The sequence below is a fragment of the Buttiauxella warmboldiae genome, from assembly GCF_003818135.1.
GTDB classification, from domain to species: Bacteria; Pseudomonadota; Gammaproteobacteria; order Enterobacterales; family Enterobacteriaceae; genus Buttiauxella; species Buttiauxella warmboldiae.
The window spans coordinates 1-57,671 of the sequence record NZ_RPOH01000042.1 but is presented as its reverse complement, the minus strand read 5'-3'; the positions used below and the strand labels follow the sequence as shown (position 1 = coordinate 57,671).

Genomic DNA, 57,671 nt, shown 5'->3' with positions numbered 1-57,671 from the left:
ATTTCGAATGATATTTGAATTTCACTTACTGTGCGTCCAGCTGAGTAGTTTGGGATGCGATATTCTAAGAAACCTGTAGTAAACCAAATGATCCCCGCATCAATATGCTTTGGATCAGCAAATACCTGAGGGTTATCAAACTCTCCGATGATCATCTCTTTTGTTGCCATACCACAGGTGGGCGTTACTTGAAAATTGCTGTACTGTCCAACTTTTAGATCGGACTCATAGATATAATTTTCTTTATTATCACCAAACTCAATAAGAATTTTATTTTCAATAACATAGCAGTTTTTTTGTATGCCGTTTTTTGCATAATTTGATACTGTTTTTATGAGTCCAGCATCTTCAAGTTTTTTAATATGCATGGTAACAGCACCATTACTAATACCTAAATACTCCGCGAGGGCATTCATATTCATGCCATTACGTTCATTAAGAATCTCAAGAATGCTAATTCGGACTGCTGAGCTCAAAGCTTTAAATATAGATGTTCCAGTAGATAACTTATTAATATATAACACCAGAAGACACCTCTATAAATATTTATCACAATGTCAAAGTATAAACCATTTTACGTTTATGTAAAATGGTTTTTTATACGCGTGATAAATATTATAAATCAACATGCTATTGATAATGATTGCTTGCAGTTGCTCCTCCTTTTATCACTTGCAATTTTAGCAATCTGTGCTGACTCTCATCCATGGTGAGCAGATAGTTTTGCCAATGATCCTCCGCGATATGCCCCTGAAAAGGATTAGCTATTACGCAAGATTATTTAGACTTTATGCCCTCGGTTCTGATAGAGGATATTAACATAATATTTTTCCGTTACCGTTAGGCTTACTCTCGATAGTTTATATCTCCACTGGTTTCAGTATGGTTATTTAATTATTCCTTAATTCAAAGATCTGTACTGTGGTTACTGAGTTTTTATCTACATTTTGCAATTAATAAAATAGCAGAAACAATAACGGCCAGAGTAATGATTATCATTACTATATGTTGCATATTATCTCCATTTTCATCAAGCTACCATTAGCTGTACTAATGTTTATCTGAAATTTTAAAGCTGATAATTATTGATTAGACCTCGTGGGCTTTTTTATAATCGGCTAAAACATTATGGGTATTTATCGACTGATGATATTTTTCCGTTATCATATACTTAGACATAATAATTCCTGTAATCAGATGGAATGCTCCTGGTATTATTGTCAGCATCAATGCTATCCCGAGAGTGGAAGAAGGAGACTGCATGGCATTTGGCACATAGTCAAAATAACTTAACAAATAGCCAACAAGAGCGCCCGCTATGCCCATGCCAAACTTCTGACAGAACGCAATCCCGCCAAATGCCAGGCCGGAAACACGCTTCCCTGTTTTATAAAATCCATAATCTACTGTCTCAGGGATAGATGCCCAAAATATGGGGGCATATAATGTTGAAAAAAATGAAAGAACAAAAAATAAGAAACATGATAAAACAAAGCTTTGATTATCCGTAGTCATAAAAAACACTATGGAAACAATAAAAGTTATAATTTGACTGTATTTAAATACTTTTATTTTACAGTATTTTTTTGTTAACCAGGTAGACGTAATTACTGAACATATAAATGCAGAAACGCCAACAGTTAAAAAATATGAAATAGTAACTGAATCACCACTAAGGTTGTATTTAGCATAATATGCAGCAACCGAACCTCTCAAAACTGAACCAACGGACACAAATATGCAAGATAAGCAAAGAATAATCCATTGATCATTTTTTAAAAGGCTTTTCATTTGTTCTTTTAATGGTAAGTTATCACTCTTGTAATGAATACGTTCTTTCGTTGAAAAAAAACAGAAAAGTAGAAATAGTGTTCCCATCAGGCCCATCAATCCCATTGCATACTGGTAGCCAGACTGCATATTTGACGAGCCTAAATATGAAGCCAGGGGAGGAACAACAATTGAAACCATAAATGCCGCAGCTTTAGCAAAAAAAAGTCGATAACCATTTGCTGATAAGCGCTCTTTAGGATCATCAGTTAGAACACTAATTAATGATATATAGGGGATTGTTATAACCGTAAACATTAATGTTACAAATATATACGATGCATATGCATAAATTAGTTTAGCATTATAATCGACATCAGGAGTGCTGAACGCCAGGAAAATAGATATACCAAACGGTATTGCGAAATACAAAAGGTATGGTCTATAACGGCCATGGCGCGTTACAATTTTTTCTGTTACTAATCCCATAATTGGATCTGTGATACCATCAAGCAGCCTGACGATAATAAAAAGTAATACTAAATCTTCAGAGCGAATGCCAAAAATATCTGTATAGAAAAATGTTATAATTAGCATCATGGAAGAAAAAACCAGATTGATGGCCATATCCCCAGCACCAAATCCAATTTTTTCAAAAGTACTTAACTTGTGTTTGTACATAGAGTTACCACCTTGAATAAGGTTGATAATTGAAAAGTGGCGTGTGCAGCAAACTTAATAAATACTCCCGTTAGAGCTAAAATATCAACAGTTCGGGATGTGAATTATCATATGCTGACCATGCTAATAATATTTTAAAGTGTAATCACTGGTGCCAAATTGTGACACCAGAAAAATAATTACATATTTAAAAATCATATTTTCATTTTTACTGAAAAATGAAACCTGGCGATAGGTTTCATTTTATTTTATAACGTATCATATTCCATGATAAGGGCTCCAGGGATAACTGATTAGCTTCTGATGCGATTTTTTTCTCGATTGGCAAAACAAGGTTGGGGTTTTTTAATGTATTCACAGCGTAAACATTATCATTTTCTAGCGCGATATGTTGGATCATCTCAAGGTGACCAAAAGAGCGGAAATCACATTGAATTACCAGCTGGTCTTTAAGCGATTTATTTATTGCAAACAATGTCAGTTCAGTTTCATCTTCATTTAACACTGCAACAGCATCTAAAACAGGCACATCAGTAAAATCTCTACTATCGTATTTTGGTGATTGAATCACGCCTTGAATTGCAGTGCCACGTCCATATTTTGAAGTGTAAAAAATAGGGTAGAAAATAGTGTTACGCCACAATTGTCCATTTTTATCTGTCATAACAGGTGCTAACACATTGACAAGTTGGGCATAGGCAGCAATTTTGACTCGATCACTGTTACGAAGTAATGCAATTAACATTGCCCCTGCGACGAGAGCATCCTCGAAGTTATATGGCTCTTCTAATAGGCTCGGAGCAATTGGCCATTCATTGCCACGGTCACGAATGGCAGCCATATCATCTTTACGCGTATGATACCAGACATTCCATTCATCCAAAGAGATATAAATATTGTTGTGTGATTTATTTTTTACTTTCATATAATCAATCAAACTACCAATTGACTTAATATAATCATCGAAAGCCAGTGTTTTCGCCAGGAAGTTTGCCGTATCTTTTTCAACATTTAAATAGTATTGATGTAGGGATAGATAATCAATAAAAGGATGGGCTTCCTGAATTAAAGTTTGTTCCCATTCCCCGAATGTTGGATATTCCTGTCCAGCGCTTCCGGCAGCCACTATTTGTATGCTTCCATCTTGCCGCTTCATCGCTTTGGCTGTTTCTCTTGCAATACGTGCATATTCAAATGGTGTTTGCTGCCCCACCTGCCATACACCATCGAGTTCATTGCCTATGGCCCATGTTTTGATGGCATGTGGTTTTTTATAGCCATGAGAAACACGTAAATCACTATAGTATGTTCCTGATTCACGGTTGCAATAATCTAATAAGTTAAGTGCGTCCAGAATCCCTCTGGTTCCAACATTCACCGTCATCATTGCTTCAGCACCGACTTTATTAAGCCAGTCCATGTATTCATTCGTTCCAATCTGATTTGTTTCTATACATTTCCAGGCCAGGTCTGGTTTCCGTGGACGTTGATCTCTTGGTCCAACTCCATCCTCCCATATATAGGTTGCGACAAAATTCCCCCCCGGTAGACGAATCATAGGAACATTGAGTTCCTTGACAGCATCGATAACATCTTTACGGAAGCCATCGCTGTCCGCTGTTGGGTCCTGTGGATCATAAATTCCACCGTAAACGCACCTTCCCAGATTTTCTATAAAGGAACCGTAAATTCTATTATCAATTTTTGAAATGACATAGTCTTTGTCGAAAACAAGTCTTGCTTTGTTGAACATATTATTTACTCCATTAAAACTATCTGGTAGAGGTTGAATTTTTCAATTGAATATTTTTTGTTGCGATCTCTAACTTAGGACTTTTTAATGTGGCTAATAATAACCCAGCCATTATTTGCACTCCGACAATAAAGAATAACCCCATCTGAGTGCTGCCCGTAAGATCAATCAGATACCCAAAGAGGTATGGACCAACGAAACCGCCCAGATTACCGACGCCATTAATAAGACCGGTGGCTGCACCTATTGCCGCAGAACTAATTATTATTGAGGGGATTGTCCAGAATACAGGGCTAAATCCGGCCCAAATACCTTGTGCGATTAGGATAAATATAATAGATACAAACGGTGCCCCTTCAGTTAGGGCTGAAATTGCAAGTGCTACCCCACAGATAAGCAGAATGGATACCGCATGCCATTTACGTTCGCCTGTACGGTCAGAGTGGCTGGATACAAAAAACATAACGACCAGTCCAATAAGTGGAGCTATTGTGGAAAGGATCCCTACCAGGGTATAGCTTGAGCCAGTTACTGAACTTGCAATTGTTGGCCACCAAATACTTAAGCCATAGTTAAACATGTTGTTAAGGAGAAATACACATGTCAGCAGCCAAACAAATTTATTCTTCAGAACAAGACTGGTGACGCTCTTATTAGTATTTTTAATTGTATTGTCCGTATCATTTGCAAATTCAGTTGCCAAATAATCTTTCTCTGCTTTGCTGAGGAATTTTGCTTCGGCAGGAGTCTCTGCAATCAGCCATATCCAAAAAATGACAGCGATCAATACCGGAATACCCTGGAAAACAAAAAGCATCTGCCAGGAAAATGTATCGACTAAGAATCCTGAAAGCGGACCCACAATAAAATTAGAAACCGTTGCCCCAATTGACCAGTAGCCGATTGCTCGTGCACGTTCACGCTGCGGGAACCACTTACCGATCAGAATTAATGTTGTTGGATAAAGCATACTTTGGCTTAATCCCAACAAGAATCTCATAGTCAAAAGCTGCCCACCACTTTGGACAAAACCCATGGAAACACACACTAAACCCCACGCAACCATACAGAAAGTGATTATTTTTTTTGCGCTAACTTTCTGGGCCAGATGACCGCCTGGGATTTGTAGTAATAGATATCCAATGAAGAAGATCCCGCCGACCAGGCCGGAAATTGTCGCTGATAAATTAAACGATTGATCCATCCCATGGAACGCATATCCAATATTATTACGGCAGATAAGAGCCAGTAGATACATCACGGCAAGCATAGGAATTATGCGAGTAAATCGTTTTTTATCCCCCCAGCTTTGAGGGGAAACCTCACTATGAGTTACGTCCATTCTGTGCTCCTGTCTTTTTTGTTTTAGATAAACATGAAATATTTACGTAAAATCTAAAGTAAAAGTAAATTAATCCTGATGAGACTGTCAATAAGGATTGAAGAGTCGCGAAAAGAAAAAACATCAATAAAATCAATGAGTATTAAAGTTGGTTTTTTAGGCGCTTATCGTTGTTTTTATGCGTTTATTCAATGGGATATCTTTTAATAAGGGGGTTATGGTTCTGTTTTAAATAAAATATTGATAATGTGATACAAGTATCTTTGCTGCTTTTAGGTTTAATCACGGATGATGAGCATGGTGGTAATGCCATGTAAAATGGCTGATGGGCTAAGTAGATTTACTTATGGCTGAAGCTGGATATTTTTGTAGCGGCACATTGAATTTGAGCATCTTAACGGAGGTGATACGCTCACTTCAGGACAACAGATGACCCAATGAAAAGAGGGAGTTCAAATGTGAATTAGTTTAGATGGTTGTTAATCAAAACCACACCGATGGAGAGTTTTTCTCTTTACCCAAAACACGGTACTAAAAACGCCAATACTTAGCACCATTGCGTTTGACTAATAAATACCAACCACCGCCATCAGTCAGTTTGTACTCTCATTGGGTTTTGTAGTATCAATCAGTCGCGCATTTAGTGGCATAGGGGCCTCTAATTTCCATTGAACGAGATGAGCCCCCTCAAAGGCCCCCAGATACCACTTGATTTGGGTATCACTGAGTTGACCACAGTAGAGCTCGGGACAAAAAAATCCAGTTATTTCAGGGAGTATAAAGGAGAAAAAGCGAATTCAGTAGAGGTGTGTTGGCTTGAAAATGGTACGCCCTACAGGGCTCGAACCTGTGACCTACGGCTTAGAAGGCCGTTGCTCTATCCAACTGAGCTAAGGGCGCATGATATTCCTTGCGGAAGTATTGCGGATCCGGATTATACGGTCAGTACCTTTCTAGTCAATGGCTTTTCAACTGCCTGCGCGACAATTGAGCATAAACACTTAACAATGCCTGACAGCAGGCCGCGCTTCTGACAAAATAGAAACACTCCCCTCCCTTTTCGATTACAGACGGAATCATCTGACTGATGGCAGCAAAGATTATTGATGGTAAAACGATTGCGCAGCAGGTACGGCTTGAAGTGGCAGAAAAAGTGAAAGCCCGAATTGCCGCTGGACTTCGTGCTCCTGGGCTTGCGGTGGTACTGGTTGGTGAGAATCCTGCCTCGCAGATTTATGTTGGAAGTAAACGTAAAGCTTGTGAAGAAGTCGGCTTTATTTCCCGCTCCTACGATTTACCTGAGACCACCTCCGAAGCAGAACTGCTGGAGCTTATCGACACGCTCAATGCGGATAAAGAAATCGACGGTATCCTGGTACAGTTGCCGCTGCCTGCGGGTATCGATAACGTGAAAGTGCTTGAACGTATCGACCCGGATAAAGATGTGGATGGTTTCCACCCCTACAACGTGGGCCGTCTGTGCCAGCGTTCTCCGCGGCTGCGCCCTTGTACGCCGCGCGGTATCGTAACGCTGCTTGAGCGTTACGGTATCGATACTTATGGGCTGAACGCCGTAGTGATTGGCGCATCCAACATTGTTGGCCGTCCGATGAGTATGGAACTGCTACTTGCAGGCTGCACCACCACCGTCACCCACCGCTTTACCAAAAATCTGCGCCATCACGTTGAAAATGCCGATTTGGTGATCGTTGCGGTCGGCAAACCGGGCTTTATCCCGGGCGAGTGGATTAAAGAAGGGGCGATTGTGGTGGACGTCGGAATTAACCGTCTGGAGAGCGGAAAAGTGGTTGGCGACGTAAATTATGATGAAGCCGCTGCTAAAGCCTCGTATATTACGCCGGTTCCGGGTGGCGTAGGCCCAATGACCGTCGCCACTCTTATCCAGAATACCTTGCAGGCTTGCGAGGAATATCATGATACTGATGGAGAGTAAAATGGCGACCTTCTCATTAGGTAAGCACCCACACGTTGAATTATGCGATCTGCTGAAGCTGGAAGGCTGGTGTGAAAGCGGCGCACAGGCGAAAGCGGTGATTGCGGAAGGGCTGGTGCAGGTAGACGGCGAAGTGGAAACCCGCAAACGCTGCAAAATTGTGGCAGGCCAGACGGTAACGTTTGAGACATTAAGTATTACGGTTCAGGCGTAATCACACTCCGATAACGGCCTGTTACGGATAATGCCAGTCAGTTATGTATCTGACTGGCTATTTTTTTCTCGCTACCTTGCGCCCACAAAGAGATGGCTAAGAGACAGCCATTGTGAAGGAGCTGCGCTAGCGCTGATACTCGCCTGCGGCTTCTGGCTGGTATTGCAGCTCCAGCACTTCCAGATGCGTCTGGCTACCGTTCGGTAACGTCCAGTTAATTTTCGCACCCACTTGCAACCCCAACAGCGCCGCGCCAACCGGTGCCATCACTGAGAGTTGATTGTCGCTGTCCGTCAGGTTGACCGGGTAAACCAGCGTGCGAACGCGCTCTTCTTTTGAGGTCAGATCGCGGAATTTCACCCGGCTGTTCATCGTTACCACGTCAGCCGGGATATCGGCAGGCTTACGCATTTCCGCTCTGTCCAGTTCTGCGTTCAGCGCTAATGCTACCGGCTGGTTGGCAAATTGTGGCTGCTCAAGCAAACGGTCAATACGCTCGGCATCGAGTTCATTAATGATAATGGCTGGTCTGGACATATTTCTCTCCGTGTAAAAAAACAGGCACTGAGATTGCTGACTAAAGGGAAAAGCGGGGCTTTTCCTTACTTTGTCGTTATCAGCCGAAATCAATGAATTGATTTTCCTTGTTTTTTATTAATGTCTGGGTTCATTTTGTGAAGAACATGGGGTTTGTCATCAGTCAGAGGCCTGCTTGTGCCTGATGGGGACCTTACAAAAGAAAACCCTCACCGCTAAGTGTGAGGGTTTAGTCTGTAGTGATGATACTGAGCTTAGGGCCTACTTTAAAGCGACTTCAGTCACACTTTAGTAACACCACGGTTTACAGAATAATGCTGCCGACCAGGGCGAACAGGAAGGCGATGGTGCCAATCAGGGTTTCCATCACGGTCCAGGTTTTGAGCGTGGTTTTTTCGTCCATCTCCAGGAAACGGCCAACCAGCCAGAAGCCTGAGTCGTTCACGTGAGACAGCACGGTTGCACCACCGGCAATTGCCACCACGATAAAGCACAGGTCGAACTGGCTCAGGCCCGGCGTTGCTGCCACCATCGGGGAGATCAGTGCCGCGGTGGTGGTCAGCGCCACGGTTGCCGACCCCTGTGCCACACGCAGTGCGGTAGAGATAACAAACGCGGCCACAATCACCGGCATACCAGTATCAGACAGGATGCCTGCCAGCGCATCGCCAATGCCGCTGGCGCGCAGAACGCCGCCAAACATGCCGCCGGCACCGGTCACCAGGATGATGCCGCAGATTGGGCCAAGTGCGCCGTCGCACACCTTTTCCAGATGCTGGCGGCTATGGCGGCCGCTGAATACCGCAAGAGTGAAGAACACGGTAATCAACAGCGCGATCGGGGTTTTACCCAACATACGCAGGAACTGAACGACGGTGCTATCAGCACTTACCCAGCCCAACACGGTTGCCGTATTCAGGCCGGTATCCAGGAAAATCAGCACCAGTGGCAGCAGCAGCACCGCCAATACCGTGCCAAATGCAGGCGGCTGGTGATTAGGGTCCGCTTCGACATTGCCCAGGAATGAAGAAGGCAGCGGAACGTCGAATTTTTTACCGGCGTACAGGCCAAACAAATAGGCGCCGAGATACCAGGTCGGGATCGCGATGACCAGACCAACAATCACCAGCAGGCCGATATTCGCATCCAGCAATTCGCTGGCGGCAACCGGGCCTGGATGAGGCGGCAGAAGCGCGTGCATAACGGCAAACGCGCCCGCAGCAGGCAGCGCATATTTTAGCGTTGAACCGCCAAACTGTTTTGCCACGCTGAAGATAATTGGCAGCATCACCACCAGGCCCGCATCGAAGAAGATCGGAAAGCCAAACAGTAGAGAAGCCACGCCGAGCGCCAGCGGTGCGCGGTTTGAACCAAATTTACCGACCAGCGTGTCGGCCAGTACTTTGGCGCCGCCAGAAATTTCCAGTAAACGACCGATCATCGCGCCAAGGCCAACCAGCAGCGCAACGCCCGCCAGGGTGCTGCCAAAACCACCCAAAATCGTCGGAACAATTTTGTCGAATGGAACACCCGTGACCAGGGCTACTACAACGCTGACAAGGGTTAATGCTAAGAAGGCATGCACCCTGAAGCGCATGATGAGTATAAGCAGCAGTACAACTGCACAGGCTGCGATCCCCAGCAGGGTTCCAGCACCGTAATGGGCTGTCATTTCGGTCATAACATTTATCCTCTGCGCCGAATTTATCGGTGAATGGCCATTAAGCGTAATCCACCGTATTACTGATACCGGTAACATGATATCGGTAACATTCGCTAATCGGAAACGGAACTCCTCATCTTTATTAACATTTTGAGATCGTGGTCAAACTATCGAGATAAATCCTGCCTGATGCCTATGGAGTGATTGCCGGGCGTAAATAAACCTGTCGTGCAAAAATTTTGCATTACTCTTTATAGGCACGTTGCAACCCGGCGCCTTGCGTGGCCACTACCTGAACCGGAGATATCATGAGCCACTACGACAAACTCACGTTAAAGGACGGCAGTTCTCTTTACTTTAAGAATTGGGGGGCAGGGCAAGCGGTGGTTTTCAGCCACGGCTGGCCATTAACGGCGGATGCGTTTGAAGATCAGATGTTTTTCCTTGGGCAGAAGGGATTTCGGGTGATAGCTCATGACCGACGCGGGCATGGCCGTTCATCGCAATCATGGGACGGTAATCATATGGATCAGTATGCCGACGATCTTGCGGAGTTAACCGCGCATCTTAATCTCAGGGATGCGATTCACGTAGGGCATTCAACCGGCGGCGGGGAAGTGGCGCGTTATATTGGCCGCCATGGTACCAGCCGAGTGGCAAAAGCGGTGCTTATCAGCGCCGTTTCGCCCATTATGGTGAAGACTGATTTTAACCCGAACGGGGTGCCTGTTAAGGTATTTGACGGCATCCGCGAGGGCGTGCGTGCCAATCGTGCAGACTTCTTCAAGGCGCTAACGCTGCCGTTTTACGGCTATAACCGTGAGGGTGCCAGTATCTCGGAGGGCATTCGGGAAAGCTTTGTGGAGCAGGGTATGCAAGGAGGGATCAAAGCGCTGTACGACTGTATTAAGGCGTTTTCTGAAACCGATCTACGTGAAGACCTGAAGAAAATGACCCTCCCGACGCTGGTGATCCACGGCGATGACGATCAGATTGTGCCGTTTGAAACCTGTGGCAAAGTGACGGCAGCAACATTGCCGGACGCCACGTTTAAGGTTTATGCCGGCGGATCTCACGGCATCTGCACCACCGAGAAAGATCGGGTTAATGCTGATTTATTAGCCTTTTTACAAAGTTAGCCATCATGGCGGGTAAGCGCTTATTACCCGTCATTCAAAGCATCATTTTGCCGCAACCGGCAGCATAATCTCTCGCAAAATTTCATAGCGCTGTTGAGGAGAAAGCCAGATAAAACCCAACAGCTTATGCCCCTTGCCTTCGCGTTCAAACTGCCTTTTTAACTGGATTAAAAAAAGTTTTGTCGTGTTCATCATGACCTCCGCATTGGATAGCCAAAGCATAGATCGACAAAACCGGAACTAATAGTGAAGTGATTGTTTTTTGTCTTCCGTATTTAATCGAAGCGGGGCTATCTGCTAAGCAGGCGCGAATCAGCGCCCTGTCACACTTAATAACCGACCGCATCCAGACGAAACTGCTGTGCGCAGTTGCCTGAGTTGTGCTGTGCGGCAAACGAGCTGGCGTTTAGCGGAGCATTAATTTTTGCCGCAACCAGTGAGATTTGCATCTCCGTCAGGTAAGCCGGATTGCCATTACAGGTCAGTTTTACCGCCTTTACCGCCTTCTCACCCCAACTTTTTTCCAGCGCATTATGGAAGGCTTGTCGTGTGACCACCTTGCCGTAGTTCACCGCCAGGAACTCGCCGATTGCGCTTTGTTTGAATTCGCTGTTCAGGCGCACCATGGCGCCAAAGTAGGCATCAGGGGTGAAGGCAAAACAGGCGCCGTGTTTAGCAAACTCGTAGCGATCAAGGCAGGACTGGCCGCCTGCGCCGGGCATCACATCCGCCAGCTTGCGGGCGATATCGGCGGATAATGCCGGGGCTGGGGCCTGGCATTTTTGTGAGCCGCGCACCTCCGCCATATTGGGAGCCGGGCGGGTTGCGCAGCCATAGCGCATCCAGCGTTTCTCATCCACGCCTCGTGCCGCCAGCGATTTTGGTAAGCCAGGCCACAGGCCGTGGACCGTCAAAAAGGCGCGTTTATCACTCTGTTCTTGCTGCGTTTTGCATTCAGCAGGCTGCTTGCGATTGCGCTCATACAGGCTTTGGCAAAAGCCCGTTTGCCAGGAAAGCGCCAGTATGTAACGGTCAAAATCGCCGTATTGCTTTGCGGTCAGCGGTTCTGCCTGCAGCAGCTGGCTGGTGGTGAGTAAAGAGGTCAGAATTAGCGCGTTTTGCCACGTCAGTTTCATGCGTTTTCCCGCTCGGGTTGCCAGAAGTGACTTTATTTAAACATAAAAAAAGCGCCCCGATGAGGCGCTTATGACAAAGCTAAAAGTTAAGGCAGGATAGCGGCGGAAGGCACCAGGATTTCGGTGGCGATAATCACCACAATCAGCCCGACGGCGACCGGCACAGAAGTGCGTTTTACCACTTCAAACGGCGAGATTTTTGCCATACCGGCAACGGCGACAACCACACCGGATACCGGAGAAATGGTACGGCCCAGGTTGGAGGCTTGCAGCATTGGAATCGCCAGATATGCAGGGTTAATGCCGGAGGAGTGCGCCAGTTTCGGGATCATCTCAACGAAGGCATAAAACGGAGCGTTACCTGAGCCGGTGGTCATTGCCGCCAGCATGGTCAGCACCACCAGCACCAGCATCAGAATGATGCTTGCGGAGCCGAACGAGGTGGCAATGGAAATCAGGCTCTGAATAAAGCCGATAGTGCTCAGACCTTGTGCGAACACGCCCGCGGCAACCAACAGCATTACAACGTTTGCGAAGGCGTCAGCCATCCCGCGGTAGCACACTTCCAGGCCGGAAAAGACAGTTTGCGCTTTAAAGCTACGGAAGAACTCAATCAGTGCGGCAATCAGCACACAGATCACCAGAATGGCGATGATATGCAGCTGCGGGCCCCATTTACCGTCGAAAATTAGCACGCCGATAATTGGCGTAAACGGCAGAATGGCATAGAAAGAAGGGGCCGTGGTCTGGATTTCGCTGACATCAAGCATTTCATGGCTGATGTTTTCTTTCTTATCCAGGTAGCGCTGCCAGAAGAAGTGGGCAATCGCCATGGCGATAATGGCCGCAACTGAAATCGGCACGGTGGTTTTAAAGGCAAAATCAACCAGCGACATTTCAGCGGCTTTTGCCGCCAGCACCACATCGCCGGAGGTGGGAGACAGGATAATTGCCGCCGGGGAGGCGCAAATTGCCGCCGCAGCGCCACGGCTAATGCCGACGTTTACCATCACCGGGAACAGCGTTGCCATCAACAGCACGCCCAGACCGGTCGCGGAGGAAACCGCAAGCGACATCAGACAGGCCACAAAGTAGGCGGCAATCATCAGAATGTAGGGAGAGTTGATTAATTTTAACGGCTTAGAGGCAAGCTTCACCACCATGTCGTTAGCGCCAATATGCGTCATATAAGCTGCGAAACCGCACAGCATCATGATCATCATACCGAGATCGCCACCGCGGCTCATCAGCAGGATTTTGACATACTCAACGATGTCAGTGGCGGTGTAGCCGGTGCTCGGCGCGCTGCCGGGTAAAACTTTGTGGCCCATTAAGGCGCTAATAATCAGTAAGGTTAAACCACCAACGAATAAAACGCCGGTAGCGGAGTAGCCTTTGATGATGTAGCGAGCTACAGCAACAATAACTATAACCCCAATCAGTAATTCAAGAGTCGTTAGCATTAGAGTCCCCTGTTGCCTTAGGTACACGCCTGCCCTGTAAAAGGGTGAGACATACCTGAACGCAACGCCATGCCAGATAAATAAAAATTAGACGCTTTGCCAGCGTCAGTGAAAACGGTGCCAATCTGCCTTAACCATTCAGGCAGATTTCTGATAAGCATCAAATTTAGTTGGCTTCGTCACGCTGCTTTCACACATTTGCAGGCAGCCTGGCAATTATGACATTTACTTATTGCTAAGCGGTATATATTTATATCGTTTATTGCTCTATTCATCATCACTTGAGGAACAATTGATTAAAATTATATGACGTAATTGTTAATTAATACTCTGAATGTAAAGCAGCTAAAAATATCTTTAAAATAAAAGGGCCTGCTGTTTATACTGCCGCTTCGTATATTTCGGGGTTCGTATGCTGCAATCCACTTTCTGGTCGACAAGCCGTTTTCGCTTTTTCAGAAAGCATCTTTTGATGCTGCTGTTGGCGTTTGGCTGGCTGTTTGTCAACAGCCAGGTCGCGGTGGCGGCGCACGATTGCCCGGTAGACATTAGCGCCCAGTCTCTTTCTGTGCAGCATAACGAGCATATGCTGATGGGAAATCATCGGGATGGGGTAAAAGCGAAAGGGACGCTGTGCGATAAGCACTGCATTCCAGACGTGATGCAAAAAGATAACGGTCATAGTTCGCTGGCCGTATTGCCGGCCACGGATACGCTGGCTTTAGTGGTGCCCGAATGCAGTGAAACGGCCACATCCCGTGCCTTAATCGCGCCGCCCGCAACCGGCCCTCCGGCCACCATTCGTTTTTGTCGCTTCAGAGAATAACTCCAGCACTGTCTTGGTTTACAGGCGTTTTGCCATCCTTTGACTAAAGTTCTGGAGTTTTTATATGTCTGTTTTTTCTGCACGTTTGCTTTCAGCCGCCGCGCTGTCCGTATTGGCTTTTTTTACCGTGGCTCACGCCGCATCTGATGCTATGTCCCATGAGATGAAACACGGTGCCTCGCACGAAATGTCGATGCCGATGGCGGCTGAGATTTATCACGGCCACGGCGTGATAAAGAAGGTCAGCAATGACTCACTCTCCATCGCTCATCAACCTGTCGCGGCCCTTAACTGGCCGGCAATGACCATGACTTTCCGTTTACCGGAAACGGGAGCGTTGCCGGTGGTTAACGTGGGCGACACGGTTGACTTCACTTTTAGCCAGCAGGCTGAAGGTTACAGGCTCGACTCAGTTACCCCAGCTAAGTAACTGAGGCCATCATGACACAACATTCCCTGAGCTTATGGCTCGGCGGGGTGCTGTTTGCTACGTCTGTCTCTGCCGCCGGTGCGGCAGAGTTCAGTCTGCAACAGACCCTGGCCGCTGCTGTTCACTATTCTGCGGAGCTTTCCGCCAACCGGAATCAGAGCGATGCGCTGAGTTCAATGGCCGACTCCGCACGCCAGCTGCCCGATCCTAAATTGAAATTTGGTATTGAAAACGTCCCGGTGCAGGGCAGTAATCGCCAGCGTTTTACCCGCGAAGGCATGACCATGCAGCGCATTGGCATCATGCAGGAGTACGTCAGCGAGGAGAAACGCGAGCGCAAAGCCGCGACCATTCTCGCGCAGTCGGCCAGCAGCGCGGCGAAAGCGGGGGTAATTAAGGCGACCCTGCAAAGGGCAGCGGCGCAGGCGTGGCTGGATCTGGCTTTATCGCACAAAGTGCTCAGGACGGCGCAGAAGCTGGTCGCTGAAACTGAGCGTCAGGTTGACGTACAGAAGGCGACGGTTGCCAGCGGCAGTTCACCGGCCTCAAGCGTGGTGGAGATCCGCATGGCGCTGCTGGGGATGCGGGATAAAGTGACGCTTGCCCAGCGTGATGTAACGCTGGCCCGGACTCGTTTGCTGCAGCTGACCGGCGAAAACATTGATGACATTAGCGGCACGTTGCCGCGTTATCAGCGTTTGCCTGCGGACCCGGCTGTGCTGGAACAAAATATCGGGCAGCACCCGGAGGTGATTGAAGCGGCGCGTGAGGCGGACGTGGCGAAAGCTCGTTCGGCACAATCTGCGGTGGCCGCGCAACCCAATGTTGGCGTTGAAGTGTATTACGCCCATCGCGCAGATGATTACGACGATATGGCTGGCGTGATGTTTACCGTCGATCTGCCGATGTTTAAATCCCGGCGTCAGGACAAAGACCTGGCGGCAGAGATGTCCCGCGCGATGGAAGCCAATGACTAGCTGGCGCTGGCGAACCGCGAGAGGGTCGCGTTAGTGCGCACTCTGGTGGCGCAGTATCAGGCGGCACAGGTTCTCTGGCAGCGCCAGCAGGAAGAGATCCTGCCGCTGCAACGCCAACGCCTCTCGCTGATTGAAGCGCAGTACCGCTCCGGGCGCTCGACGCTTGCCGATTTGCTCAATGCTCGCCGCACCTTACTCGATAGTGAACTGAACGCGCATAGCGCTGAAAAAGCCGTGGCTGAAGCCTGGGCCGCCATTCGCTACCTGACGCCGCAGGAAACCACCTTATGATGAAAACGATGACCAGACTCTCTTTGTTAGCGCTCACTATCGCCGTATCTCTGGGCGCTGGATATTACCTCGGGAAACAGAGCCACAGCACAACGCCCCCTGCCGCTCAGCCAGAGCGAAAAGTGCTCTACTGGTACGATCCGATGACGCCGGGCCAGCGCTTTGATAAACCGGGCAAATCACCCTTTATGGATATGGATTTAGTCCCGCGTTATGCCGATGAGGCAACGGAAGAAGGCGGCGTGACGGTAAGCGCTCGCCAACAGCAAAACCTGGGGGTTAAAACGGCACGGGTTGAGAAGAAATCGCTGGATTATCAGTTTGATGCCTTTGCCACTGTTTCAACAGACGAGCGTAGCGTGCAGATTATCCCGGCCAGCGCTAACGGTATGGTGGAGAAATTATTCGTCAACGCGCCCCAGCAATTTGTTAAAGCGGGTGAAGCGCTGGCGCAACTCTGGATACCCGAGTGGACGGCAGCGCAGCAAGAGTACCTGGCGGTGCGTCGCCTGGGCGATAGCGCATTAAGCGCGGCGGCCCGTGAACGGTTGCAGCTGCAGTTTATGCCCGCAGAAATTATTCGCCAGGTTGAGAAAACCGGCAAACCGCAAACGCGCGTCACGGTGCGTGCAAAGCAGGCCGGATATATCAATAAGCTGGAGACCCGTGAAGGTGCGCAGGTTACGGCAACGGCACCGCTGTTTGAAGTGGCAAGCCTTGAGTCGGTGTGGCTGGTGATTGATTACCCGCAAACTCAGGCGCGGATGCTGCAGGTGGGAAGCGAAATTCTGGCTTCTGGCGATAGCCGGCCCGGCGAGATTTTCCACGGACGCGTCAGCGAGCTGCTGCCAAATATGGAAACTACCACGCGTACTTTAAAAGCGCGCATCGTGCTGGAAAATCCGCAGATGAAGCTGAAGCCCGGCATGTACCTCAATGTGAAGCTGGCGAACCAGCGCAACCTTGCGCCAGTGCTGGCGATCCCGGAAGAAGCGTTGATTGAAACCGGCAGCACCAGCCGGGTGCTGGTGACTCAGAATGACGGCCATTTCAATCCGGTTAACGTGGTGGTCGGCACGGCACAAAATGGCTGGGTTGAAATTAAGCAAGGGCTGAAAGAGGGCGATAACGTTGTCACCTCCGGGCAGTTCCTGATTGATTCCGAAGCAAGCCTGCGCAGCGCCCTGACGCAGGATAAATCCATCGCGCCTGCAAGCCCGGAATACCAGGCGCAAGGGGTGGTGAAAGAGATAACCGCTGAGGCAATTACGCTGGCACATCAGCCTATTCCCGCATTGAAATGGGGGGCGATGACGATGGATTTCACCCTGAAATCAGCGGCGGAGGCAAAGGGTGTAAACCCAGGGGACAGCGTGATGTTCAGCTTCACTATGGATGAAGAGCAGGGAGCGGTCATCACCCATCTGATGCCGATGGCGGGGGGAATGAAATGATTGCCGCTGTTATTCGCTGGTCACTTAAAAACCGGCTGCTGGTTTTACTTGCGGCCATTATTATGGCCGCGTGGGGAGCCTGGTCCCTGCAACGAGCACCGCTGGATGCGCTGCCGGATCTCTCTGACGTGCAGGTGATAGTCCGTATCAACTACCCAGGCAAGGCGCCGCAGGTGGTTGAAGACCAGGTGACCTATCCACTCACTACCACCATGCTTTCGGTGCCTGGCGCGAAAACCGTGCGCGGGTTTTCAATGTTCGGGGATTCGTATGTTTACATCCTGTTTGAAGACGGCACCGATCCGTACTGGGCGCGCTCGCGGGTGCTCGAATATTTAAGCCAGGTGCAGTCCCAGCTTCCCGCCGAGGCGAAAGCCTCTCTCGGGCCTGATGCTACCGGGGTTGGCTGGGTTTATGAATATGCGCTGGTGGACCGAACCGGCAAACATAGCCTTGCGGATTTGCGCGCGCTTCAGGACTGGACGCTCAGATTCGAGCTAAAAACCGTGCCAAACGTGGCGGAAGTGGCAAGCGTTGGCGGCATGGTGCGGCAATACCAGATTGTGCTCGATCCTCACCGTATGCGTGCGTTGAACATTACTCATCAGCAGGTGATTGATGCCGTTCAAAGCGCTAACCAGGAAGGGGGCGGTTCGGTTATCGAAATGGGTGAGGCCGAATATATGGTGCGCACCGCGGGCTACCTGAAAAACCTTACCGATTTTAAGCAGGTGGTGATTACCACTCGTGAAGGGGTGCCGGTATTACTGAGCGATGTAGCAACCTTGCGCCTGGGGCCGGAAATCCGCCGTGGCGTGGCGGAATTTAACGGAGAAGGGGAAGTAGCGGGCGGCATTATCGTAATGCGCTACGGCAAAAATGCGCTGGATACGATTAATGCGGTGAAAGCGAAGCTGCAGCAACTCCAGAAGAGTTTGCCTGCCGGGGTGGAGATCGTTCCGGTTTACGATCGTTCACAGCTGATTGAAAACGCGATTGAAACGCTCTCCCATAAGCTGCTGGAAGAGTTCATCGTGGTGGCGATTATCTGCGCGCTGTTCCTGTTCCACTTCCGCTCGGCGCTGGTGGCGATGATAACCTTGCCGCTGGGGATCCTGGGGGCGTTTATCGTGATGCACTACCAGGGGGTAAACGCCAATATTATGTCGTTGGGCGGGATTGCGATTGCGATTGGTGCGATGGTCGACGCGGCAATCGTGATGATTGAAAACATGCATAAGGTGCTGGAGCAGTGGCGGCACGACAATCCGGATAAACAGCCCAGCGGCAGCGATTACTGGCGTATCTCAGAGCAGGCGGCGGTGGAAGTGGGGCCGGCGCTATTCTGTAGCCTGCTGATCATCACGCTCTCCTTTATTCCGGTCTTTTCCCTCGAAGCCCAGGAAGGGCGCATGTTCTCGCCGCTGGCATTTACCAAAACCTACGCCATGGCGGTGGCTGCGGGCCTGGGTATTACGCTGGTGCCAGTATTAATGGGGTATTTTATTCGCGGAAAAATTCCTGACGAAAAGGCCAACCCCATCAACCGCTGGCTGATTGCCGCCTATGAGCCGCTACTGGACAAAGTGCTGGCGCGCCCGAAAACCACGCTGGTGATTGCGGGTCTGGTATTGCTGGCGACCCTGTGGCCGTTAAGCCGCCTCGGTAGCGAGTTTATGCCGCCGCTCGATGAAGGGGATTTGTTATACATGCCGTCCACGCTGCCGGGAATTTCTGCACGTGAAGCCGGGCGTTTACTGCAACAAACCGATCGCTTAATTAAAACTGTGCCCGAAGTTGCGACGGTGTTTGGTAAGGCAGGGCGTGCGGATACCGCAACCGATCCGGCCCCCCTGACGATGATTGAAACCACTATTCGTTTTAAACCGCGTGATCAGTGGCGCCCTGGAATGACGATGGATAAGCTGGTCAGCGAACTGGATAGCGTGGTGAAAGTTCCGGGTATTGCCAACGTCTGGGTGCCGCCTATTCGCAACCGCCTGGACATGCTGGCTACCGGGATTAAAAGCCCGGTGGGGATTAAAGTGAACGGCAATAATATTGCCGCTATTGAGCAGGTGGCTGAGCAAGTTGAACGCGTGGTGAAGCAGGTGCCGGGGGTGACATCGGCGCTGGCGGAACGGCTCGGCGGCGGGCGCTATGTGGATATTAATATCGACAGGCTGAAAGCGGCGCGCTATGGCGTATCGGTCAAAGAGCTGCAGTCGCTAGTGGCAACGGTCATTGGCGGGCAAAATATTGGGGAAACTATACAAGGGCGTGAGCGCTATCCGATCAATATTCGTTATCCACGTGAAGTGCGTGATAACGTCCAGAAGCTGAAAAATCTCCCGGTTATTACGGCTAACGGCAGCCAGATTGCGCTTTCTGAACTGGCGGATATCAGTATCACCGATGGTCCGCCAATGCTGAAAAGTGAAAACGCGCGCTTATCGAATTGGGTTTACGTTGACCTGCGCGGGCGGGATTTGAAATCGGCGGTGGAGGATATGCAGCTTGCCGTTGCACAACAGATAACATTACCAGAGGGCGTTTCATTATCCTGGTCAGGACAATTTGAATATTTAGAGCGCGCGAGCGCTAAATTAAGCATTGTCTTGCCGTTTACCCTGGTGATTATTTTCGTACTGCTTTACGCGACGTTTTCCCGTGTCAGCGATGCGTTATTAATTATGGGGACGTTGCCATTCTCACTCATTGGCGGTGTCTGGCTGCTCTACCTGCTGGGATATAATTTGTCCGTTGCCGGCGCGGTAGGATTTATTGCCCTGGCTGGCGTGGCGGCTGAATTTGGCGTGATTATGGTGCTTTATTTAAATCAGGCTATTGCAAGGCACAGAGCGCTTGAGCCCCTTGGCGGGAAACCAATGCTGATGCGAGCACTTCATGAAGGTGCGGTGCTGCGCGTCAGGCCAAAAGTGATGACCGTTGCCACGATAATGGCGGGGTTGCTGCCGATTATGTGGGGCGATGGCACGGGATCGGAAGTGATGCGGCGTATCGCGGCGCCGATGATTGGCGGCATGATTACCGCACCGCTGCTTTCCATGTTGGTCATCCCGGCAATCTATGTTTTATTAAAAAGAGATAAATAACAAAATGTTACCCCTGTCTTTTGGTATGGGAAAAGGCAGGGGGCATTTTGGCTGGCTGCAATTCTTATCTTTAGGATAATTTGTCGGAATAGATGGTAATTTTCGTCCTGTTCATGGCTACACGCCGGGGGCTATGGCCCTGCGACCTTCCAGATGGCCTGGATACCCGGCACCTGGAACAACGGTAACCTTTACTTCGCCTGGCTGCGTGTCCAGTTTTAACCGCGCCAGCGCCATGGAATCGCTCTCCGCGGCTATTATTTTTATCGTTTATTCAAAAATACGGGTTGCTGCACAGTTTTTAAAACAGGTAGCAATTTTTATCACTTTTTAGCAATTCTGGGCTGGACAAAATCCATCACAATTGGTGTACTGATGCCCGACACAGCATTTGTGTCGTTTTTCATGTAAAGGTAATTTAGATGTCTAAGATTAAAGGTAACGTTAAGTGGTTTAACGAGTCAAAAGGCTTTGGCTTCATTACTCCGGAAGATGGTAGCAAAGACGTGTTCGTACACTTCTCTGCAATCCAGAGCAATGGTTTCAAAACCCTGGCAGAAGGTCAGCGCGTTGAGTTTGAAATCACTAACGGTGCCAAAGGCCCATCTGCTGCAAACGTAATGCCTATCTAAGGCTTTACCAGCAGAATATAAAACCCGCTAAGGCGGGTTTTTTTTGCCCTGAACTCAGGGAAACAGATACATTTTCACAAAGCCCATCACAATGAGCGTGCTCATCAGCACTGCCGCCCAGCCAGCAACACGTTCTTTCATTATTTTGCTCCACGCTAATTTTTCATCAGCGTGGCAGACAAAAATTAAGCTAACCTTAACCCGCGGCTAATCACTGGCCCCAGGCAACAGAAACTAGCCAAAATGCGACGGCGGTCATAGTCAGCGATCCGGCGAGATTGAGCAGCATATTCAATCCGGCCCAGGCCAGGCGTCCATCCTGAAGCAGGAACACCACTTCCGCTGAGAAAGTTGAAAAGGTGGTCAGGCCGCCGCAAAAACCCGTGGTGATTAGCAGCTTCCAGACCGGATCGAGATGCGTGACGCGGGTAAACAGAGCCAGCCCCAGCCCGATGATAAATGCGCCAGCCAGGTTTGCGGTTAGCGTGCCAATCGGAATCGCGGCATGCACCGGGTTTAGTTTCATACTCAATAGCCAGCGCACCACGCTTCCCGTTCCGCCACCAATAAACACGGCTAACAATATCTGGAACACAATAATTTCCTGTTGTTGCTTATTTTAAAGTGTTTGAGTGTAACGTCAGCACGAGAAGTTTCACACCCGATATACTGAAATTATTCGCGGCCTGCTGAGGGATAATAATGAAAGTTGCAGTTGGGCAGTTTGCGGTCGGCAGGATATGGCAGGAAAATGCAAATACCTGTCTGGGGCTAATGTCGCAGGCAGTTGCCGCAGGAGCGCAATTGCTAGTGCTGCCCGAGGCGGTGCTGGCGCGTGACGATAACGATCCTGACTGGTCGGTGTCTTCTGCGCAGGCGATGAAAGAAGAGTTTATCGAACAGCTTTGCGATCAAAGCCGCAAAGATCGGCTGACCACCATCCTGACGCTGCCTGTCAAAACGACAGCAGGGCGCGCAGCCAATACGTTGCTGGCCGTTCGCGGTGGGGAGGTGATTGCCCGTTATCAAAAACTTCACCTCTATGATGCGTTTAACGTACAGGAATCGCGGCTGGTGGATGCGGGCGACCGCCTGCCGCCATTGATTGAGGTCGCCGGTTTTAAGGTAGGGCTCATGACCTGTTACGACCTGCGTTTTCCCGAGATGGCGTTGAGCCTGGCGCTGATGGGGGCCGAGGTTTTAGTCTTACCCGCCGCGTGGCTACGCGGCCCGAATAAAGAGATGCACTGGTCAACGCTGCTGGCGGCTCGCGCGCTTGATACAACCTGCTATGTGATGGCGTCTGGCGAATGTGGCAATAAAAATATCGGTCATAGCCAGATAGTCGATCCGCTAGGTGTGGTGATGGCAGCGGCAAACCAACGCCCCGCCTTGATTTATGCCGAGCTGGAACAGCGCTATCTCGCGGAAGTCAGAGAGATGTTACCGGTGCTGAAGAATCGGCGTTTTGCTTTACCCCAGCTGCGATGACGTTTTTTTGACCCACTCTTGATTCAACTTGTTACAGGTTGCTATTGTATGGCGCAAGAAAATGACCGTTAATTGTCTCCGTGTATTATTCGCCGTATCCGCGGCACGCATGTTTAAAGAAGGTTGTTATGGGTGAGATTAGTATTACAAAGTTATTGGTGGTCGGCGCGTTGATCGTTTTGTTATTTGGCACCAAAAAGTTACGCACCCTGGGGAGCGATCTTGGCGCGGCAATCAAGGGCTTTAAGAAAGCGATGAATGAAGACGAGATCGGTGCTAAGTCTGCCACCACTACTGATGCAGTCTCCGATCGTATTACGCATAAAGACTGATCAAAACACAGCTTTCGAACAGATATAAAAAAACCGGCATCGCAAATGCCGTTTTTTATGCGAGCTGCAAATTAAAAGTAACGATTTGTTACATCGTTATTTTACTTCCATCCCTTTGGCTTGCAGATCCGCATGGTAAGAAGAGCGAACAAACGGGCCGCAGGCGGCGTGGGTAAAGCCCATCGCCAGCGCTTCAGCTTTCATCTCTTCAAACTCGTCAGGGCTGACATAACGCTGAACCGGTAAGTGGTGACGGCTTGGCTGTAAATATTGGCCCAGGGTTAACATGGTGACGCCGTGGCGGCGCAGATCGCGCATCACTTCCACAATCTCAGCGTTGGTTTCCCCTAAACCGACCATCAATCCTGATTTAGTCGGGATATCAGGGTGCGCTTGTTTAAAACGCTCCAGCAGCTTTAACGACCAGTTGTAGTCAGCCCCGGGACGCACTTTGCGATAAATACGCGGCACGTTTTCCAGGTTGTGGTTGAACACGTCTGGGGGGGTTGCGGTGAGAATCTCTAACGCTTTGTCCATGCGGCCACGGAAATCGGGCACCAGGGTTTCAATTTTGATCGCCGGATTTTTTTCGCGAATGGCGCTGATGCAGTCGGCAAAATGCTGGGCCCCGCCATCGCGCAGGTCGTCACGGTCAACCGAAGTGATGACCACATAGCGCAGCGCCATATCAGCAATAGTTTGCCCCAGTTTTGCAGGCTCATTGGCATCAGGCGCCACAGGGCGACCATGCGCCACATCGCAGAACGGGCAGCGACGGGTGCAGATAGCCCCCAGGATCATAAAGGTTGCGGTGCCGTGGTTGAAGCACTCTGCCAGGTTAGGGCAGGAGGCCTCTTCACAGACCGAGTGCAGGCCATTTTTACGCATCGCCGCTTTAATACCCTGAATTCGGGTTGAATCAGAGGGAAGCTTGATCTTCATCCACTCTGGTTTTCTTAACAGTTCCTGGCGCTCGGTCACCACGTTTTTAACCGGGATCAGAGCCATTTTATCGGCGTCGCGATATTTGACGCCGCGTTCCATGACAATAGGTTTACTCATATCGTACGTGTTCCAGTTGCTGATAACGAAGTCAGGCTAATCGAATGTTTTATTTATCAACTATTTTTTAATAGCGCGGGCAGTATACCACCAGTGCGGGGGATAAATCAGCCTGACAAAGCAGTAAATGGGGAAAGAATTGTAAATGGTTTGTTGGTTCATGGGCTTTGCAGTGTTAACGATTATTCCGCTGGCCCTCGTACCACAGGGTAAAAATTTCCAGCGTTGGAAAGGGCATTTATTCAGTCGAAAGTGTGCAAGTTTGCCATAACGGTATGTTGATAAAGCGTTATTTCAAACTGCACCTCAATAAGTGCAGCTATAAAAATAGATTTTAAGCCGCCACGTAGTTAACGGGCGGGTTATTCAATAATGCTATGAAGTTATTGATCAGCAGCGGCTGTATCTCTTCGAGGGAAATGCCCGGTCGTAGCGAACTGACCTGTGTCATTTCAAGACCCGCATAGCCGCAAGGATTAATGCGTAAAAAAGGGCTGAGATCCATATCGACATTCAACGCCAGCCCGTGAAATGAACAGCCTTTACGGATGCGCAGCCCCAGCGAACAAATTTTACGGCTATTCACATAGACACCCGGCGCGTCGCGCGCGGATAAGCCTCTATCTGCAATTGGGCAAGGGTTTTGACGACGGTTTGCTCAAGGATGGTCACCAGCTCCCGAACGCCAAGTTTGCGGCGCTTCAGGTTGAGCAACACGTACATCACCTGCTGGCCCGGCCCATGATAAGTGACCTGCCCGCCCCGGTCGCTTTGAATCACCGGAATATCGCCCGGCAGCAGCAGATGTTCCGCTTTCCCTGCCTGGCCCTGGGTAAATACCCGTTGATGCTCCACTAACCAGATTTCATCGGCGGTGTTTTCATCTCGGGTATCGGTAAAATCGTGCATCGCCTGCGAAACAGGTTCGTAGGGCTGCAGGCCAAGCTGGCGGATTTGAATGGTATCTTGAGACAAAACATCGTCTCCGGCAGGTTAAAAAGTGAAGGGAATATATCACATGCCCGGCCAGAAGGCCGGGCAGGGTACGAATTACAGCACCATACGTACGATTTCGATATTCCCTAACTCTTTATACAGGGTTTCAACTTGTTCAATATGGGTCGCATTAATGGTAATCGAGACCGAGTGGTAGTTCCCTTTGCTGCTCGGTTTAACCTGCGGCGTGTAGTCACCTGGCGCGTGGCGCTGCACCACCTCAACGACCAAATCGACCAGCTCAGGTTTCGCCAGACCCATCACCTTATAAGTAAAGGAAGTCGGGAATTCGAGCAGTTCTTTCAGATTGGTTTTCATGGTAGCTCCAGCGTGGCGGCATTAAAAATAATAACTCCCGCAAGCCTGCGGGAGTTGCTTTGATGCATAGTATATGGGGACGACTTTCACTCTTTCAAGTGTTCGATTATTAACCAAACCAGTGGTGGAATGTCAGTTTGATGTAGTCAATGATACGGCTGAAGAAATTCCCCTCAGGCATCTCCTGCAGCACCACCAGCGGACGTTGTTCGATAGTTTTGCCGTCGAGCTGGAAGTTGATGGTGCCCACCACCTGGTTTTTCTGCAGTGGCGCGTGCAGTTCGGCGCTGTTAAGCACATAGCTGGCTTTCAGATCTTTCATGCGGCCACGGGGGATTGTCAGGTAGACGTCTTTATCAACGCCGAGTGATGCGCGGTCATTATCACCAAACCAGGCTGGCTCTGAGGCAAATTCTTTACCGGCTTTCAGCGGAGAAACCGTTTCGAAGAAGCGGAAGCCCCAGGTCAGCAGCTTTTTGCTTTCGGTTTCACGGCCTTTGTAAGTGCGTCCGCCCAGCACGGCCGAAATCAGGCGCATCTGGCCTTCGGTGGCCGAGGCGACCAGGTTGTAACCCGCCGCGTTGGTATGGCCGGTTTTGATGCCGTCAACCTGCAGGCTGGTATCCCACAGCAAACCGTTACGGTTTGTCTGGCGGATATTGTTGAAGGTGAACTCTTTTTCTTTATAGATAGCGTATTCGTTTGGCACATCACGAATTAACGCCTGGCCAATCAGCGCCATATCGCGCGCTGAGCTGTATTGACCTTCTGCGTCCAGGCCGTGAACGGTCTGGAAGCGGGTGTTTTTCAGACCCAGCGCGGAAACGTAGCTGTTCATCAGGCCAACAAATGCATCCTGGCTACCCGCCACGAAATCGGCCATCGCCACACAGGCATCGTTACCTGATTGCAGGTTAATGCCGCGGATCAGCTGTGATACCGGCACCTGCATCCCGGGCTTGAGGAACATCAACGATGAACCTTTAAATACCGGGTTGCCCGTGGCCCATGCGTCCTGGCCAACGGTGACAATCGAGCTTTCGTTAAATTTGCCCGCTTTCATTGCCTGGCCGATGACGTAACTGGTCATCATCTTGGTCAGGCTGGCAGGATCGCGGCGCGTGTCGGCATTGGATTCAGCCAGCACTTTGCCCGAGTTGTAATCGATCAGGATGTACGCTTCCGCATCAATTTGCGGCACGCCCGGGATCATGGTTTTAATGTTCAGGTCGTCAGCGTGTGCGGCAGCCATTCCCGAAAGGGTGAGGGCCGCAGTGAGCGCCAGGCGTTTAACAAAACGAAAAGAAGGGGCTGTATTCATGATTAGAACAACGACATCCGTGATGGAATAAAAAAAGTGCCTTACTATAGCAAAAGCGATTTTTGCTGACATCCGTCTTTGCGTATCATTTGTTAATGAAATTGACATTAACTGACGCCGGACGGATGCCAGACATAACCGCTTACATAGCGGGTGCGTTAGTGATGAAGGATTGCTGCTGGGTTTCGCTCATCAGGCGTTGCTGCAGGACGCTCGCTTCACTTTTACTGGCAAATGGCCCGAGCTGCACCCGATACATGGTGCCATTACTGGAAACCTGCCCGGGCACGCCAAATTGCTGGCTCAGTTTCTGCTGCCACTGTACGGCGCGAGCCCGATCGCTGACTGCGCCAACCTGCACCACATAGTGCCCGGCTGCAGCTGGTGCGGCAGTTGGTATGCTACCCTGAGCGGAGCCTGGCGCGACGATCGGCGCATTTTGTTGCACGGGTGTTGCAGCCGCCGCGGTGGCCGTCGCTTCGGGCTGTTCACTTTCAATCACGCCAGGAGCCAGAGGGGTAGCGGCACCTAAGAAACCACTGCTGCGAACGGGCGCGCCAGTCGTATCTTCACTTTGCAGCGTTGAATTACTGATTGCCAGAACGTCACCCTGAGGGGCGTCAACAGCAGCAGAAGTCGCACTGCCCATTCCGCTGTTTAAATCCGGGCGCGCGGGCAGGGCGTAAGTTTGCTTCGCGATAGTGGTACATGCAGTACCCGGGCCGGACATCGTGCCGTCTTGCGCCACAACAATCGGGTCGATACGCACTTTGGTATTGTTTGAGTTATTCAGGCGGTCGGCTGCGGCGCGCGACAAGGAGATCACGCGGTCATTGCCATACGGGCCACGGTCATTGATGCGCACGATAATCATGCGGCCATTCGCCAGATTGGTGATCCGCGCATAGCTCGGAATCGGGAGCGTTGGGTGAGCGGCCGTCAATGCTGAGGGATCGAAAGGTTCGCCTGATGAGGTCAGGTTGCTACCCGGTTCGGCATCATAAATGGCGGCAAAACCCGCCTGGCTGAAGTTTGCCGGGTTTTGCACGATCTTATAGCGCCTGCCGTTATTTTCGTAATCCTGATTAACCGAAGGATTTAACGGTTCGAAACGCGGATCGGCGCCGCTGATTTCAACCGTTGGGCCATTACACACCGCCGGCTGCGGCGGCTGGTTTACCTGCTGTTGGTTGCCGTCATCAGACGAGCAGCCAGCCAGTATTGCAGCAACGACACAGATCCCAAGCCAACGCTTAACCATTACGCACCTCATCCACTTACACGCTTTTTGATAACATTTTTCTGTGGGTATGTATCGACATCACGATACCAAACCCGGCCATCAGAACGATCAGGGCCGAGCCCCCGTAGCTCACCAGCGGCAAAGGTACGCCGACCACCGGTAAGATACCACTAACCATGCCAATGTTAACAAACACGTATACGAATAAAATTAACATTAACCCACCAGCCATCACCCGGCCAAATGTGGTCTGGGCGCGAGCGGCAATAATCAGACCGCGCATAATAAGCAACAGATAGAGGGCCAGTAACACCAGCACCCCAACCAGACCAAGCTCCTCGGCAAGTACCGCAAAGATAAAGTCGGTATGGCGTTCAGGTAAAAACTCAAGCTGCGACTGGGTGCCGTGCAGCCATCCCTTGCCACGCAGCCCGCCGGAGCCAATAGCAATTTTAGACTGAATAATATGGTAGCCGGCGCCAAGGGGATCGCTTTCGGGGTCGAGCAGCATCATTACGCGCGCACGTTGGTAATCGTGCATCAGGAAGAACCACAGGATAGGAATGAACGCGGCGAGCAGTAGTACGGCAACGCCGATAAGTTTCCAGCTCATCCCCGATAAGAACAGGACAAAAAGGCCAGATGCAGCGATAAGAATTGAGGTGCCCAGATCGGGCTGTGCGGCAACCAGCAGCGTCGGCATGAAAATCAGCACCAGCGCGATGCCGGTATTTTTCAGCGTCGGCGGGCAGACGTCGCGGTTAATAAAGCGCGCCACCATCAGCGGCACGGCAATCTTGGCGATCTCGGACGGCTGGAAACGTACGATACCGAGGTCAAGCCAGCGCTGTGCGCCTTTGGATATCGCACCGAAGGCATCCACCGCCACCAGTAAGATGATACAGACGATATACAGATAGGGCGCCCAGCCTTCATAAACGCGGGGCGGGATTTGCGCCATCACGATCATCACGATCAGCCCAATCAGGATCTGGCCGCTCTTGCGCTCCATCATCCCCATGTCCTGGCCACTGGCGCTCCAGATAACCAGTGCGCTAAAAATAAGCAGCGCCAGAATGGTCATCAGGAACAGCGGGTCGAGATGGATTTTATCCCAGAACGATTTTTTATTTGGATTATCAGTCATGGTTATTGGTCCTCAGCCCCCGGCGATGCGGGGACTTCTGCCGACAGTACCGTGTTGTTATCCCCGAGCATAATATGGTCGAGGATCTGGCGCATGACGGTACCTACCGCGGGGCCTGCACCACCGTTTTCCAGAATCATGGTGACAGAAACCTGTGGATTGTTATAAGGGGCGAAGGCGATCATTAATTTATGGTCGCGTAAACGTTCAGCAATTTTGTGGGCGTTATAGGTTTCATTGGCTTTCAGGCCAAAGACCTGCGCGGTCCCTGATTTTGCCGCAATCTTATAAGGCGCATTGGCAAAATACTTATGGGCAGTACCGTTAGGACGGTTGGCTACGCCATACATGCCGTCTTTGGCAATTTCCCAGTAACCTGAATGGATATCACCCACCGGCGGCTGAACCGGTTGCTGCCACGGCACCTGTTTGCCGTTTTCAACGGTGCTCATCAGGAAATGAGGCACGCGCACGATACCGTCGTTAATCAGGATCATCATCGACTTGCTCATTTGAATCGGCGTCGCCGTCCAGTAACCCTGGCCGATACCGACAGGAATGGTGTCACCCTGATACCACGGCTTTTTAAAGCGTTTCAGTTTCCATTCACGCGTTGGCATGTTGCCGGCTCTCTCTTCGGCAAGATCGATACCCGTATAGTCGCCATAGCCAAACTTGCGCATCCACTCGCCCATGCGGTCGATTCCCATGTCATAGGCAACCTGATAGAAGTAGGTATCCGCCGACTCTTCCAGCGCTTTGGTGACATTCAGGCGGCCGTGGCCCCATTTTTTCCAGTCGCGGTAGCGCTTTTCAGAGCCCGGTAGCTGCCACCAGCCGGGGTCGAACAGCGAGGTATTCTTGGTGATAACCCCTAGGCTCAATGCCGAAACGGCCATATACGGTTTCACCGTAGATGCCGGAGGATAAACCCCCTGGGTCGCGCGGTTGATCAGCGGCGTATTGGGATCGTTAAGCAGGCCGGAATAGTCTTTGCTCGAAATACCATCAACGAACAGGTTCGGGTTGTAGCTTGGCATGGAAACCAGCGCCAGAATGCCGCCGGTGCGCGGGTCTGTGACCACCACCGCGGCGCGGCTGCCGGCCAGTAAGGTTTCGATATAATTCTGCAGCTCAAGGTCGATAGTCAGATAAATATCGTGCCCGGCCTGCGGCGGCACCTCTTTAAGCTGGCGAATAACGCGACCACGGTTGTTGACTTCCACTTCTTCATAGCCGGTCTGGCCATGTAACACGTCTTCGTAATAACGTTCAATGCCGAGCTTGCCGATATCATGGGTTGCGGCATAGTTAGCCAGCTTGCCGTCTTTATTGAGGCGTTCAACGTCTTTGTCGTTAATTTTAGAGACATAGCCAATCACGTGGGTCAGCGCTGAGCCATACGGGTAGAAGCGGCGTTTATAGCCTTTAACTTCAACGCCCGGGAAGCGGTACTGATTCACGGCAAAACGGGCAACCTGCTCTTCAGTGAGGTTGATTTTGACCGGAATAGAGGTGAAGCGATGGGAGCGGGCGCGCTCTTTCTTAAAGTTGGCAATATCCTCGTCGGTTAAATTCACCACTGAGCGCAGCGCTTCCAGCGTCGCCTGCACGTCATCCACTTTTTCCGGCATCATTTCCACCTGGTAAATGGTGCGGTTAAGCGCCAGCGGCTTGCCGTTGCGATCGTAGATAATGCCGCGGCTAGGCGGGATGGGCACCAGCTTTATGCGGTTTTCATTCGAGCGGGTCTGGTAGTCGGTGAAACGGACGATTTGCAAATTATAAAGGTTGGCGATAAGCACGCCGGTCAACGCCAAAATACCGAGAAACGCGACCAGCGCCCGGCGCACAAAGAGCGCAGACTCAGCGGTATAGTCACGAAAAGAATTCTGTAATTTCATCCGCAGCTTTGTTCTACCTGACGATATTTACTCACGGTGATAAGGATGATTGGTAGTAATACTCCATGCGCGGTACAGGCTTTCCGCCACCAGCACCCGCACCAGCGGATGCGGCATAGTCAGACTGGAAAGCGACCAGCTTTGCTCAGCGGCAGCCTTGCACGCCGGTGCAAGCCCTTCCGGGCCACCAATCAGCAAGCTAACGTCCCGACCATCCTGCTTCCAGCGTTCAAGCTGTACGGCAAGCTGCGGCGTATCCCAAGGTTGGCCTGGGATATCGAGCGTGACAATTCGGTTGCCCTTGCCGGCCGCCGCCAACATCATTTCACCCTCTTTTTCGAGAATGCGTTTGATATCGGCATTTTTGCTGCGTTTCCCCGCAGGAATTTCTACCAGTTCAAATGGCATATCCTTAGGGAAACGACGCAGGTACTCGGTAAAGCCGGTTTGTACCCAGTCAGGCATTTTCGTGCCGACTGCGACTAGTTGCAGCTTCACGCATTAACCCCAGAGTTTTTCCAGCTCGTACAGTTGACGGCTTTCTTCTTGCATCACATGAACGATAACTTCGCCAAGATCAACAACTACCCAGTCAGTCGCGTTAATGCCTTTCACACCCAGCGCATCAAAACCTGCTTTGCGGGATGATTCTACGACGTGTTCTGCGATAGACATAACGTGGCGATTAGAAGTACCGGTACAGATAATCATGCAATCAGTGATGCTTGATTTACCCTGAACATCCAGAGCAACGATGTCCTGGCCTTTGAGGTCGTCGATTTTATCGACGATGAAATCCTGAAATTCTTTACCCTGCAAGTGTTCCCCCTGGGAAAAGTAGAGTGTGTTCGATTTAGCCCGCATGATACCCATAATCGGGCAGCTTTACTGACCCGTCGGCAATGCGGCGCTCAAGGCGGGGTATCATCCCACCGAGTGAGCCGGTTTGCATCGCCATTTTTGTAAAACTATTCCGGAAAGTCATGCTTGCGGGCAGGAAATTATGGCAGCGGAGCATAACAGTCTGAGGTGTAGTGTCAATGGTTGGCGCGCTTGCAATGCTTGTCACTCACCGGGCCGGAAGGTCAATCGCGCGGTTATTGAGGGTGATAAGCGTAGTAAAACCATCCCGAATCTCAATACAGCTCCACGCCCCTTGCTCAATGACAAAATGCCACAGCGACGCGGGTGGCATCTTGAGCAGCGTCGCGATCAGCAAGCTCAGCACTCCCTGATGGCTGACAATCAGCATCTTCTCCTCTTCGGGGAAGGTGGAAAGCGAGGCGCAAAACTCGCTGACGCGCCGGGAGAAAAGCTGGAAACCTTCGCCATTCTTTGGGATCACATGCTGCCAGTCACTGCACCATGCAGCATAGTTTTCCGCATCCAGACGTTGTAAATCGCGATGGTGGCGCATTTCCCAGTCGCCAAAATTCATCTCATTCAGGCGCGGGTCAGTAACCACGGGGATTTCGCGTTGCCGGAGGATCATCTGCATGGTGTGTTGCGCACGTATCCGTTCGCTGCAAAGCACGCGGGAAAACGCCACCTGGCTTAACATATCGGCTACCGCTTCGGCCTGGCTGATACCCAGTTCGGTCAGCGGCGTTTCGCAAAACCCGCTATACAAGCCATCGACATTTGCCTGGGTTTGCCCATGGCGTACTAACCATAATTTCATCTCATCCTCACATCAACGTTGGCTGTGGCAGGCCCTGGCATCAGTGTATCATTGTGCCTTTAGTAACGAAGTCCGTTTTATCGGGGGAAGTATGGCGTTCAGCAGTCAGCACGGCGGCAATATTATTGAAGCGGCAGCAGCGATGGGCGTGGAGGCGGATTCACTGATCGATTTTAGCGCCAACATTAATCCGTTAGGGATGCCGGACTCGTTAAAACGCGCCATTACCGATAATCTGGCGCTGGCTGAGCGTTACCCGGATGTGGAATATCGCGCCCTGCACCAGGCCTTAGCGGCTTATCACCAGGTTCCCGCGCAGTGGGTGCTGGCGGGAAATGGCGAAACGGAGCTGATATTTAATCTGGTACAGCAACTCTCACCGCGTAAAGCGCTGCTGCTGACCCCGGGCTTTGCTGAATATCGCCGCGCATTAACCCGCATTGGCTGCGAGATCGTGGATTTTCACCTTTCTGAAGCACAAGGCTGGCAGCCGGATGAGTCGCTGCTTACGGTATTAACGCCCGAGCTTGATTGCCTGTTTTTATGCACGCCAAATAACCCCACCGGGCTGATGCCCGATAGCGCTCTGCTGCTGGCTATTGCGCAACGCTGCCGTGAAAATCATATTGCGCTGATTATGGATGAAGCCTTTCTTGATTTTTTACCGCAGGAACCCGGCTTAATTCCTCACCTGGCGAGGTTTCCGCAGCTTTATGTTTTACGCTCGCTGACTAAATTTTTTGCTATAGCCGGGCTGCGGCTGGGTTATCTGGTCAGTGCGGATACCGCAACGGTTGGACGTATTCGGGAGCAGCGCGAGCCGTGGACGATTAATGCATTTGCAGCCCTTGCCGGGGAGGTGATCCTGAACGATCAGGCTTATATTGCCGCCAGCTATCGCTGGCTGAGCGCCGAGCAGCCCCGCCTGTTTAATGGCCTGAACGAATTAGCTGGAATCAAAGCGTGGCCGCCCCGGGCGAACTATATTTTTCTGCGCTGTGACGTCAATGGGTTAGAGCTGCAACGGGCGTTACTGGAAGAGAACATTCTCATTCGCCATTGTGCAAATTATCCGGGTCTCGATGCGCGCTATTATCGCGTAGCGATAAAAAGCCCGGCAGATAACGACAGGCTATTGGATGCGCTGCGGCGAGTGCTTAAGTATACAGATGGTGCTGACGAATAAACCCGGCGACCGCCGCAGGGAGCAGATCGTCGCAGGGTAAATGGTGCGCTAAACGCTGGCGGATAACGGTGGCAGAAATGTCGACCATCGGCGTTGGTGCGAGGTAAATTTTACCGGCGGGCATGGAGTGCAGCTGTTCAACCGAGGTGCTTCGGTGTTTATCAAGCCACCGTTGTTCTGCGGAAGTTTTCATCGTCAGGGAATAGCCCGGACGTTGACAAACCAGCAGGTGGCAGAGTGTCAGCAGCGTTTCCCAGCGGTGCCAGCGTTGCAGGTTGAGCAGCGAATCCTGGCCGACAATAAAGGCCAGCGGCTGCTCAGCGCCGGTTTCCGCGCGCAGCTGTTCCAGCGTTTCCACGGTATAAGAGGGGGTTGCGCGCTGCAGTTCGCGATCGTCAAGGCTAAACAGCGGATTCCCGGCAATGGCCAGTTCGATCATCGATTTGCGCTGCTGGCCGTTCGCCCGCGGCTGCGGACGATGGGGCGGCACATTATTCGGCATGATAGTGACCCGATGCAGCGCCACCTGTTTTGCCAGCGCTTCAACCGGTTTTAAATGCCCGTAATGGATGGGGTCGAATGTCCCGCCATACAGCGCAATTAAAGGCGATGTGCTGTTACCCATCAATGAAAATTTCCGCCAGGGCTTTATGGCACAGCAACAGCGAGAGCCCTTCAAGCTCGGCCCAGACGGACTGCCCGTAATCTTTTTTCAGCGTGATTTCGATTTGTCTAAGTAGACGCACCGCCTGATAAAGCTGCCCGGCAGATAAGCGGTTGAGTGCTTCCGTCACCAGCGCGCGCCGGTTTTGCCAGACGCGCTGCTGATCGAATAAGGTTCGCAGCGGGGTGCTGGCGGACTGGCGCTTGAGGTTAACCAGCAGCAGTAATTCGCGCTGAATGGTTCGCAGCAGGATCACCGGCTCGCTCGCTTCCAGCCGTAGCTGTTGCAGGATATGCAATGCGCGCTTGCTTTTTCCGGCCAGAATCGCATCTACCCAGTGGAAAGGGGTGAAGTGGGCAGCGTCATTGACCGCTTGCTCAATCCGCGGCAGGGTCAGCTTACCATCCGGCCAGATTAGCGACAGGCGCTCCAGGGCCTGTGACAGCGCCAGCAGGTTACCTTCGTAGCAGTAACACAGCAGCTGATTGGCCGCGTCGTCGAGCGTGAGATTCATCTGCTTCGCGCGTTGGGCAACCCAGCGCGGCAGCTGTGCCTGTTCGGGCGTCTGGCAGGTCACCATCACGCTACGGTCGGCCAGTTTCCCAAGCCATGCCGCATTTTCCTGTGCTTTGGTGAATTTATTACCCCGTACCAGCAGCGCAATATCGTCGTGCAGCAGGGAAACCAGCCTCTCAAGCTGCGTGTTGATCGCGGCGTTAGGGCCATTTTCCGGCAGCAGTAACAGCAGCGTCTGGCGGCTGGCAAACAGGCTTAACGCCTGGCAAATAGAGAACAGATCCTGCCAGTCGGTCGCGGCATCAATCTGCACCGTATGATGTTCGGCAAAGCCCTGAGCGCTCGCCGTCTGGCGAATGGCATCCTGGCTTTCCTGAAGGAGTAGCGGGTCGTTACCGAGCAGCAGATACGCCGCGCGCAGCCCTTCATTGAGCTGCGCACGGAGTTGTTCAGGGTACAACCGGATCATTGGCTACCGGGTGTGACCGCAAGCGTGGTCGATGTCCGGTCTGTTGATACCGCAGCAGGCACAGCTGTGTCCTGCTGTGGATTTGCGGCATCCTCAGTTTCTGGGATCTGCACGCTCATCACCTTGCGGATCAGCTGTTGCGCCGCAGCGGTATACATCTCTTTGATAAGCAAGTCTTGCTCGGCATCTTTTGCCAGCGCCGTCAGCGGGTTATCAAAGAACGATTTATACACTCTGGCACTAACCGGGTAGATATCGTGACCTGGAATCAGCACTTGTGCTGAAACCGTCATTACCATCTGATACTCGGCGGTCCGTCCGTCCTGGAAGATAGATGCGGTATCCTGGCCCATCCCACTGCCCAGCAAGCGAAGCGATGGAATATCCTTGCGAACACCCGTACCGGTATCGTCCACAATGGTGACGCCGTTCAGGCGCAACTGCGAGCGAACTTCACGCGCTAATGGGCCGTTGGGATCGCCTGAGTTCAGAATCAACGTCTTCATTTGGCTCGGAACCTGCGTGCTGCCACGCAGGTGAAAACCACACCCGGCGGTAAGGAGCACCGCCAAAGCCACTAACAAGCTGATAAAGGGATGTCGCACGGTTCCTCCTGCGCTTAGCCCACAACCAAGTTGAGCAGTTTGCCCGGTACGTAAATCACTTTACGCACGGTCACACCCTCAAGATATTTCGCAACCAGATGTTCCTGGCCTGCGCGTTCCTGTACTTGTTCTTGCGTGGCATCGGCAGGAACGGTGATCTTACCGCGAACTTTACCGTTCACCTGCACCACTACCAGCAGCGAGTCTTCAACCATCGCGCTTTCATCAGCCTGCGGCCATGGCGCGTTGTCGATATCGCCTTCACCGCCCAGCGACTGCCACATGTTAAAGCAGGCATGCGGGGTAAACGGATAGAGCATACGCACAACGGCCATCAGGGCTTCATTGAGCAAAGCGCGGTCCTGGGCGCTCTCCTGCGGTGCCTTCGCCAGCTTGTTCATCAACTCCATGATAGCCGCGATGGCGGTGTTAAAGGTCTGACGGCGACCAATATCATCGGTTACTTTCGCGATAGTTTTGTGAACGTCACGGCGTAAAGCTTTTTGATCTTCGCTCAGCGCTGCAACATCCAGCGCAGGCGCAGCGCCACGGCTGGTATGCTCGTAAGCCAGTCGCCAGACGCGTTTCAGGAAGCGGTTAGCCCCCTCAACGCCGGACTCCTGCCATTCCAGCGTCATATCCGCAGGGGAGGCAAACATCATAAACAGGCGAACGGTGTCTGCGCCATAGCGTTCCACCATCACCTGCGGGTCGATGCCGTTGTTTTTCGACTTCGACATTTTGCTCATGCCAGCATAGACCAGTTCGTGGCCTTCTGCGTCAGAGGCTTTGATAATACGCCCTTTCTCATCGCGTTCGACAATCGCATCTACCGGGGAAACCCAGTTACGCTCACCGTTAACGCCGGTGTAATAGAAGGCATCTGCCAGAACCATACCCTGACACAGCAGCTGTTTGGCAGGCTCATTAGAAGTCACCATACCCGCATCGCGCATCAGTTTGTGGAAGAAACGGAAGTAGAGCAGGTGCATGATGGCGTGTTCGATGCCGCCAATATAAATATCAACCGGCAGCCAGTAGTTAGCCGCTTTGGAGTCCAGCATACCTTTGTCGTACTGCGGGCAAGTGTAACGCGCGTAGTACCAGGAGGATTCCATGAAGGTATCGAAGGTATCGGTTTCACGCAGCGCAGGTTTGCCATCAATAGTGGTTTTCGCCCACTCAGGATCGGCTTTAATTGGGCTGGTGATACCATCCATCACCACATCTTCAGGCAGGATAACCGGCAGTTGATCGGCAGGCGTTGGCATGACAGTGCCGTCTTCCAGGGTGACCATTGGAATTGGCGCGCCCCAGTAACGCTGGCGGGAAACCCCCCAGTCGCGCAGACGGTAGTTAACTTTACGCTCGCCTACGCCAATAGCGGCCAGTTTATCAGCGATAGCGTTGAACGCGTTCTGGAAGTCCAGACCGTCGAACTCGCCTGAGTTAAACAGCGCGCCTTTTTCGGTCATTGCTGCCGCAGATAAATCAGGCTCGCTCCCGTCAGCGTTCAGAATAACCGGTTTGATTTGCAGGCCGTATTTGGTGGCAAATTCCCAGTCGCGCTGGTCGTGGCCTGGAACCGCCATTACCGCGCCGGTGCCGTATTCCATCAAGACGAAGTTAGCGACCCAAACTGGAACAGCTTCGCCAGTCAGTGGGTGAATGGCGTTAACGCCGGTCGCCACGCCTTTCTTCTCCATGGTTGCCATTTCAGCTTCGGCAACTTTGGTATTACGGCATTCGTCAACGAACTCAGCCAATTCAGGATTGTTCAGTGCCGCCTGTTGGGCGATTGGGTGACCTGCCGCAACCGCCAGGTAAGTCACACCCATGAAGGTGTCCGGGCGCGTGGTGTAAACGGTCAGTTTTTCAGCGCTGTTTTCAACGTCGAAAGTAATTTCAACGCCTTCAGAACGGCCAATCCAGTTGCGCTGCATGGTTTTGACCTGATCGGGCCAGTGCTCCAGCGTGTCCAGATCGTTTAACAGTTCGTCCGCGTAAGCGGTGATTTTGATAAACCACTGTGGGATCTCTTTGCGCTCAACTTTTGAGTCGCAGCGCCAGCAGCAGCCGTCGATAACCTGTTCGTTTGCCAGAACGGTCTGGTCATTCGGGCACCAGTTAACTGCGGAGGTCTTTTTGTACACCAGCCCTTTGTTGTACAGCTGGGTAAAGAACTGCTGTTCCCAACGGTAGTATTCCGGGGTGCAGGTTGCCAGTTCGCGGCTCCAGTCATAGCCAAAGCCCAGCGTTTTAAGCTGGTTCTTCATGTAATTGATATTGTCGTAAGTCCACGGCGCAGGGGCGGTGTTGTTTTTTACCGCGGCCCCTTCAGCAGGCAGACCGAACGCATCCCAGCCGATAGGCTGCAGCACGTTTTTGCCGAGCATGCGCTGGTAACGCGCAATAACGTCACCGATGGTGTAGTTACGAACGTGGCCCATGTGTAGTCGGCCAGAAGGATAGGGGAGCATCGAGAGGCAGTAATACTTCTCTTTGCCTTCGTCTTCGGTAACTTCAAAAGTACGCTTCTCTTGCCAGTGAAGCTGTACGTTGGATTCTATCTCTTCCGGGCGATATTGCTCTTGCATGGCAGCCAGTGGTCCTGTGATGAAAGACAGCTACAGGTTGTAGCTTTAACTATTAAGTTCAGATCGGCATAGCATAGCCGATAAGACAGCGGCAAAACAGCCTTTCGAAAGCGCGCGCGGTCATTTCTCGTTTGCCGTTATTTACCTCCTCTGCGGACAAACTAACAAAGCGATAGCCAATTAAGGTCTACTATTAGAGTAGGTTACATGGCACTGAATGCAGGAATCTCTTCAAGGAGGCAGGCAGACGATGAACAAGGTTGCGCAATTTTACCGCGAACTGGTGGCCTCGCTCACCGAACGGTTACGCAACGGCGAGCGCGATATTGACGAACTGGTCGCCAGCGCGCGCAAACGCATGAACCAAACCGGAGAGCTGACGAGGACCGAAGTTGATGAAGTCACGCGCGCAGTACGGCGCGATCTGGAGGAGTTTGCCCGAAGCTATAGCGAAAGCCAGAACGAATTTACCGATAGCGTCTTTATGCGGGTGATTAAAGAGAGCCTGTGGCAGGAGCTGGCGGATATCACCGACAAAACGCAGCTTGAGTGGCGTGAAGTTTTTCAGGATCTCAACCACCACGGTGTCTATCACAGCGGCGAAGTGGTGGGGCTTGGCAATCTGGTGTGTGAAAACTGCCATTTCCACCTCGCCATCTATACCCCGGATGTGTTGCCTGTTTGCCCGAAGTGCGGGCATAACCAGTTTAGCCGTCGGCCGTTTGAACCTTAGAGGCTGCACTTTTCATGAGCCCCATGATGTGATGGGGCTAAGCTTCTGGCGACAAACCGGGGCGCGGCGTTCCCTGATAATAGGCTAGCGCCACCATCAGCGATTGCACCAGGCACAGCGTTGCCGACTGGGAGCGGAACGCATCGACCTGCGCTTCTTTGACCACAAAACAGAGATCGCTAAATGTCGCCAGCGGGCTAATCTGGCTATCGGTGATCACTATCTGTCGCGCACCGGCGCTTGCCGCTTTTTCGCTGACCATCACCGTTTCCTGGGCATACGGCGAGAAGCTAATCAGCACCACGATATCCTGTGCTTTGATGCGACTCACCTGTTCGCGCAGCATGCCGCCAAGCCCATCAAGCAAAACCGGGCGGCATTCCAGATGGCTTAGGGCATAGCTCAGGTAGGTAGCAACGCTGAATGAGCGCCGCAAACCCACGATATAGATCGTTTCCGCTTCGGCCAGCAGGGCAACCGCCCGCTGCAACATTTCCGGCTGCGTGCGTGCGGCCAGCTGCTGCAATGCCTGCGCGTTGGAGCGGGCAAACTCTTGTAGTATCTCAAGCGGGGTTTCTGGCACCGCCTCGCTTTCCAGCTCGCGGAACAACCGCGCCCGATCGATATAGCTGGCTGTCTCCTCCACCAGATTCATACGAAATAACTGTTTCATTTCATTGAAGCCGCTGAAGTCGAAAGCATTGGCAAAACGGATAAGCGTAGATGGCGGCACTGCTGCGCGTTCGGCTATTGCGGCCACCGTATCGAAAGCCACGCTGTTGGTGTTATCCAGCACATACTGGGAAACCTGCTGTAGGCGTTTACTCAGGCTGTCGTAGCGGTCACGAATCTGCTGCTGCAACTCGCTCAGGTTGGTTGCGGTAGTCAATCTGGCTTTCCTCAAAGAAATGGGTGCTGAAACGTATTTAACCGCAGCCATCATGAAAATGAAACAAATAGACCAAAACAAATCTGCGGCGAAACCCGGCCGATTGCTACCCCATTAGCCGCAGAGAGATAGCTCAAAAACGAATTTCCGATCACAATAATGAAATTTTGTTTTGTTAAATCATTAAGTGAAACGTTTATTTCATTTACAGTGTTTGGCAATCAATCATACAGCTGAGAGGGGACAGATGGAGACGGTAGCGAATTTCATTCACGGCGCATGCGTCACGGGCAATAGCTCGCGCGTTCAGGCGATCTTCAACCCGGCCACGGGAATGCAAATCCGCCAGGTGGCTATGAGCAGCGCGCAGCAGACCGAACAAGCAATCGCTGCCGCCCAGCAGGCATTTTCCGCCTGGGCCCGGCAGACGCCGCTTAAACGCGCTCGCGTGATGTTCCGTTTTAAGAGCCTGCTTGAGGAGCATATGGATAGCCTGGCGAAGCTGATTAGCGAAGAGCATGGCAAAGTGTATTCCGATGCCGTAGGTGAGCTGACCCGCGGCCTTGAGGTGGTGGAGTTCGCCTGTGGCATTGCGCATTTACAAAAAGGCGAGCACTCGGCAAACGTTGGTACCGGCGTTGATAGTTACTCTCTGATGCAGCCGCTCGGGGTGTGCGCGGGCATTACGCCGTTTAATTTCCCGGCGATGGTGCCGATGTGGATGTTCCCTGTCGCATTAGCCACCGGCAACACTTTTGTGCTCAAACCCTCAGAAAAAGATCCGTCATTAGCGCTGCGTCTTGCGCAATTACTGAAAGAGGCGGGGTTACCTGACGGGGTGTTCAACGTTGTGCAGGGCGATAAAGAGGCCGTAGACGTGCTGCTAACCGACCCGCGGGTGCAAGCGGTGAGTTTTGTTGGCTCGACGCCCATTGCCGAATATATCTACCAGACGGCTTGCGCGCACGGCAAACGTTGCCAGGCATTGGGCGGGGCGAAAAATCACTGCATCCTGATGCCTGACGCCGACATGGAAATGGCGGCTAACGCGATTATGGGTGCGGCTTACGGGGCGGCGGGCGAGCGTTGTATGGCGCTTTCGGTGGTGGTGGCGGTTGGCGATAACACCGCAGACGAGCTCTGCGCCAGGCTCGAGCAGCAAATCGCTAAGCTGCGGGTGGGGCCTGGCCTGACCTCAGGGCCAGAAAATGAGATGGGGCCGCTGATTTCTGCGGCACACCGCGCCAAAGTGCTCGGCTATATTGATAGTGGTGAGTCACAGGGGGCGAAGCTGCGTGTGGATGGGCGCGGCCTGAAGCTTGCCGGTTACGAAGACGGATATTTTGTTGGGCCGACGCTGTTCGACAACGTCACCCCGGAGATGACTATCTATAAAGAAGAAATCTTCGGCCCGGTGCTGTGCGTGGTGCGAGTCGCGGATTACCGCAGCGCAATCGAGTTGATTAATCAACATGAGTATGGCAATGGCAGCGCGATTTTCACGCGCGACGGCGGCACGGCGCGCCGCTTTGGTGAGGATGTGCAGGCGGGCATGGTCGGGGTGAACGTCCCGATCCCGGTACCGATGGCGTTCCATAGCTTTGGCGGCTGGAAGCGCTCGATTTTTGGGCCGCTCAATGTGCACGGCAGCGACGGTGTCCGTTTTTATACGCGCATGAAAACCATTACTGCCCGCTGGCCAGAAAGCAGCCAGCAGCAAAGCGCGGCGTTTTCCATGCCAACGCTGAGCTAAAAGGGGGGAAGTATGACAACACAACGTATGACCATGGCCCAGGCTCTGGTCAGGTTTTTGAATCAGCAATACGTCAAGATTGATGGTGAAGAAACGCCGTTTGTTGAGGGGGTGATGACCATCTTTGGTCACGGTAACGTGCTGGGGATTGGCCAGGCGCTGGAAGAGGACCCCGGTCATCTTAAGGTCCACCAGGGCTGTAACGAGCAGGGCATGGCGCATATGGCGACCGGTTTTGCGAAACAGCATGGCCGTCGGCGGATTTATGCGGTGACCTCCTCAGTCGGCCCCGGGGCTGCGAATATGGTAACCGCGGCGGGGACCGCTACCGCTAACCGTATTCCATTGCTGTTGCTGCCCGGCGATATTTACGCCAGCCGCCAGCCTGATCCGGTGTTACAGCAGATTGAGCAATTTCACGATCTGAGCCTGAGCACCAATGACAGCTTCCGTCCGGTTTCCCGTTACTGGGATCGCATCAATCGCCCGGAGCAGCTAATGAGCGCGATGTTGAGCGCCATGCGAGTGCTCACCGACCCGGCGCAAACCGGTGCGGTCACTATCTGCTTGCCGCAAGATGTGCAGGGCGAAGTGTGGGACTATCCGGAAAGCTTCTTCGCCCGACGGGTGCACCTGATTGAACGACGCCCGCCGGATGAAACACGGCTGCAGGCGGCGCTTGATCTTATTGCACGCAAAGGTCGCCCGCTGGTTATCTGCGGTGGCGGGGTGCGTTATTCAGCAGCCCATGCGGCATTCCGTCAGTTTGTTGACGGTTTTAATCTCCCGTTTGTGGAAACCCAGGCGGGTAAAGGGGCCATCGTCAGCGACCATCCTCTTAACCTCGGCGGCGTGGGGGTAACCGGAGGCCTTGCGGCTAACCAGCTGGCGGCGCAGGCGGATTTAGTGATTGGCGTCGGCACGCGTCTTACCGATTTCACTACCGGCTCAAAATCGCTGTTTAGCCATCCTGAAGTGGAGTTTTTACTGCTCAATGTTGCCGAGTTTGATGCCCTGAAACTTGATGCCACGCCGCTGCTGGCGGATGCGCAGGTTGGCCTTGAAAGCTTAACGACAGGGCTGCGCGCCCTGGGATATCGCGCCAGATGGAGTGATGAACCGGCCAGTGTAAAAGCCAGCTGGCATCAGGAGTGTCAGCGGCTTTGGGCAAGGCGCTGGCAGCCCGATGAGGCCCCTGAAATTGCCGGGCATCTGGATGCGGTGCTGGCTGAATACAGCAAGACGCTCGGTACGAGCCTGACGCAAACGCGCGTGCTGGGGCTGATTAATCAGCATATTGAAGAAAACGCTATCGTGGTAGGGGCCTCCGGATCGCTTCCCGGGGATTTACAGCGTATCTGGCAGGTGAAAACAGCGGATAGCTACCATCTGGAATATGGCTACTCCTGCATGGGGTACGAGATTGCAGCGGCCATCGGGGCGAAGCTTGCGAAGCCGCAGCAACCGGTGTACGCCATGGTTGGGGACGGCGCGTATCTGATGCTGCACTCAGAGCTGCAAACGGCGGTTCAGGAGGGGATTAAAGTCACTATCCTGCTGTTTGATAACGCAGGTTTTGGCTGTATCAATAACCTGCAAATGGGCCACGGAATGGGGAGCTTCGGCACCGAGAACCGCAAGCGTAACCCGGAAACCGGGCTGCTTGATGGGGCGCTGGTTAAAGTCGATTTTGCGCTGAATGCTGAAAGCTATGGTTGCCGGGCCTGGCGCGTCAACGATGAACAAAGTCTGCTCGCTGCGCTTGAGGCTTCTGCCCAGCACCCCGGCCCGACGCTGCTGGACATCAAAGTGCTGCCAAAAACCATGACCCACGACTACGACGTCTGGTGGCGCACCGGTGATGCGCAGTTTGCGGGTTCTGATGCGGTAAAAGAGGCGGCTGCCAAAACGCTCGCGATGCTTAAACGTGCCCGTCAGTACTAACCTCCATTATTACCTCCATCTTCTCTGCTGAACATTCCGCTGATACCAGTCGCGGAATGTTCATTTCATTGCCTGTGCCTTTCCCGACCGTTTTTTTGCTTTGTCACCAGAATCAATCTGACATTTATTCTTATTGATTGAATATTGTTCAATGCTGTGACTTTGATAACAAAATCAACTCATGCAATAGACAAAATGTTAACCTGCGCTCAAAAATATAATTCCAATATTTATTAAAATGAAATAAATGTTTTATTTGAGCTGTCGTTAATCCAGTGCGCGTACCGCCGGGGACATCCCGGTGCCTGACGCAAAAATTGCCAATATCGGGAGCCGCTATGTTTAACATTGCCTTACTGGGCGCAGGCCGCATCGGCCAGATCCACGCCGCCAATATTGCCGCCCACCAGCAGACCACACTGTGGTCCGTTGTTGATCCAAACCAGGAAAACGCCAGGCGCGTTGCCACGCAATATCAGGCGCGCCAGCAAAGCGCGAATGAAGCGATGGCCGATCCTGATGTCCATGCGGTGCTGATTGCCTCCGCCACCGACACACACGCTGATTTAATTGAGCTTGCCGCCTCCCACGGCAAAGCCATCTTCTGTGAAAAACCTGTCCATCTTGATCTGGCGCGGGTGCGTGACTGCCTGAAAGTGGTGAAAGCGCGCAGGGTGCCGCTATTCATTGGTTTTAACCGCCGCTTTGACCCGCAGTTTCGCCGCGTGCAAACCGAAGCGCAGCAGGGGCGCATTGGTAAACCTGAATCCCTGCTGATTATTTCTCGCGATCCGTCGCCACCGCCTGCGGAGTATGTCCGTGTTTCCGGCGGCATGTTCCGCGATATGACGATTCACGATTTTGATATGGCACGTTTCATTATGGGGGAAGAGCCGGTAGCGATTTATGCCCAGGGCAGCAACCTGGTTGATCCGGCAATTGGCGATGCGGGCGATATCGACACCGCATTTATCGTACTGAAGTATGCCTCCGGCGCGCTGGCCACCATCGTTAACAGCCGCCGCTCGGCCTATGGCTACGACCAGCGTCTGGAATTACACGGCTCCAGCGGCCTGCTCTGCGCGGGCAACATGCTGGAAAACCAGGTGCAGCATTTCAGCGCGGAGGGCTGTAATAGCGCGCTTCCGCAGCACTTCTTCCTGCAGCGTTACCAAGAGGCTTATGCCGCCGAGTGGCTGCATTTCGTCGCTATTTTACGTGGCGAAGCGCAGCCAGAGTGCAGCGGTGAGGATGGTGAACGCGCGTTGTATCTGGCCGACAAGGCTCTCGAGTCTTTGCGCAGCCAGCGCGAAATTGCGTTGTAACTCCTGAACCCGACACCGAAGAGAGATAACAATGAAAAAGCTAATTCTTACCGCCCTTATCGCGCTTGCTGCCGTTCCGGCGCTGGCCAAAAACGAGCAAATTGTATTTAGCACGCCCAACCTTGCGATGCCGTTTGAAGTACATATGCAGCGCACCGCCGTGAAAGCCGCCAAAGAAATGGAGGTGCAGTTGCAGGTGCTCGACAGCCAGGGCAGCTCGCCTAAACAGGCCGCCGATCTTGAAAACGCAATGACTCGCGGCGCTCAGGGTTTTATTGTTTCGCCCAATGACGTTAACGCCGTTTCAAGCGCCGTGAGTGAAATTCAGCATGCGAAGCTGCCCGTTGTCACCCTCGATCGCACGGTAATAACCGAGAAAAAGGTGCCGCACTTTGGTGCCAATAACTATAAAGGCGGCCAGGCGGTGGCTGACTACGTGAAGTCGAAATTTCCCCATGGGGCGGAGATTATCCTGCTCACCGGCCAGCCCGGCTCTTCTTCCAATATTGAGCGCACCAAAGGGATCCGTGACAGCCTGAAAGCGGGCGGTGCTAAATACAAAATTGTTGCCGATCAGACCGGTAACTGGATGCGTTCCGAAGGGATGCGCATCATCGAAAGCGTGCTGCCGTCGCTGCCGAAAAAACCTCAGGTGATCCTTTCCGCCAACGATGATATGGCGCTGGGGGCTATCGAAGCGCTGCAGGAACAAGGGCTGAAACCGGGCGAAATTATGGTAACCGGTTTTGATGCGGTGCCAGAAGCGCTGGCGCGCGTACGTGAGGGGTGGCTGCAGGTCACCGCCGATCAGCGTCCTGGCTATGCGGTGGTGACTGCGATGAGCCAGCTGGTGGCAAACATTCGCGAGAAGAAAGCAATCACCGGCGCCGATTACCCTCCGATCGTGATTACCCTGGAAAACCTGGATCAAGCCGAGCGTATCGGCGAAGCCGGCCAATAAGCCTGAATGCGCCCGCCTGCGGGCGCAACAGAGGAGCAGTCTGATGTCGCAACCCTTATTGAAAGTCAGCGAACTGGCAAAAAGTTTTTCCGGCGTTTGGGCGTTGAGCAAAGTACAGCTCACCGTCGGGTACGGGGAGATCCACGCGCTGCTCGGCGAAAATGGCGCGGGTAAATCCACGCTGCTAAAGGCGCTGTCCGGAGCGCAGCCGCAAACCAGCGGAGAAATCTGGTTTAACGGTGAAACGCTGGCGGTGGACGAGTCACCGGTAGTGCGTCAGCAGAAAGGTATTATCACTATTTATCAAGAGTTTAACCTGCTTCCGAATATGACGGTGGCAGAAAATATGTTCCTCGGTCGCGAGCCGCGCCAGCGTAATTTGTTTGTTGATGCTAAAGCGGTGAATCAGGAAGCGCAGGTGGTCCTCGATTATCTGCAGCTCAGTATTGCCCCGACTACGCCCGTCGCTCGCCTGAGCGTTGCGCAGCAACAGATGGTGGAAATTGCCCGCGCGTTAACGCTCAACGCCAAACTGATCGTGATGGATGAACCCTCGGCGGCGCTGAGCGACAGCGAAGTTGAAAGCCTGCACCGCGTGGTGCGCGAGCTTAAAGGCCGCGGCGTGAGCACTATTTACGTCACCCATCGTCTGCATGAGGTCTTCCAGCTGTGCGACCGCTTCACCGTTTTTCAGGACGGGCGTTACACCGGCTCCGGCGACGTCGCGGGCACCAGCGTTGAGCAGATCATTCGTCTGATGGTCGGGCGCGATGTGGTGTTTGCCCGTCGTGACGCAAGCCTTACCCATCATGAAGACAAGCCCATTCGCCTGTCCGTGAAGGGATTAAGCCGCGAAAAGCCGCCGCTCGACCCGCACGGCATTGCGCTCAAAGAGATCGGTTTTCACGTTCACAGCGGCGAAGTGTTGGGCATTGCCGGATTGGTGGGCGCAGGCCGTACCGAGGTCGCCCGCTGCCTGTTTGGCGCCGAGAAATTCACCCAGGGAAGTTTTGAGTTAGACGGCGAGCCTTATGTGCCGCAAAACCCAATGTACGCGCTGGAAAGGGGGATAGCGCTGGTCCCGGAGGACCGTAAAAAAGAGGGAATGGTGCTGGGGTTGTCGATTCGCGAAAACCTCACGCTTTCAAGCCTGTCGTCATTGCTGTTCTGGCGCTATTTCGTCAGCCCGCGCAAAGAAGAGGTGCTGATTGAATCCTATCGTCAGGCGCTGCAGATCAAGATGGTCAATGCCGAACAGGAGGTACGCAAGCTCTCCGGGGGCAATCAGCAAAAAGTGGTGCTGGCGCGCTGTATGGCGCTTAACCCCAGGGTGTTGATTGTCGATGAGCCCACACGCGGTATTGATGTCGGCACCAAATCTGAAGTCCATCAGGTGCTGTTTGATATGGCAAGGCAAGGCGTTGCGGTGATTGTCATCTCCTCGGATTTACCAGAAATCCTCGCGATTTCTGACCGGATAATCACCCTGCGCGAGGGGCGAATCACCGGTGAATTGCACGGTGATGACGCCAGTGAAGAACGGCTGATGACCCTGATGGCTATCAACCACCACGCTTTAAATGCCGCATAACGGGGGAGCCCATGGCGCAGATGATTTCCAAAAATCAGGCTCCGGCAAAGGGCGCATCGCGCTTTGATCCGATTGCCTTCTTTGAGCGCTTCGGCGTACTGATCTTTATGATCCTGCTGCTGATTTTCTTCCAGTCGCAGAACGGTAACTTTCTGAGCGAACGTAATATTTTCAATATCCTGACCGAAGTGTCTATCTACGGAATTATGGCGGTCGGCATGACTTTTGTGATCCTCACGGCGGGTATCGATCTCTCGGTCGGGTCAATACTGGCGGTATGTGCCATGACCGCCGCCTGGGTCATCAAAGGGGATAACTTCACCACCGTCGATCCCGATGCATGGGGGGGATTTAGCTGGCTGCTGGGGCTGGGGATTTGCCTGGCGCTGGGTACGCTTATCGGTTTCTTGCATGGCCTTGGCGTGACGCGCCTGCGCCTACCGCCGTTTATTGTCACGCTCGGCGGCATGACCATTTGGCGCGGCCTGACGCTGGTGATCAACGATGGCGCGCCCATTGCCGGGTTTGATCCGGGTTATCGCTGGTGGGGACGCGGGGATATCCTCGGCATCTCTATCCCGATATGGATTTTCGCCATTGTGTCGATTGTGGGTTACCTGGCGCTGCATAAAACCCGCTGGGGGCGCTTTGTGTATGCCATCGGCGGCAACCCGGAGGCGGCGCGTCTGGCTGGGGTGAACGTTAAGCGGGTGCTGGTCAGCGTGTATGTGGCGATTGGCTGTCTGGCAGGGCTTGCAGGATTTGTCCTCAGCGCGCGCCTCGGCAGCGCTGAAGCGGTGGCGGGTATCACCTTTGAGCTGCGCGTGATTGCCTCGGTGGTGATTGGTGGTACCTCATTAATGGGCGGCTATGGGCGTATCAGCGGCACGATTATCGGCGCCATTATCATGGGGATCCTGATTAATGGACTGGTGCTGATGAACGTTTCAGCTTACTACCAGCAGATTATCACGGGTCTGATCATCGTGCTGGCGGTGGCGTTTGATACTTACGCCAAAAGCCGTCGCGGCGCGATCTAATCCAGGAACACACTATGAAACAGGTCAGAATTGGTTTAATCGGCAGCGGTTATATCGGCAAAGCTCATGCCATTGCCTATGCGCAAGCCCCTACGGTATTTGATTTACGCGGCGAGCTGGTGCGCGAAATGGTGGCAGAAGTCACGTCTGAACTGGCGGCTAAACGCGCCGCTGCTTTTGGCTTTAAGCGCTCAACGGGCAACTGGCGCGAGCTGGTGGCTGACCCGAATATTGACGTCGTGGATATTTGCTCCCCAAACCATCTGCATAAAGAGATGGCGCTGGAAGCGATTCGCCACGGCAAGCATGTCTACTCGGAAAAGCCGCTGGCGCTGAACGCCCGTGATGCACGACTGATGGTTGATGCGGCACAGCGTGCCGGAGTGAAAACCCTGGTCGGCTTCAACTACATGAAAAACCCGACGGCACAGCTGGCAAAGCAGATCGTCGAGCGCGGGGAGATCGGTGAGGTTATCCACTTTTACGGCACCCATAACGAAGATTATATGGCCGATCCGCTCACGCCGATTCACTGGCACTGCTTCAAAGAAACCGCAGGCCTTGGGGCGCTGGGCGACCTGGCCGCGCATATCGTCAATATGGCGCAGTATCTGGTTGGGGAGATCCAGCAGGTTTGCGGCGATCTGAAAATTGTGGTGCCGCAGCGCCCGGAAGCGGCGGGAAGCCGCGAAATGGTGCGCGTCGAAAATGAAGATCAGGCTCATGCCATGGTGCGCTTTGCAAGCGGCGCACAGGGGATTATCGAAACCTCACGCGTAGCCAGCGGCCGCAAAATGGGGCTAACCTGGACGGTAACAGGCACCAAAGGAGCGATTGCTTTTACCCAGGAGCGCATGGCGGAGCTGAAGCTGTATCTGCAAAGCGATCCTGAAGGCCGTCAGGGGTTTCGCACGCTACTGGTTGGCCCTGCTCATCCGGACTACGGCGCATTCTGCATGGGGGCGGGCCACGGTATTGGATTTAACGATCAAAAAACCGTTGAGGTGCGTGATTTGATCGACGGTATCGCTGCCGATGCGCCAATGTGGCCTGATTTTGAAGAGGGTTGGAAAGTGTCGCGCGTCCTTGATGCCATCGCTTTGTCTCACCAGCGTGGCCGCTGGGTCAACGTATCTGACATTGTCTGAGGATGGAGCATGAAACAAAAGCATTTAGATCTGATTTGCATGGGGCGAGTCGCAGTCGATCTCTACAGCCAGCAGATTGGCGCACGCCTGGAAGATGCCACCAGTTTCGCCCGCTATCTGGGTGGCTCATCGGGAAACGTTGCGTACGGAACGGCACGGCAGGGACTCAAATCGTCGATGCTGGCACGCGTGGGCGACGAGCATATGGGGCGTTTTCTGCGCGAGGAGCTGACGCGGGTCGGCTGTGATACCAGCCATCTGATCACCGATACCCAACGGCTGACCGCGCTGGTACTGCTCGGCATTAAAGATCGCGACACCTTTCCGTTGATTTTTTACCGCGATAACTGCGCGGATATGGCGATTACCGACGGTGACTTTAGCGAAGAGTACATCGCTTCCGCACGCTGTCTCGCTATCACCGGAACGCACCTTTCGCATCCCGCAACCCGCGAGGCGGTGCTTACTGCGCTGGGCTATGCGCGGCGCAATAAGGTACGCACCGTACTGGATATTGACTATCGGCCAGTGCTTTGGGGCCTGACGGCGCTGGGCGATGGGGAAACGCGTTTTGTTGCCGCAGGCCAGGTGACGCAGCAGCTGCAATCGGTGCTGCATCTGTTTGATGTGATTGTCGGGACGGAGGAGGAGTTCCACATTGCGGGGGGCTCGACCGACACGCTCGCCGCTCTGAAGCAGGTGCGTGAGGTCAGCGGCGCGACGCTGGTGTGTAAGCGTGGCGCGCAGGGTTGTTCGGTATTTACCGGGGCGATTCCAGATACGCTGGACGGCGGCATGAATGTCATGGGGGTACGCGTCGAAGTGCTGAATGTGCTGGGGGCGGGCGATGCGTTTATGTCCGGCCTGATGCGCGGCTACCTCAATGATGAGGGCTGGGAGCAAGCGTGTCGTTATGCGAACGCCTGCGGTGCGCTGGTGGTTTCACGCCACGGCTGTGCGCCAGCCATGCCGACTAAAGTTGAACTCGATGATTACTTAGCTCGCGAACAGCAGCTGCCGCGCCCGGATCTCGACGCGCGCCTGAATCACCTGCATCGCGTGACGACGCGCCGTCGGCAGTGGCCGGAACTGTGCGTGATGGCTTTTGACCACCGCAGCCAGTTTGAAGAGATGGTGCTGAACTGCGGCGCCGATTTACAGCGCGTTCCGGCGCTGAAACAGCTGATTTTGCAGGCCAGCCGTGAGACGGCAAAGCAAGCTGAGCTGGAGGGGAAAGCCGGGCTGCTGTGTGACGGCACTTTCGGCCAGCATGCGCTTAACGCCATTACGGGTGAAGGCTGGTGGATTGGCCGGCCCATCGAGCTGCCGGGTTCACGTCCGCTGGAGCTGGAGCACGGCAATATTGGCTCGCAGCTGATTAGCTGGCCCCAGGAGCACGTGGTGAAATGCCTGGTGTTCTTCCACCCGGAAGACGCCCACGCCTTGCGCCTTGAGCAAGAGCGGAAGGTGAATGAGGTTTATCGCGCCTGCTGCCAGTCCGGCCACGAACTGCTGCTGGAGGTCATTTTACCTGCGGGCATGCCGCGCAGCGACGACCTCTACCTGCGAGCCATCGCGCGCTTCTACAACCTCGGTATTTACCCGGACTGGTGGAAACTACCGCCGCTCAGCCGCGAGGGATGGGCGGCGCTGAGCGAGCTGGTGGAAAAACGCGATCCCCATTGCCGTGGCGTCGTCATCCTTGGGCTGGATGCCCCGGTGGAAGTGCTGCAGGCTGGCTTCAACGCCGCGGCCAATTACCCGATCGTGAAGGGTTTTGCCGTCGGGCGCACCCTGTTTGGCGAAGCCGCTCAGGCCTGGTTAAAACACGAGATTGACGATGCACAATTGATTGCCCGTATCCGTGATAACTATCTGCGGCTGATTGCTTTATGGCGTGAGCGCGGGCAGGCACAAATTTAAGGAGAACAGCATGACCGTACATTTAGGCATTAACCCGCTAACCTGGACCAATGACGATTTACCCTCTCTGGGGGCTGATACGCCACTGGAAACCTGCCTGAGCGAAGGGAAAGAAGCGGGCTTCGAAGGTTTTGAACTGGGAAACAAGTTTCCGCGTGAGGCTCGCGTACTCGGGCCAATCCTTGAAAAGCATCAGCTGAAGCTGGTCTCAGGCTGGTACTCGGGTCGCCTGCTGGAACGCTCTGTGGAAGAGGAAATTGAGGCCGTGCAGCCACATTTGGCGCTGCTGCGTGAATTGGGCGCGCAGGTGATGGTTTTCGCGGAGGTTTCAGGCTGCATTCATGGTGAACAGCGCACGCCGGTTCACCTGCGCCCGCGTTTTCCCGTCGGACGCTGGAAAGAGTATGGTGAAAAGCTGACGGCGTTTGCGCGTTACACCCAACAGCAGGGGGTGCAAATTGCCTACCACCACCATATGGGAACGGTTATCGAGAGCGCTGAGGATGTGGATAACCTGATGACGCACACCGGCCCGGAAGTTGGTTTACTGCTGGATACCGGACACCTGACTTATGCAGGCGCCTCGCCGTTAAGCATCGCCGAACGCTGGATTGAGCGTATTAACCATGTTCACTGCAAAGACGTGCGTGCTGATGTGCTGGCCGATGTGAAAAATCGCAAAAGCAGTTTTCTTGATGCCGTGCTGAGCGGGGTGTTCACGGTGCCGGGCGACGGCTGCGTGGATTACCCGCCAATCATGGCGTTGCTGAAAAAACAGGGTTACAGCGGCTGGCTGGTGGTGGAGGCCGAGCAGGACCCGGCCGTTGCGCATCCGCTGACCTATGCGCGCCTGGGCTATAGCAATCTCAGCAAGCTTGCGCACGATGCCGGGTTGATTTAAGGAGGGGGGATGTCCAGATTACTTTCGCACCGCCAGCAGCCGGACGAACAGGGGCGCACGCAGCACATCACGCCGCAAAGCGCGGGCTGGAAATACGTCGGTTTTGATGTTTATCAACTGCGCGCCGGGCAGCGCTTAGCTTTGCCTGAATCCAGCGATGAGCGCTGCCTGGTGTTAGTGGCGGGGCGCGCCACCGTTAATACGCCCCGCGCCTGCTTCCCGGAAATTGGCGACCGTATGAGCCCCTTCGAGCGTCGTAAACCCTGGGCTGTGTATGTCACTGCGGGGGAAGCGGTGGAGGTGGAAGCGCTGACTCCGTTTGAACTGGCAGTGTGCTCGGCACCGGGTAAAGGTACCTATGCTACCCGGCTTATCACCCCGCAAGATATTGCTGCCGAAGCGCGAGGAAAAGGTCATAACCAGCGTTATGTGCACAATATCCTGCCGGAAGACAAAGCTGCCGATAGCCTGCTGGTGGTCGAGGTGTATACCAGTGAAGGCTGCACCAGCTCTTATCCCAGCCATAAGCACGATACGGATAATCCGCCCAGCGAAACCTACCTTGAAGAGACGTATTACCATCGCCTCAATCCCGCGCAGGGCTTCTGTATGCAGCGTGTTTATACCGATGACCGCGCACTTGACGAGTGCATGGCGGTGTATGACCAGCAGGTTGTGATGGTGCCAAAGGGCTATCATCCGGTGGCGACGATGGCGGGTTATGACAGCTATTATTTAAACGTGATGGCCGGACCGGTACGTAAATGGATGTTTACCTGGGAGCAGGATCACGCCTGGATAAATAGTGAGGCGTATCAGGGCTAAGTGAAAAAGAGAACGTGGAAAAGGTGGACGCGAGCGGCATCCACCTTTTTTTGGGGTTGTTAGTGCAGGATTTTCGCCAGGAAATCTTTGGCACGTTCGGACTGGGGATGATTGAAGAAATCCTCTTTATTCGAATCTTCGACAATCTTCCCTTCATCCATAAAGATTACGCGGTTGGCCACTTTGCGGGCAAAGCCCATTTCGTGGGTCACCACCATCATCGTCATGCCTTCATTAGCCAGTTCCACCATCACGTCCAGCACTTCGTTGATCATTTCAGGATCCAGCGCCGATGTCGGCTCGTCGAACAGCATCGCCACCGGGTCCATACACAAGGCGCGGGCAATCGCTACCCGCTGCTGCTGGCCTCCGGAAAGCTGCGCCGGGAATTTATTGGCATGAGCCGTCAGCCCTACGCGTTCAAGCAGCTTAAGGCCTTTCTTACGCGCCTCTTCTTTGTTGCGCTTTAGCACTTTTACCTGAGCAAGCGTCAGGTTTTCAATAATCGACAGATGGGGGAACAGCTCAAAGTGCTGGAACACCATGCCGACGTGAGAGCGCAGCTCGGCCAGATTGGTTTTCTTGTTGTTCACCTGGGTGCCGTTAACCACAATCTCGCCTTGCTGTACGGGCTCCAGCCCGTTGACGGTTTTAATCAGCGTCGATTTACCCGAGCCAGACGGCCCGCAAACCACCACCACTTCGCCTTTTTTCACTGCCGTTGAGCAGTCGGTTAGCACCTGAAAGTGACCATACCATTTAGAAACATTTTTCAGGGAAATCATTACACTGTCCTTTTCTTCAAGTAGCTGACCAACAGCGAAGCGCTTAAACTGATTGCGAAATACACGGCACCGGCAAACAGGATCATCTCCACCTGGGTTCCATCGCGTTCGCCAATGGTGGAAGCGGTACGGAAAAAGTCTGCCAGGCTCAGGACATACACCAGCGAGGTATCCTGGAACAGCACGATGCCCTGCGTTAACAGTAACGGCACCATGGCGCGGAAGGCCTGTGGCAAAATGATCAGCTTCATTGATTGCCAGTGCGTCATCCCCAGCGCCAGCGCCGCGTGAGACTGCCCGCGTGAAACGCTCTGGATGCCGGCACGGATAATTTCTGAATAGTAGGCCGCTTCAAACATTGAAAATGCCACCATCGCGGAGATCAGGCGAATATCCGTTTGCGGCGAGATCCCGAGGACCTTTTGCAAAATACCCGGCACCACCAGATAAAACCACAGCAGCACCATGACTAAGGGAATGGAACGGAAAACGTTAACGTAGGCGCTGGCAAACCAGGCGATCGGCTTAATGGGCGACAGGCGCATGACGGCGAGCAGGGTGCCCCATACGATACCGAAAATCACCGCCGTTACGGTGATTTTCAGGGTGATAACCAGCCCCTGCATCAGGTAAGGCATCGCCGGAAGAATCGAACTCCAGTCAAACTCGTACATTATTTGCTTCCCATATTGCCAGGCAGGCGAACTTTGCGTTCAACCAGATACATCACCAGCATAATCACCGCGTTAATCAGCACATAGGCCAGGGTGATGGCGGTAAAGGACTCATAGGCGTGTGCGGAATAATCCAGTAATTTACCGGCCTGCGCGGCCATATCCACCAGGCCAATGGTGGAGGCGATGGCCGAGTTTTTCACCAGGTTCATCATTTCGGAAGTCATGGGTGGCACGATGACGCGGTAGGCGTTGGGCAGCAGAACATAGCGATACGCCTGCGGCAGCGTCAGACCCATCGCGAGCGCGGCATTTTTCTGGCCGCGTGGCAGCGATTGAATCGCCGCGCGCACCTGCTCACAGACGCGAGCTGCGGTAAACAGGCCCAGGCAAACCATTGACGACACGAAGAATTGTACATTCGGGTCAAGCTCAGATTTAAACCACATGCCGAGATTTTCGGGCAGCAATTCCGGCACCACTAAATACCAGGTAAAGAACTGCACGATAAGCGGCACGTTACGGAACAATTCCACATACAGCGTGCCAATGCCCGACAGCCATTTATTAGGAACGGTACGCAAAATGCCGAACAGCGAGCCGACGAGGAAGGCGATGATCCATGCGCAGATGGACAGGGCGACGGTGACCTGGAAGCCATTCCAAATCCAGCCCAGATAGGTGGTGTTGCCGAACGGGGCGGGCTGTAGAAATATTCCCCAGTTCCAGTCTATAGACATAACGTACTCCGAGAAAAAATTGAGGGTAGCAGCCGCGCTACCCTCGAAGATTGATGAGAAGCTGGTACCCGTATTTCAGATCTTTGCCTGAGATTTTGGGTACTTTCACGCCGGATGGGGAACGACCATCCAACGCTTAGTCTGTCCGGGCTTAGGCTCGTCAATCAGCAGGGCTGGGTCATCCCGGCCCCTGGTTCTGGTTAGTTAAGTGCTTTATCGTTTGGTGCTTTGAACAAGGCCTTCATATCTTCAGAAAGCTCGAAGTTCATATTGATATTTTTCGGTGGGATGGGGTTTTTAAACCATTTTTCAAACCACTTAGCGGCCTCGCCGGAGGTTTGCACCTGAGCAATGGTCTCATCCATCAGCTTCTTAAACTGCGGATCGTCTTTGCGCAGCATACAGCCGTAAGCTTCATGAGATTGCGGGGTGCCAACGATTTCCCAGTTATCCTGTTTCTTCGCTTTCGCGCGTTCACCGGCCAGCAGGGCGTCATCCATCATAAAGGCAACGGCGCGCCCGCTTTCCAGGGTGCGGAACGAGTCACCGTGGTCTTTGGCGCTGATAATACGCATCTCCATTTTCTTCTCTTCGTTGAGCTTGTTGAGCAAAACTTCAGAAGTGGTGCCGGAGGTGACGACTACCGCTTTGCCTTTCAGGTCAGGGAAGTCTTTAATCGGCCCGCCTTTCTTAACCAGCAAACGGGTGCCCACCACGAAAATGGTGTCAGAGAATGAGGCCTGCTTCTGGCGTTCGAGGTTGTTGGTGGTGGAGCCGCACTCAAAATCGAAGGTGCCGTTTTGCAGCAGCGGAATACGGTTCTGGGAGGTAATTGGAATCAGCTTAACGTGCAGGTCGGGCTTGTTAAGCTTTTTCTTCACCGCTTCGACGATGGCGTTGGAGTAGTCCTGTGAATAGCCGACGACTTTCTGCTGGTTATCATAGTAAGAGAAAGGAACGGAGGACTCACGGTGGCCGACAACAATCACGCCGCTCCCGGCGATTTTGTCAAGCGTCCCTTGTTGAGCGGCCGGTTTAGCCTCTTCGGCGTGCGCGATACCGGCACCTATTCCCATCACCAGCAAAGCTGAGGCTAGTTTACGTAATTGCATAACCAACTCCTTTATCTTCGTGCCACAGGGCACTGATACCCGTTGTGAGTGTTGTATTGTTATTGTGTGTAACTAAATCAGGTAAATCATCGCCTGTTTGTTAACATTTAACCTAGCTTAATGTAAAGATTTTGCTATCCAGACGTTTGTTTTTTGCGAGGCGTGCCGCACCGTTACGCAGCAAAACGCTGCCCATGCACTACTTTGGTGCCTGGTCTGTCTTTCTTTGGTGCAGCGCGATGCTTTATGCTGCCGACAGACCACAGAGGGAGCATTTTGGCGGCTTCCGATGGGTAATTTATTGCAACTGTTGTGCCAGAAATAGAAAAAGCCAGCAATCGCTGGCTCAGGCTGATGACCAACCTCATTTATTTCATAAATCGAGAATAGACCATAAAAAAACAAGGAAAATCAATT

51 protein-coding genes, 1 tRNA gene and 3 pseudogenes (1 of these 55 running past the window's edge) are annotated in these 57,671 nt (G+C 52.6%); 25 read left to right on the top strand and 30 right to left on the bottom strand.

Going from position 1 to position 57,671, the window contains the following annotated elements; translation table 11 throughout:
- The 5 genes from EHN07_RS11550 to EHN07_RS11525 all read right to left on the bottom strand — a co-directional run.
- On the bottom strand, positions 1-524 hold the 5' portion of the coding sequence (locus tag EHN07_RS11550) for an ArsR/SmtB family transcription factor (protein WP_124024284.1). 385 nt of this gene lie to the left of the window's left edge; 524 of the gene's 909 nt are visible here — the first part of the coding sequence; it begins with the start codon at positions 522-524; the stop codon falls past the left edge of the window.
- 565 nt (positions 525-1,089) lie between these two features.
- On the bottom strand, positions 1,090-2,451 hold the full coding sequence (locus tag EHN07_RS11545; protein WP_124024283.1) for an MFS transporter: 1,362 nt from the start codon (positions 2,449-2,451) through the stop codon (positions 1,090-1,092).
- Positions 2,452-2,689: 238 nt separating this feature from the next.
- Positions 2,690-4,204, bottom strand: coding sequence for an arabinosylfuranosidase ArfA (gene arfA, locus EHN07_RS11540; protein ID WP_124024282.1), 1,515 nt, complete (start codon positions 4,202-4,204; stop codon positions 2,690-2,692).
- A gap of 19 nt (positions 4,205-4,223) precedes the next feature.
- A complete protein-coding gene (locus EHN07_RS11535; protein ID WP_124024281.1) occupies positions 4,224-5,546 on the bottom strand; it encodes an MFS transporter in 1,323 nt (440 codons plus the stop codon).
- Positions 5,547-6,369: 823 nt separating this feature from the next.
- Positions 6,370-6,446 (bottom strand) — tRNA-Arg (locus tag EHN07_RS11525).
- A 187-nt stretch (positions 6,447-6,633) separates the two neighbouring features.
- On the opposite strand from EHN07_RS11525, the gene folD reads away from it, so the two are divergent.
- Together folD and ybcJ are read left to right on the top strand one after the other, a co-directional pair.
- Positions 6,634-7,500, top strand: a complete 867-nt coding sequence (folD, locus tag EHN07_RS11520) for a bifunctional methylenetetrahydrofolate dehydrogenase/methenyltetrahydrofolate cyclohydrolase FolD (protein ID WP_124024280.1) — start codon at positions 6,634-6,636, stop codon at positions 7,498-7,500.
- 1 nt (position 7,501) lies between these two features.
- Positions 7,502-7,714, top strand: a complete 213-nt coding sequence (ybcJ, locus tag EHN07_RS11515) for a ribosome-associated protein YbcJ (RefSeq protein WP_124024301.1) — start codon at positions 7,502-7,504, stop codon at positions 7,712-7,714.
- Between the two features lie 126 nt (positions 7,715-7,840).
- Here the strand turns inward: ybcJ and rnk are convergent, their stop codons facing one another.
- Positions 7,841-8,251 (bottom strand): nucleoside diphosphate kinase regulator, encoded by a 411-nt coding sequence (gene rnk / locus EHN07_RS11510; RefSeq protein WP_124024279.1) that lies wholly within the window; start codon positions 8,249-8,251, stop codon positions 7,841-7,843.
- A gap of 304 nt (positions 8,252-8,555) precedes the next feature.
- Complete coding sequence (locus EHN07_RS11505) at positions 8,556-9,932, bottom strand: GntP family permease (protein ID WP_124024278.1); 1,377 nt, start codon at positions 9,930-9,932, stop codon at positions 8,556-8,558.
- Positions 9,933-10,222: 290 nt separating this feature from the next.
- Here EHN07_RS11505 and EHN07_RS11500 point away from each other — a divergent pair, with 290 nt between their 5' ends.
- A complete protein-coding gene (locus EHN07_RS11500; protein ID WP_124024277.1) occupies positions 10,223-11,053 on the top strand; it encodes an alpha/beta fold hydrolase in 831 nt (276 codons plus the stop codon).
- 42 nt (positions 11,054-11,095) lie between these two features.
- On the opposite strand, the gene EHN07_RS20485 is transcribed toward EHN07_RS11500, so the two are convergent.
- From EHN07_RS20485 to dcuC, 3 genes are all read right to left on the bottom strand, one after another.
- Positions 11,096-11,248: a hypothetical protein gene (locus EHN07_RS20485; RefSeq protein ID WP_167467306.1), complete on the bottom strand. Its 153-nt coding sequence runs from the start codon at positions 11,246-11,248 to the stop codon at positions 11,096-11,098.
- A gap of 134 nt (positions 11,249-11,382) precedes the next feature.
- Positions 11,383-12,189: a ribonuclease I gene (gene rna, locus EHN07_RS11495; RefSeq protein WP_124024276.1), complete on the bottom strand. Its 807-nt coding sequence runs from the start codon at positions 12,187-12,189 to the stop codon at positions 11,383-11,385.
- Positions 12,190-12,275: 86 nt separating this feature from the next.
- Positions 12,276-13,652 (bottom strand): anaerobic C4-dicarboxylate transporter DcuC, encoded by a 1,377-nt coding sequence (gene dcuC / locus EHN07_RS11490; protein WP_124024275.1) that lies wholly within the window; start codon positions 13,650-13,652, stop codon positions 12,276-12,278.
- Between the two features lie 412 nt (positions 13,653-14,064).
- On the opposite strand from dcuC, the gene EHN07_RS11485 reads away from it, so the two are divergent.
- The 7 genes and pseudogenes from EHN07_RS11485 to cspE all read left to right on the top strand — a co-directional run bounded on the left by EHN07_RS11485 (position 14,065) and on the right by cspE (position 21,378).
- Positions 14,065-14,478 carry a DUF2946 domain-containing protein gene (locus EHN07_RS11485; RefSeq protein WP_124024274.1) on the top strand — a complete coding sequence of 138 codons (414 nt, stop codon included), beginning with the start codon at positions 14,065-14,067 and terminating at the stop codon, positions 14,476-14,478.
- Positions 14,479-14,542: 64 nt separating this feature from the next.
- Positions 14,543-14,908, top strand: coding sequence for a copper-binding protein (locus EHN07_RS11480; RefSeq protein ID WP_124024273.1), 366 nt, complete (start codon positions 14,543-14,545; stop codon positions 14,906-14,908).
- Positions 14,909-14,919: 11 nt separating this feature from the next.
- A pseudogene (locus tag EHN07_RS11475) lies at positions 14,920-16,176 on the top strand (TolC family protein).
- Positions 16,176-17,630, top strand: a complete 1,455-nt coding sequence (locus tag EHN07_RS11470; protein WP_124024300.1) for an efflux RND transporter periplasmic adaptor subunit — start codon at positions 16,176-16,178, stop codon at positions 17,628-17,630. The pseudogene EHN07_RS11475 and the gene EHN07_RS11470 overlap by 1 nt, the downstream one beginning before the upstream one ends.
- Entirely contained in the window at positions 17,627-20,746 is a 3,120-nt protein-coding gene (locus EHN07_RS11465; protein WP_124024272.1) for an efflux RND transporter permease subunit, read from the top strand. The genes EHN07_RS11470 and EHN07_RS11465 overlap by 4 nt, the downstream gene beginning before the upstream one ends.
- A gap of 129 nt (positions 20,747-20,875) precedes the next feature.
- Positions 20,876-20,968: pseudogene (locus tag EHN07_RS11460) on the top strand (lipid IV(A) palmitoyltransferase PagP); the annotation flags it as partial.
- 200 nt (positions 20,969-21,168) lie between these two features.
- Complete coding sequence (gene cspE / locus EHN07_RS11455) at positions 21,169-21,378, top strand: transcription antiterminator/RNA stability regulator CspE (protein WP_004100146.1); 210 nt, start codon at positions 21,169-21,171, stop codon at positions 21,376-21,378.
- A 211-nt stretch (positions 21,379-21,589) separates the two neighbouring features.
- Here cspE and crcB read toward each other — a convergent pair whose 3' ends face one another.
- A complete protein-coding gene (gene crcB / locus EHN07_RS11450; RefSeq protein WP_124024271.1) occupies positions 21,590-21,973 on the bottom strand; it encodes a fluoride efflux transporter CrcB in 384 nt (127 codons plus the stop codon).
- Positions 21,974-22,080: 107 nt separating this feature from the next.
- On the opposite strand from crcB, the gene EHN07_RS11445 reads away from it, so the two are divergent.
- Complete coding sequence (locus tag EHN07_RS11445; RefSeq protein ID WP_124024270.1) at positions 22,081-22,869, top strand: deaminated glutathione amidase; 789 nt, start codon at positions 22,081-22,083, stop codon at positions 22,867-22,869.
- 128 nt (positions 22,870-22,997) lie between these two features.
- Entirely contained in the window at positions 22,998-23,201 is a 204-nt protein-coding gene (tatE, locus tag EHN07_RS11440) for a twin-arginine translocase subunit TatE (RefSeq protein ID WP_124024269.1), read from the top strand.
- A gap of 96 nt (positions 23,202-23,297) precedes the next feature.
- On the opposite strand, the gene lipA is transcribed toward tatE, so the two are convergent.
- The 10 genes and pseudogenes from lipA to EHN07_RS11390 form a co-directional block, all read right to left on the bottom strand.
- Positions 23,298-24,263 carry a lipoyl synthase gene (gene lipA / locus EHN07_RS11435; protein WP_124024268.1) on the bottom strand — a complete coding sequence of 322 codons (966 nt, stop codon included), beginning with the start codon at positions 24,261-24,263 and terminating at the stop codon, positions 23,298-23,300.
- Between the two features lie 334 nt (positions 24,264-24,597).
- Positions 24,598-25,238, bottom strand: a pseudogene (gene lipB / locus EHN07_RS11430) (lipoyl(octanoyl) transferase LipB).
- A 75-nt stretch (positions 25,239-25,313) separates the two neighbouring features.
- On the bottom strand, positions 25,314-25,577 hold the full coding sequence (gene ybeD / locus EHN07_RS11425) for a DUF493 family protein YbeD (protein ID WP_124024267.1): 264 nt from the start codon (positions 25,575-25,577) through the stop codon (positions 25,314-25,316).
- A 109-nt stretch (positions 25,578-25,686) separates the two neighbouring features.
- Entirely contained in the window at positions 25,687-26,898 is a 1,212-nt protein-coding gene (gene dacA, locus EHN07_RS11420) for a D-alanyl-D-alanine carboxypeptidase DacA (protein ID WP_124024266.1), read from the bottom strand.
- A 142-nt stretch (positions 26,899-27,040) separates the two neighbouring features.
- On the bottom strand, positions 27,041-28,159 hold the full coding sequence (gene rlpA / locus EHN07_RS11415; protein WP_124024265.1) for an endolytic peptidoglycan transglycosylase RlpA: 1,119 nt from the start codon (positions 28,157-28,159) through the stop codon (positions 27,041-27,043).
- A gap of 16 nt (positions 28,160-28,175) precedes the next feature.
- The gene (mrdB, locus tag EHN07_RS11410; RefSeq protein WP_124024264.1) at positions 28,176-29,288 is read right to left on the bottom strand and encodes a peptidoglycan glycosyltransferase MrdB; all 1,113 of its coding nucleotides are present in this window, start codon (positions 29,286-29,288) and stop codon (positions 28,176-28,178) included.
- A 2-nt stretch (positions 29,289-29,290) separates the two neighbouring features.
- Complete coding sequence (gene mrdA / locus EHN07_RS11405; RefSeq protein WP_124024263.1) at positions 29,291-31,192, bottom strand: peptidoglycan DD-transpeptidase MrdA; 1,902 nt, start codon at positions 31,190-31,192, stop codon at positions 29,291-29,293.
- 27 nt (positions 31,193-31,219) lie between these two features.
- Positions 31,220-31,690, bottom strand: a complete 471-nt coding sequence (rlmH, locus tag EHN07_RS11400; protein WP_124024262.1) for a 23S rRNA (pseudouridine(1915)-N(3))-methyltransferase RlmH — start codon at positions 31,688-31,690, stop codon at positions 31,220-31,222.
- Between the two features lie 3 nt (positions 31,691-31,693).
- Entirely contained in the window at positions 31,694-32,011 is a 318-nt protein-coding gene (gene rsfS, locus EHN07_RS11395) for a ribosome silencing factor (RefSeq protein ID WP_034493995.1), read from the bottom strand.
- A 250-nt stretch (positions 32,012-32,261) separates the two neighbouring features.
- Positions 32,262-32,873: an adenosylcobalamin/alpha-ribazole phosphatase gene (locus EHN07_RS11390; protein ID WP_124024261.1), complete on the bottom strand. Its 612-nt coding sequence runs from the start codon at positions 32,871-32,873 to the stop codon at positions 32,262-32,264.
- Positions 32,874-32,964: 91 nt separating this feature from the next.
- On the opposite strand from EHN07_RS11390, the gene cobD reads away from it, so the two are divergent.
- Positions 32,965-34,059 (top strand): threonine-phosphate decarboxylase CobD, encoded by a 1,095-nt coding sequence (gene cobD, locus EHN07_RS11385; protein WP_124024260.1) that lies wholly within the window; start codon positions 32,965-32,967, stop codon positions 34,057-34,059.
- On the opposite strand, the gene nadD is transcribed toward cobD, so the two are convergent.
- Genes nadD through leuS form a run of 4 tightly spaced genes read right to left on the bottom strand, consistent with a single transcriptional unit; the run spans position 34,031 to position 38,910 of the window.
- Entirely contained in the window at positions 34,031-34,684 is a 654-nt protein-coding gene (gene nadD / locus EHN07_RS11380) for a nicotinate-nucleotide adenylyltransferase (RefSeq protein WP_124024259.1), read from the bottom strand. The genes cobD and nadD overlap by 29 nt on opposite strands.
- A complete protein-coding gene (gene holA / locus EHN07_RS11375; RefSeq protein WP_124024258.1) occupies positions 34,677-35,708 on the bottom strand; it encodes a DNA polymerase III subunit delta in 1,032 nt (343 codons plus the stop codon). The genes nadD and holA overlap by 8 nt, the downstream gene beginning before the upstream one ends.
- Positions 35,705-36,313 (bottom strand): LPS assembly lipoprotein LptE, encoded by a 609-nt coding sequence (gene lptE, locus EHN07_RS11370; RefSeq protein ID WP_124024257.1) that lies wholly within the window; start codon positions 36,311-36,313, stop codon positions 35,705-35,707. Before lptE ends, holA begins: the two co-directional genes overlap by 4 nt.
- Positions 36,314-36,327: 14 nt before the next feature.
- On the bottom strand, positions 36,328-38,910 hold the full coding sequence (leuS, locus tag EHN07_RS11365) for a leucine--tRNA ligase (protein WP_124024256.1): 2,583 nt from the start codon (positions 38,908-38,910) through the stop codon (positions 36,328-36,330).
- Positions 38,911-39,160: 250 nt separating this feature from the next.
- Here leuS and EHN07_RS11360 point away from each other — a divergent pair, with 250 nt between their 5' ends.
- Complete coding sequence (locus tag EHN07_RS11360) at positions 39,161-39,643, top strand: zinc ribbon-containing protein (protein WP_124024255.1); 483 nt, start codon at positions 39,161-39,163, stop codon at positions 39,641-39,643.
- Between the two features lie 37 nt (positions 39,644-39,680).
- Here EHN07_RS11360 and EHN07_RS11355 read toward each other — a convergent pair whose 3' ends face one another.
- A complete protein-coding gene (locus tag EHN07_RS11355) occupies positions 39,681-40,532 on the bottom strand; it encodes a MurR/RpiR family transcriptional regulator (protein ID WP_124024254.1) in 852 nt (283 codons plus the stop codon).
- A 247-nt stretch (positions 40,533-40,779) separates the two neighbouring features.
- On the opposite strand from EHN07_RS11355, the gene EHN07_RS11350 reads away from it, so the two are divergent.
- The 10 genes from EHN07_RS11350 (at position 40,780) to iolB (ending at position 53,943) form a co-directional block, all read left to right on the top strand.
- Positions 40,780-42,285 (top strand): CoA-acylating methylmalonate-semialdehyde dehydrogenase, encoded by a 1,506-nt coding sequence (locus EHN07_RS11350; RefSeq protein ID WP_124024253.1) that lies wholly within the window; start codon positions 40,780-40,782, stop codon positions 42,283-42,285.
- Between the two features lie 12 nt (positions 42,286-42,297).
- Positions 42,298-44,229, top strand: coding sequence for a 3D-(3,5/4)-trihydroxycyclohexane-1,2-dione acylhydrolase (decyclizing) (iolD, locus tag EHN07_RS11345; protein ID WP_124024252.1), 1,932 nt, complete (start codon positions 42,298-42,300; stop codon positions 44,227-44,229).
- Positions 44,230-44,567: 338 nt separating this feature from the next.
- The gene (iolG, locus tag EHN07_RS11340; protein WP_124024251.1) at positions 44,568-45,554 is read left to right on the top strand and encodes an inositol 2-dehydrogenase; all 987 of its coding nucleotides are present in this window, start codon (positions 44,568-44,570) and stop codon (positions 45,552-45,554) included.
- Between the two features lie 31 nt (positions 45,555-45,585).
- Positions 45,586-46,515, top strand: a complete 930-nt coding sequence (locus EHN07_RS11335; RefSeq protein WP_124024250.1) for a substrate-binding domain-containing protein — start codon at positions 45,586-45,588, stop codon at positions 46,513-46,515.
- Positions 46,516-46,558: 43 nt separating this feature from the next.
- On the top strand, positions 46,559-48,106 hold the full coding sequence (locus EHN07_RS11330; RefSeq protein ID WP_124024249.1) for a sugar ABC transporter ATP-binding protein: 1,548 nt from the start codon (positions 46,559-46,561) through the stop codon (positions 48,104-48,106).
- An 11-nt stretch (positions 48,107-48,117) separates the two neighbouring features.
- Complete coding sequence (locus tag EHN07_RS11325) at positions 48,118-49,146, top strand: ABC transporter permease (protein ID WP_124024248.1); 1,029 nt, start codon at positions 48,118-48,120, stop codon at positions 49,144-49,146.
- A 14-nt stretch (positions 49,147-49,160) separates the two neighbouring features.
- Positions 49,161-50,294 carry a Gfo/Idh/MocA family protein gene (locus tag EHN07_RS11320; protein ID WP_124024247.1) on the top strand — a complete coding sequence of 378 codons (1,134 nt, stop codon included), beginning with the start codon at positions 49,161-49,163 and terminating at the stop codon, positions 50,292-50,294.
- A 9-nt stretch (positions 50,295-50,303) separates the two neighbouring features.
- Complete coding sequence (locus EHN07_RS11315; RefSeq protein WP_124024246.1) at positions 50,304-52,217, top strand: bifunctional 5-dehydro-2-deoxygluconokinase/5-dehydro-2-deoxyphosphogluconate aldolase; 1,914 nt, start codon at positions 50,304-50,306, stop codon at positions 52,215-52,217.
- A 10-nt stretch (positions 52,218-52,227) separates the two neighbouring features.
- Entirely contained in the window at positions 52,228-53,118 is an 891-nt protein-coding gene (gene iolE / locus EHN07_RS11310; protein ID WP_124024245.1) for a myo-inosose-2 dehydratase, read from the top strand.
- 9 nt (positions 53,119-53,127) lie between these two features.
- Positions 53,128-53,943 (top strand): 5-deoxy-glucuronate isomerase, encoded by an 816-nt coding sequence (gene iolB / locus EHN07_RS11305; RefSeq protein ID WP_124024244.1) that lies wholly within the window; start codon positions 53,128-53,130, stop codon positions 53,941-53,943.
- 59 nt (positions 53,944-54,002) lie between these two features.
- Here iolB and EHN07_RS11300 read toward each other — a convergent pair whose 3' ends face one another.
- The 4 genes from EHN07_RS11300 to EHN07_RS11285 form a co-directional block, all read right to left on the bottom strand.
- On the bottom strand, positions 54,003-54,728 hold the full coding sequence (locus tag EHN07_RS11300) for an amino acid ABC transporter ATP-binding protein (RefSeq protein WP_124024243.1): 726 nt from the start codon (positions 54,726-54,728) through the stop codon (positions 54,003-54,005).
- A complete protein-coding gene (gltK, locus tag EHN07_RS11295; RefSeq protein ID WP_124024242.1) occupies positions 54,728-55,402 on the bottom strand; it encodes a glutamate/aspartate ABC transporter permease GltK in 675 nt (224 codons plus the stop codon). The genes EHN07_RS11300 and gltK overlap by 1 nt, the downstream gene beginning before the upstream one ends.
- Complete coding sequence (locus EHN07_RS11290; protein WP_124024241.1) at positions 55,402-56,142, bottom strand: amino acid ABC transporter permease; 741 nt, start codon at positions 56,140-56,142, stop codon at positions 55,402-55,404. Before EHN07_RS11290 ends, gltK begins: the two co-directional genes overlap by 1 nt.
- Positions 56,143-56,342: 200 nt before the next feature.
- Positions 56,343-57,254 (bottom strand): amino acid ABC transporter substrate-binding protein, encoded by a 912-nt coding sequence (locus EHN07_RS11285; RefSeq protein WP_124024240.1) that lies wholly within the window; start codon positions 57,252-57,254, stop codon positions 56,343-56,345.
- 194 nt (positions 57,255-57,448) lie between these two features.
- Between EHN07_RS11285 and EHN07_RS20520 the strand changes: the two genes are divergently transcribed.
- Positions 57,449-57,671, top strand: a 223-nt coding sequence (locus EHN07_RS20520; RefSeq protein ID WP_208646990.1) for a hypothetical protein, incomplete at its 3' end; no start/stop codon positions are given.

Coding starts and splice junctions, on each gene's coding strand:
- rlpA (WP_124024265.1), bottom strand. CDS start 28,159: ATGGTTAAGCGTTGGCTTGGGATCTGTGTCGTTGCTGCAATACTGGCT.
- nadD (WP_124024259.1), bottom strand. CDS start 34,684: ATGGGTAACAGCACATCGCCTTTAATTGCGCTGTATGGCGGGACATTC.
- EHN07_RS11445 (WP_124024270.1), top strand. CDS start 22,081: ATGAAAGTTGCAGTTGGGCAGTTTGCGGTCGGCAGGATATGGCAGGAA.
- EHN07_RS11285 (WP_124024240.1), bottom strand. CDS start 57,254: ATGCAATTACGTAAACTAGCCTCAGCTTTGCTGGTGATGGGAATAGGT.
- EHN07_RS11465 (WP_124024272.1), top strand. CDS start 17,627: ATGATTGCCGCTGTTATTCGCTGGTCACTTAAAAACCGGCTGCTGGTT.
- ybeD (WP_124024267.1), bottom strand. CDS start 25,577: ATGAAAACCAATCTGAAAGAACTGCTCGAATTCCCGACTTCCTTTACT.
- EHN07_RS11325 (WP_124024248.1), top strand. CDS start 48,118: ATGGCGCAGATGATTTCCAAAAATCAGGCTCCGGCAAAGGGCGCATCG.
- EHN07_RS11290 (WP_124024241.1), bottom strand. CDS start 56,142: ATGTCTATAGACTGGAACTGGGGAATATTTCTACAGCCCGCCCCGTTC.
- ybcJ (WP_124024301.1), top strand. CDS start 7,502: ATGGCGACCTTCTCATTAGGTAAGCACCCACACGTTGAATTATGCGAT.
- dcuC (WP_124024275.1), bottom strand. CDS start 13,652: ATGCTAACGACTCTTGAATTACTGATTGGGGTTATAGTTATTGTTGCT.
- holA (WP_124024258.1), bottom strand. CDS start 35,708: ATGATCCGGTTGTACCCTGAACAACTCCGTGCGCAGCTCAATGAAGGG.
- EHN07_RS20485 (WP_167467306.1), bottom strand. CDS start 11,248: ATGATGAACACGACAAAACTTTTTTTAATCCAGTTAAAAAGGCAGTTT.
- EHN07_RS11360 (WP_124024255.1), top strand. CDS start 39,161: ATGAACAAGGTTGCGCAATTTTACCGCGAACTGGTGGCCTCGCTCACC.
- EHN07_RS11335 (WP_124024250.1), top strand. CDS start 45,586: ATGAAAAAGCTAATTCTTACCGCCCTTATCGCGCTTGCTGCCGTTCCG.
- EHN07_RS11480 (WP_124024273.1), top strand. CDS start 14,543: ATGTCTGTTTTTTCTGCACGTTTGCTTTCAGCCGCCGCGCTGTCCGTA.
- cobD (WP_124024260.1), top strand. CDS start 32,965: ATGGCGTTCAGCAGTCAGCACGGCGGCAATATTATTGAAGCGGCAGCA.
- arfA (WP_124024282.1), bottom strand. CDS start 4,204: ATGTTCAACAAAGCAAGACTTGTTTTCGACAAAGACTATGTCATTTCA.
- rnk (WP_124024279.1), bottom strand. CDS start 8,251: ATGTCCAGACCAGCCATTATCATTAATGAACTCGATGCCGAGCGTATT.
- EHN07_RS11505 (WP_124024278.1), bottom strand. CDS start 9,932: ATGACCGAAATGACAGCCCATTACGGTGCTGGAACCCTGCTGGGGATC.
- gltK (WP_124024242.1), bottom strand. CDS start 55,402: ATGTACGAGTTTGACTGGAGTTCGATTCTTCCGGCGATGCCTTACCTG.
- iolD (WP_124024252.1), top strand. CDS start 42,298: ATGACAACACAACGTATGACCATGGCCCAGGCTCTGGTCAGGTTTTTG.
- cspE (WP_004100146.1), top strand. CDS start 21,169: ATGTCTAAGATTAAAGGTAACGTTAAGTGGTTTAACGAGTCAAAAGGC.
- EHN07_RS11300 (WP_124024243.1), bottom strand. CDS start 54,728: ATGATTTCCCTGAAAAATGTTTCTAAATGGTATGGTCACTTTCAGGTG.
- mrdA (WP_124024263.1), bottom strand. CDS start 31,192: ATGAAATTACAGAATTCTTTTCGTGACTATACCGCTGAGTCTGCGCTC.
- EHN07_RS11470 (WP_124024300.1), top strand. CDS start 16,176: ATGAAAACGATGACCAGACTCTCTTTGTTAGCGCTCACTATCGCCGTA.
- EHN07_RS11485 (WP_124024274.1), top strand. CDS start 14,065: ATGCTGCAATCCACTTTCTGGTCGACAAGCCGTTTTCGCTTTTTCAGA.
- iolG (WP_124024251.1), top strand. CDS start 44,568: ATGTTTAACATTGCCTTACTGGGCGCAGGCCGCATCGGCCAGATCCAC.
- EHN07_RS11500 (WP_124024277.1), top strand. CDS start 10,223: ATGAGCCACTACGACAAACTCACGTTAAAGGACGGCAGTTCTCTTTAC.
- EHN07_RS11545 (WP_124024283.1), bottom strand. CDS start 2,451: ATGTACAAACACAAGTTAAGTACTTTTGAAAAAATTGGATTTGGTGCT.
- EHN07_RS11320 (WP_124024247.1), top strand. CDS start 49,161: ATGAAACAGGTCAGAATTGGTTTAATCGGCAGCGGTTATATCGGCAAA.
- tatE (WP_124024269.1), top strand. CDS start 22,998: ATGGGTGAGATTAGTATTACAAAGTTATTGGTGGTCGGCGCGTTGATC.
- leuS (WP_124024256.1), bottom strand. CDS start 38,910: ATGCAAGAGCAATATCGCCCGGAAGAGATAGAATCCAACGTACAGCTT.
- lipA (WP_124024268.1), bottom strand. CDS start 24,263: ATGAGTAAACCTATTGTCATGGAACGCGGCGTCAAATATCGCGACGCC.
- iolE (WP_124024245.1), top strand. CDS start 52,228: ATGACCGTACATTTAGGCATTAACCCGCTAACCTGGACCAATGACGAT.
- EHN07_RS11350 (WP_124024253.1), top strand. CDS start 40,780: ATGGAGACGGTAGCGAATTTCATTCACGGCGCATGCGTCACGGGCAAT.
- EHN07_RS11330 (WP_124024249.1), top strand. CDS start 46,559: ATGTCGCAACCCTTATTGAAAGTCAGCGAACTGGCAAAAAGTTTTTCC.
- EHN07_RS11535 (WP_124024281.1), bottom strand. CDS start 5,546: ATGGACGTAACTCATAGTGAGGTTTCCCCTCAAAGCTGGGGGGATAAA.
- rna (WP_124024276.1), bottom strand. CDS start 12,189: ATGAAACTGACGTGGCAAAACGCGCTAATTCTGACCTCTTTACTCACC.
- iolB (WP_124024244.1), top strand. CDS start 53,128: ATGTCCAGATTACTTTCGCACCGCCAGCAGCCGGACGAACAGGGGCGC.
- dacA (WP_124024266.1), bottom strand. CDS start 26,898: ATGAATACAGCCCCTTCTTTTCGTTTTGTTAAACGCCTGGCGCTCACT.
- mrdB (WP_124024264.1), bottom strand. CDS start 29,288: ATGACTGATAATCCAAATAAAAAATCGTTCTGGGATAAAATCCATCTC.
- folD (WP_124024280.1), top strand. CDS start 6,634: ATGGCAGCAAAGATTATTGATGGTAAAACGATTGCGCAGCAGGTACGG.
- EHN07_RS11315 (WP_124024246.1), top strand. CDS start 50,304: ATGAAACAAAAGCATTTAGATCTGATTTGCATGGGGCGAGTCGCAGTC.
- EHN07_RS11390 (WP_124024261.1), bottom strand. CDS start 32,873: ATGAAATTATGGTTAGTACGCCATGGGCAAACCCAGGCAAATGTCGAT.